Source organism: Patescibacteria group bacterium, from assembly GCA_041651355.1.
In the GTDB taxonomy this organism is placed as follows: Bacteria; Patescibacteriota; Patescibacteriia; order Patescibacteriales; family UBA12465; genus JAPLVX01.
In genome coordinates, this window is sequence record JBAZJK010000001.1 from 115343 (window position 1) to 173013 (window position 57671).

The 57671-nt window shown below is 42.0% G+C and carries 63 protein-coding genes and 2 tRNA genes; 55 read left to right on the plus strand and 10 right to left on the minus strand.

Features of this window, described 5'->3' with window-relative positions:
• Positions 1-92: 92 nt before the first annotated feature.
• From WC441_00535 to lexA, 4 genes are all read right to left on the minus strand, one after another.
• Positions 93-260 (minus strand): hypothetical protein, encoded by a 168-nt coding sequence (locus WC441_00535; GenBank protein MFA5162995.1) that lies wholly within the window; start codon positions 258-260, stop codon positions 93-95.
• Between the two features lie 27 nt (positions 261-287).
• The gene (locus WC441_00540; GenBank protein MFA5162996.1) at positions 288-560 is read right to left on the minus strand and encodes a hypothetical protein; all 273 of its coding nucleotides are present in this window, start codon (positions 558-560) and stop codon (positions 288-290) included.
• 175 nt (positions 561-735) lie between these two features.
• Entirely contained in the window at positions 736-1533 is a 798-nt protein-coding gene (locus WC441_00545) for a hypothetical protein (GenBank protein MFA5162997.1), read from the minus strand.
• Between the two features lie 87 nt (positions 1534-1620).
• On the minus strand, positions 1621-2238 hold the full coding sequence (gene lexA, locus WC441_00550) for a transcriptional repressor LexA (GenBank protein ID MFA5162998.1): 618 nt from the start codon (positions 2236-2238) through the stop codon (positions 1621-1623).
• 150 nt (positions 2239-2388) lie between these two features.
• Here lexA and dcm point away from each other — a divergent pair, with 150 nt between their 5' ends.
• The 22 genes from dcm to WC441_00660 all read left to right on the plus strand — a co-directional run bounded on the left by dcm (position 2389) and on the right by WC441_00660 (position 18760).
• A complete protein-coding gene (gene dcm / locus WC441_00555) occupies positions 2389-3465 on the plus strand; it encodes a DNA (cytosine-5-)-methyltransferase (protein ID MFA5162999.1) in 1077 nt (358 codons plus the stop codon).
• Positions 3462-4910, plus strand: coding sequence for a restriction endonuclease (locus WC441_00560; GenBank protein ID MFA5163000.1), 1449 nt, complete (start codon positions 3462-3464; stop codon positions 4908-4910). The genes dcm and WC441_00560 overlap by 4 nt, the downstream gene beginning before the upstream one ends.
• Positions 4911-4916: 6 nt before the next feature.
• A complete protein-coding gene (locus WC441_00565; protein ID MFA5163001.1) occupies positions 4917-5579 on the plus strand; it encodes a DNA methyltransferase in 663 nt (220 codons plus the stop codon).
• A gap of 49 nt (positions 5580-5628) precedes the next feature.
• On the plus strand, positions 5629-6678 hold the full coding sequence (locus WC441_00570) for a Shedu immune nuclease family protein (protein MFA5163002.1): 1050 nt from the start codon (positions 5629-5631) through the stop codon (positions 6676-6678).
• Positions 6679-6680: 2 nt separating this feature from the next.
• Complete coding sequence (locus WC441_00575) at positions 6681-7151, plus strand: hypothetical protein (GenBank protein MFA5163003.1); 471 nt, start codon at positions 6681-6683, stop codon at positions 7149-7151.
• A 154-nt stretch (positions 7152-7305) separates the two neighbouring features.
• Positions 7306-7974, plus strand: coding sequence for a hypothetical protein (locus tag WC441_00580; GenBank protein MFA5163004.1), 669 nt, complete (start codon positions 7306-7308; stop codon positions 7972-7974).
• Positions 7975-8134: 160 nt separating this feature from the next.
• Positions 8135-8716: a hypothetical protein gene (locus WC441_00585; GenBank protein MFA5163005.1), complete on the plus strand. Its 582-nt coding sequence runs from the start codon at positions 8135-8137 to the stop codon at positions 8714-8716.
• 4 nt (positions 8717-8720) lie between these two features.
• A complete protein-coding gene (locus WC441_00590) occupies positions 8721-10583 on the plus strand; it encodes an efflux RND transporter periplasmic adaptor subunit (protein ID MFA5163006.1) in 1863 nt (620 codons plus the stop codon).
• Positions 10584-10592: 9 nt separating this feature from the next.
• On the plus strand, positions 10593-11303 hold the full coding sequence (locus WC441_00595; GenBank protein ID MFA5163007.1) for an ABC transporter ATP-binding protein: 711 nt from the start codon (positions 10593-10595) through the stop codon (positions 11301-11303).
• A 1-nt stretch (position 11304) separates the two neighbouring features.
• Positions 11305-12501 carry an ABC transporter permease gene (locus WC441_00600; protein ID MFA5163008.1) on the plus strand — a complete coding sequence of 399 codons (1197 nt, stop codon included), beginning with the start codon at positions 11305-11307 and terminating at the stop codon, positions 12499-12501.
• 11 nt (positions 12502-12512) lie between these two features.
• Positions 12513-12755, plus strand: a complete 243-nt coding sequence (locus WC441_00605; GenBank protein ID MFA5163009.1) for a hypothetical protein — start codon at positions 12513-12515, stop codon at positions 12753-12755.
• An 82-nt stretch (positions 12756-12837) separates the two neighbouring features.
• A tRNA-Ser gene (locus WC441_00610) sits at positions 12838-12924 on the plus strand.
• A 189-nt stretch (positions 12925-13113) separates the two neighbouring features.
• Positions 13114-13512, plus strand: a complete 399-nt coding sequence (locus WC441_00615; protein ID MFA5163010.1) for a DUF2178 domain-containing protein — start codon at positions 13114-13116, stop codon at positions 13510-13512.
• Positions 13496-13687: a helix-turn-helix transcriptional regulator gene (locus tag WC441_00620; GenBank protein MFA5163011.1), complete on the plus strand. Its 192-nt coding sequence runs from the start codon at positions 13496-13498 to the stop codon at positions 13685-13687. The genes WC441_00615 and WC441_00620 overlap by 17 nt, the downstream gene beginning before the upstream one ends.
• Positions 13688-13696: 9 nt before the next feature.
• On the plus strand, positions 13697-14641 hold the full coding sequence (locus tag WC441_00625) for a hypothetical protein (GenBank protein ID MFA5163012.1): 945 nt from the start codon (positions 13697-13699) through the stop codon (positions 14639-14641).
• A gap of 8 nt (positions 14642-14649) precedes the next feature.
• On the plus strand, positions 14650-15120 hold the full coding sequence (locus WC441_00630) for a hypothetical protein (protein ID MFA5163013.1): 471 nt from the start codon (positions 14650-14652) through the stop codon (positions 15118-15120).
• A gap of 34 nt (positions 15121-15154) precedes the next feature.
• The gene (locus tag WC441_00635; protein MFA5163014.1) at positions 15155-15454 is read left to right on the plus strand and encodes a hypothetical protein; all 300 of its coding nucleotides are present in this window, start codon (positions 15155-15157) and stop codon (positions 15452-15454) included.
• Positions 15455-15598: 144 nt separating this feature from the next.
• Positions 15599-15862, plus strand: coding sequence for a hypothetical protein (locus WC441_00640; protein ID MFA5163015.1), 264 nt, complete (start codon positions 15599-15601; stop codon positions 15860-15862).
• A 113-nt stretch (positions 15863-15975) separates the two neighbouring features.
• Positions 15976-16641, plus strand: coding sequence for a hypothetical protein (locus WC441_00645; GenBank protein MFA5163016.1), 666 nt, complete (start codon positions 15976-15978; stop codon positions 16639-16641).
• A gap of 23 nt (positions 16642-16664) precedes the next feature.
• Positions 16665-17534: a transporter substrate-binding domain-containing protein gene (locus WC441_00650; GenBank protein ID MFA5163017.1), complete on the plus strand. Its 870-nt coding sequence runs from the start codon at positions 16665-16667 to the stop codon at positions 17532-17534.
• Complete coding sequence (locus WC441_00655) at positions 17518-18192, plus strand: C39 family peptidase (GenBank protein MFA5163018.1); 675 nt, start codon at positions 17518-17520, stop codon at positions 18190-18192. Before WC441_00650 ends, WC441_00655 begins: the two co-directional genes overlap by 17 nt.
• A gap of 88 nt (positions 18193-18280) precedes the next feature.
• Positions 18281-18760 carry a hypothetical protein gene (locus WC441_00660; GenBank protein MFA5163019.1) on the plus strand — a complete coding sequence of 160 codons (480 nt, stop codon included), beginning with the start codon at positions 18281-18283 and terminating at the stop codon, positions 18758-18760.
• A gap of 66 nt (positions 18761-18826) precedes the next feature.
• Here WC441_00660 and WC441_00665 read toward each other — a convergent pair whose 3' ends face one another.
• The 6 genes from WC441_00665 to WC441_00690 all read right to left on the minus strand — a co-directional run bounded on the left by WC441_00665 (position 18827) and on the right by WC441_00690 (position 24432).
• Positions 18827-19351 carry a hypothetical protein gene (locus WC441_00665; protein ID MFA5163020.1) on the minus strand — a complete coding sequence of 175 codons (525 nt, stop codon included), beginning with the start codon at positions 19349-19351 and terminating at the stop codon, positions 18827-18829.
• 4 nt (positions 19352-19355) lie between these two features.
• Positions 19356-19877, minus strand: a complete 522-nt coding sequence (locus tag WC441_00670) for a hypothetical protein (protein ID MFA5163021.1) — start codon at positions 19875-19877, stop codon at positions 19356-19358.
• Positions 19878-19879: 2 nt separating this feature from the next.
• Complete coding sequence (locus WC441_00675) at positions 19880-20227, minus strand: hypothetical protein (GenBank protein MFA5163022.1); 348 nt, start codon at positions 20225-20227, stop codon at positions 19880-19882.
• 67 nt (positions 20228-20294) lie between these two features.
• Positions 20295-22109 (minus strand): threonine--tRNA ligase, encoded by a 1815-nt coding sequence (gene thrS, locus WC441_00680; GenBank protein ID MFA5163023.1) that lies wholly within the window; start codon positions 22107-22109, stop codon positions 20295-20297.
• Between the two features lie 240 nt (positions 22110-22349).
• Positions 22350-23114: a ComF family protein gene (locus WC441_00685; protein MFA5163024.1), complete on the minus strand. Its 765-nt coding sequence runs from the start codon at positions 23112-23114 to the stop codon at positions 22350-22352.
• Positions 23115-23193: 79 nt separating this feature from the next.
• On the minus strand, positions 23194-24432 hold the full coding sequence (locus WC441_00690; protein ID MFA5163025.1) for a hypothetical protein: 1239 nt from the start codon (positions 24430-24432) through the stop codon (positions 23194-23196).
• Between the two features lie 136 nt (positions 24433-24568).
• On the opposite strand from WC441_00690, the gene pilM reads away from it, so the two are divergent.
• The 33 genes from pilM to WC441_00855 all read left to right on the plus strand — a co-directional run bounded on the left by pilM (position 24569) and on the right by WC441_00855 (position 57630).
• The gene (gene pilM, locus WC441_00695) at positions 24569-25618 is read left to right on the plus strand and encodes a type IV pilus assembly protein PilM (GenBank protein ID MFA5163026.1); all 1050 of its coding nucleotides are present in this window, start codon (positions 24569-24571) and stop codon (positions 25616-25618) included.
• Positions 25619-25641: 23 nt separating this feature from the next.
• Positions 25642-26313 (plus strand): hypothetical protein, encoded by a 672-nt coding sequence (locus WC441_00700; GenBank protein MFA5163027.1) that lies wholly within the window; start codon positions 25642-25644, stop codon positions 26311-26313.
• 2 nt (positions 26314-26315) lie between these two features.
• Positions 26316-26939: a hypothetical protein gene (locus tag WC441_00705; protein ID MFA5163028.1), complete on the plus strand. Its 624-nt coding sequence runs from the start codon at positions 26316-26318 to the stop codon at positions 26937-26939.
• On the plus strand, positions 26936-27361 hold the full coding sequence (locus WC441_00710; protein MFA5163029.1) for a hypothetical protein: 426 nt from the start codon (positions 26936-26938) through the stop codon (positions 27359-27361). The genes WC441_00705 and WC441_00710 overlap by 4 nt, the downstream gene beginning before the upstream one ends.
• A 7-nt stretch (positions 27362-27368) precedes the next feature.
• Positions 27369-29123, plus strand: coding sequence for a GspE/PulE family protein (locus WC441_00715; GenBank protein MFA5163030.1), 1755 nt, complete (start codon positions 27369-27371; stop codon positions 29121-29123).
• A gap of 20 nt (positions 29124-29143) precedes the next feature.
• Complete coding sequence (locus WC441_00720; GenBank protein MFA5163031.1) at positions 29144-30349, plus strand: type II secretion system F family protein; 1206 nt, start codon at positions 29144-29146, stop codon at positions 30347-30349.
• A gap of 162 nt (positions 30350-30511) precedes the next feature.
• The gene (locus WC441_00725; GenBank protein ID MFA5163032.1) at positions 30512-30940 is read left to right on the plus strand and encodes a prepilin-type N-terminal cleavage/methylation domain-containing protein; all 429 of its coding nucleotides are present in this window, start codon (positions 30512-30514) and stop codon (positions 30938-30940) included.
• Between the two features lie 29 nt (positions 30941-30969).
• The gene (locus tag WC441_00730; protein ID MFA5163033.1) at positions 30970-31413 is read left to right on the plus strand and encodes a prepilin-type N-terminal cleavage/methylation domain-containing protein; all 444 of its coding nucleotides are present in this window, start codon (positions 30970-30972) and stop codon (positions 31411-31413) included.
• Between the two features lie 30 nt (positions 31414-31443).
• Positions 31444-31872, plus strand: coding sequence for a prepilin-type N-terminal cleavage/methylation domain-containing protein (locus tag WC441_00735; GenBank protein ID MFA5163034.1), 429 nt, complete (start codon positions 31444-31446; stop codon positions 31870-31872).
• A 75-nt stretch (positions 31873-31947) separates the two neighbouring features.
• Complete coding sequence (locus WC441_00740; protein MFA5163035.1) at positions 31948-32934, plus strand: peptidoglycan bridge formation glycyltransferase FemA/FemB family protein; 987 nt, start codon at positions 31948-31950, stop codon at positions 32932-32934.
• Positions 32935-32939: 5 nt separating this feature from the next.
• Complete coding sequence (gene ybeY / locus WC441_00745; GenBank protein MFA5163036.1) at positions 32940-33410, plus strand: rRNA maturation RNase YbeY; 471 nt, start codon at positions 32940-32942, stop codon at positions 33408-33410.
• A complete protein-coding gene (locus tag WC441_00750; GenBank protein ID MFA5163037.1) occupies positions 33407-36793 on the plus strand; it encodes a fibronectin type III domain-containing protein in 3387 nt (1128 codons plus the stop codon). Before ybeY ends, WC441_00750 begins: the two co-directional genes overlap by 4 nt.
• A 19-nt stretch (positions 36794-36812) precedes the next feature.
• Positions 36813-37421, plus strand: coding sequence for a prepilin-type N-terminal cleavage/methylation domain-containing protein (locus WC441_00755; protein ID MFA5163038.1), 609 nt, complete (start codon positions 36813-36815; stop codon positions 37419-37421).
• A 6-nt stretch (positions 37422-37427) separates the two neighbouring features.
• Positions 37428-37949, plus strand: a complete 522-nt coding sequence (locus WC441_00760; GenBank protein MFA5163039.1) for a prepilin-type N-terminal cleavage/methylation domain-containing protein — start codon at positions 37428-37430, stop codon at positions 37947-37949.
• Positions 37936-38511, plus strand: a complete 576-nt coding sequence (locus tag WC441_00765; GenBank protein ID MFA5163040.1) for a prepilin-type N-terminal cleavage/methylation domain-containing protein — start codon at positions 37936-37938, stop codon at positions 38509-38511. Before WC441_00760 ends, WC441_00765 begins: the two co-directional genes overlap by 14 nt.
• A 4-nt stretch (positions 38512-38515) precedes the next feature.
• The gene (locus WC441_00770) at positions 38516-38893 is read left to right on the plus strand and encodes a pilus assembly PilX N-terminal domain-containing protein (GenBank protein MFA5163041.1); all 378 of its coding nucleotides are present in this window, start codon (positions 38516-38518) and stop codon (positions 38891-38893) included.
• A gap of 96 nt (positions 38894-38989) precedes the next feature.
• Positions 38990-42142, plus strand: coding sequence for a hypothetical protein (locus WC441_00775; protein ID MFA5163042.1), 3153 nt, complete (start codon positions 38990-38992; stop codon positions 42140-42142).
• Between the two features lie 68 nt (positions 42143-42210).
• Positions 42211-42864, plus strand: coding sequence for a cupredoxin domain-containing protein (locus WC441_00780; GenBank protein MFA5163043.1), 654 nt, complete (start codon positions 42211-42213; stop codon positions 42862-42864).
• A 10-nt stretch (positions 42865-42874) separates the two neighbouring features.
• Positions 42875-45040 (plus strand): tail fiber domain-containing protein, encoded by a 2166-nt coding sequence (locus WC441_00785; protein ID MFA5163044.1) that lies wholly within the window; start codon positions 42875-42877, stop codon positions 45038-45040.
• Positions 45041-45067: 27 nt separating this feature from the next.
• Positions 45068-45673, plus strand: a complete 606-nt coding sequence (locus WC441_00790; protein MFA5163045.1) for a cupredoxin domain-containing protein — start codon at positions 45068-45070, stop codon at positions 45671-45673.
• Positions 45674-45695: 22 nt separating this feature from the next.
• The gene (locus WC441_00795; GenBank protein ID MFA5163046.1) at positions 45696-47171 is read left to right on the plus strand and encodes a hypothetical protein; all 1476 of its coding nucleotides are present in this window, start codon (positions 45696-45698) and stop codon (positions 47169-47171) included.
• Between the two features lie 85 nt (positions 47172-47256).
• The gene (locus WC441_00800; protein MFA5163047.1) at positions 47257-47463 is read left to right on the plus strand and encodes a hypothetical protein; all 207 of its coding nucleotides are present in this window, start codon (positions 47257-47259) and stop codon (positions 47461-47463) included.
• A gap of 41 nt (positions 47464-47504) precedes the next feature.
• The gene (locus WC441_00805) at positions 47505-47753 is read left to right on the plus strand and encodes a hypothetical protein (protein MFA5163048.1); all 249 of its coding nucleotides are present in this window, start codon (positions 47505-47507) and stop codon (positions 47751-47753) included.
• Between the two features lie 90 nt (positions 47754-47843).
• Entirely contained in the window at positions 47844-49964 is a 2121-nt protein-coding gene (ligA, locus tag WC441_00810) for an NAD-dependent DNA ligase LigA (protein MFA5163049.1), read from the plus strand.
• Positions 49965-50220: 256 nt separating this feature from the next.
• On the plus strand, positions 50221-50508 hold the full coding sequence (locus WC441_00815) for an Asp-tRNA(Asn)/Glu-tRNA(Gln) amidotransferase subunit GatC (protein MFA5163050.1): 288 nt from the start codon (positions 50221-50223) through the stop codon (positions 50506-50508).
• 249 nt (positions 50509-50757) lie between these two features.
• Positions 50758-52212: an Asp-tRNA(Asn)/Glu-tRNA(Gln) amidotransferase subunit GatA gene (gene gatA / locus WC441_00820; protein MFA5163051.1), complete on the plus strand. Its 1455-nt coding sequence runs from the start codon at positions 50758-50760 to the stop codon at positions 52210-52212.
• A gap of 4 nt (positions 52213-52216) precedes the next feature.
• The gene (locus WC441_00825) at positions 52217-52924 is read left to right on the plus strand and encodes a thioredoxin domain-containing protein (GenBank protein MFA5163052.1); all 708 of its coding nucleotides are present in this window, start codon (positions 52217-52219) and stop codon (positions 52922-52924) included.
• A gap of 27 nt (positions 52925-52951) precedes the next feature.
• A tRNA-Ser gene (locus WC441_00830) sits at positions 52952-53036 on the plus strand.
• A 226-nt stretch (positions 53037-53262) separates the two neighbouring features.
• Complete coding sequence (locus tag WC441_00835; GenBank protein MFA5163053.1) at positions 53263-53925, plus strand: NYN domain-containing protein; 663 nt, start codon at positions 53263-53265, stop codon at positions 53923-53925.
• Positions 53926-54019: 94 nt separating this feature from the next.
• Positions 54020-54265, plus strand: coding sequence for a hypothetical protein (locus WC441_00840; GenBank protein MFA5163054.1), 246 nt, complete (start codon positions 54020-54022; stop codon positions 54263-54265).
• Positions 54266-54480: 215 nt separating this feature from the next.
• Positions 54481-55386 (plus strand): SPFH domain-containing protein, encoded by a 906-nt coding sequence (locus WC441_00845; protein MFA5163055.1) that lies wholly within the window; start codon positions 54481-54483, stop codon positions 55384-55386.
• Positions 55387-55534: 148 nt separating this feature from the next.
• Positions 55535-56302 carry a hypothetical protein gene (locus tag WC441_00850; protein MFA5163056.1) on the plus strand — a complete coding sequence of 256 codons (768 nt, stop codon included), beginning with the start codon at positions 55535-55537 and terminating at the stop codon, positions 56300-56302.
• A gap of 185 nt (positions 56303-56487) precedes the next feature.
• Positions 56488-57630: an NADP-dependent malic enzyme gene (locus tag WC441_00855; protein MFA5163057.1), complete on the plus strand. Its 1143-nt coding sequence runs from the start codon at positions 56488-56490 to the stop codon at positions 57628-57630.
• Positions 57631-57671 lie beyond the last annotated feature (41 nt).

Genomic DNA, 57671 nt, shown 5'->3' on the forward strand with positions numbered 1-57671 from the left:
TTATTTCAAGCTATCTTTAATTTTTTTCAGTCCCCAAATTATTCCGATAACGATTATCAACGGGGTATATATTTGGACAAATTGGATGCCGTCTATCGCCATAACTTTTTGGCCACGTAAATTATGATGACCGCGCCTAAGGCGATCTTCAGAAAGAAGAACGGCCCGGCGAGCGGCAGCGTAAAAGTGGCGGTTAGATTGACGACATTATCCGCGCTGTCCAATACTTGATAATGGAGCAAAATTTCGTTGAAGTTCATATCGATAATTCAAGGAATAATTTCGGACTATTTCTTATCGTTCGCGTCTTCGGGGACGTAAACGGACAGATAAGCCCGCTGTCTCTGCTTATTCACAAAGCAGAACGGAAAAACGTTGACCTCGAATTCCACCTTGGCTCCGACCTTGCCGTAGTCCTTGTCTAAAGGGACGCTTACGGCCACAGGGTAGATGCTCCCGGACGGTTCGATGTAGAGCAATCGTTTTTGACCGGGAGTCCCGTCTTTTCTGGTGAAATTCTCGGTCTTGTCATCTTTGATGATTCCTTTGATGTAAAACATAAACGCTTGTTATATCGTGATTTATACTTTTCGCGCCTCGACCTTTAGCTGACGCTCTAGCGATCGAGACTTAAAATAAAAAAGCCTCATATCGTTATGAGGCTATTGTATAGAAGTTATATTTGAGAAAGTTTGGGTAAAGATTTACCCAAACTTTTTTGATTTTTCCCTTATTTTATAAGCAAATCGGATTTATTTTTAAATATCCTTTTTTGCCGGAATTAAAGATTAAAAAGTTTTCAACAGATTTTTTTGTCCCGTTAAAAATCTTATTATTCAGTTCCACGCAACAATCATAATATTTACGCCAAGAATTTGCTTCTTCCTTATACTCCAAATCTTCGAAAACATCTTCGGCCATTTCTGAATAGAAAAAGGTGTCTTTTAAATTATCCTTATTATCCTTAAAAATGTATTTAAGTATTTTATGGGCGTTAGTTTCTTTGTCTTGTTTGGCTATCGGTACTTTATAGCCTTTTATATATAGAATACTTCTTTGGGAATCGAACCAAGTCTTTTCGCCGCGATTAGAGTTTTTAAAAAATTCTTCTTGTTCCATCTTTTCCAAGACACAATCACTAACTACCTGAAAAGCGGCTCGAAAAAGATTAACCGAATATGGGCGGCAAATTATGTCGTCTAGTTTTTTTAGCGCACGGCGGTCTTTATCGCGGCGCATTTTCTTCATAATGGAATGAATGCCGTCTAAATCGGCGAAATAGCGCCAAAATCGGCAACCGCATCCTAATTTGGTTTTTAAAATAGCTTCTTCATTTCCGGTTTCCGCCAGTTTCATTTCTTCGCTGGCTTCGGCGACGAGAAAATCAAAAGATTTTTTTGCTTCCTTGTTTTTAAAAATCGTCTCAACGAAATTAAAGACGATTAGCGACCTGCGAAAAACATTTTCCTCCTCATAAAAAGAAGAAGATAAGTGTTTTAGTTCGGCCCTCAATTCTTTGGCTTTGGAGGGCATATTTTTATGTAAAATTTTGAATGGTCAGTCTTGTTTTATTTTAGCATTTCACATATTAAAATAATTTAAATTTTTTCTAAAAAATTTCTAAAGACGGGGATAAGAATGTTCCAAATTTCTAATTATTTTAATGGCGACACCCCTTATTTCGACGTTTTTTCGAAATATCGGTTCGAAGGTCGGATTGGCCGGCTGCAGCCTTATTAGCCCTTTTTCTTTATAATATCTTTTGAGCGTGGCCTCGTTATCGTCGATGATCGCCACGGCGGTATCGCCGTTATCGGCCCACTCCTGTTTTTTGATAATAGCAATATCTCCGTCAAATATACCGTCGCCTATCATAGAATTGCCTTTAACTCTAAGAGCGTAGAGTTCGCCATCTTGGAAACGCCTGTCTTTCGCTATTTCCACGACATCGTCCGGAATTTCGATAGCCTCAATTGGCTTACCTGCGGTTATGACACCAACTAACGGAACGGCCATCAGTCCGTCAGTTTTGGCTTTTACTAGCTCCAAGCCTCTTATGACCCCCTTTGTTCTTTTTAAAATGCCTTTCTTTACCAAGCTTGAAATATGTTCATGCACCGTAGAAACCGCTGATATTCCAAGTTCATTTTTTATCTCTGTCAAAGACGGGGAACAGCCATTTTTCTGATTGTATTTAGCTATAAAATCCCTTATTTCAGCTTGTTTTTTGGTTAACATAGACATAAGTTTATTTTATTGATATATTTGTAGTATACCCGAACGAAAACCGAAAGGCAAGAGAATATATTTTCTTAAGTTTATTTTTTACATTATCCCTAATTTAATGTATAATTATAATAACTGAAAAATGCCTAAGATTAGTTAATTATGGATAAGAAAAAACAAAAAACATTAAAAGGTGTCTCGCTTTTTTCTAGCGCTGGAATAGGTGAGGCTTTTTTTGATAAAATTGGTATCAAAATTGTTGTGGCAAATGAACTCATTGCCGAAAGGGCAAAATTGTATTCGAGTTTGTACAAAGACTCAAATATGATTATTGGCGATATTACTGATAAAAAAATTTTTAATAAAATTGTTAAGGAATCTGGTAAAATAGACTTTTTAATAGCAACTCCTCCTTGTCAGGGTGTTAGTATTGCTGGCAAAAACCGAACCATGAAGCAAATGTTAAATGATGAACGAAATCATTTAATTTTTAAAACTATTGATTTAATAAATATTAAAAAACCAAAATTTGTTCTTATAGAAAATGTGCCAAACTTTTTGAAACTCAAATTGCCTTATGAAGGAAAATTATGCACACTTTTGGAAATTCTTTCTGCCCTTTATGGATCAGAATATAAAATTGAGGCAAAAGTTTTAGATGCATCAGAATTTGGAGTTCCTCAAAAAAGAAATAGGGCTTTAATTAAAATGTATAAAAAGGGGCTGATATGGAAATGGCCGGCTAAATCAAAAGTAGTGTCCGTTAAAGACGCTATAGCTTTTTTACCTAGTCTTAATCCTGGACAAAAATCTGACATACCTTGGCATTTTGCGAGAAGGCACTCGCCTCAACATATTTTATGCATGAAAAATACTCCGACCGGTTGTTCTGCTTTTCAGAATAAAATTCATTTCCCTAAAAAAAGTAGCGGGGAGCGAGTTAAAGGCTATATGACAACTTATAGACGTATAAAATGGAATGAGCCGGCACCAACGATTACAATGAGAAATGACGCCATTAGTTCCCAATTAAACGTCCATCCTGGAAGAAAATTAAAAGACGGTACCTATTCAGACCCTCGTGTTCTTACTCCCTTAGAGCTAATGCTTTTAAGCTCTTTTCCGGTAAAAGATAAAAAAATTCCAGAAAATACCCCAGAAATATTAATTAGAAAATGTATTGGAGAAGGTGTTCCGCCGCTATTACTAAAAAAAGTGTTATTAGGAATTGAAATATGACACTAAGAATTGATAGACCAAAATGGATATTGTATAGACACATCAACGATTTTAAATTGCTGTATACTGTTGCTGAATTTTTGAAATCTTTTTCAAAAAATGCAATCAGTAAAGAAGAAAAGGCTCGCCTTAATTTAAAATTAAAGGAAGTAAATCTTTACAACGAGAGGAATCATAATATGCCGTTGGATGCGATTAATCATAAAATTAATCAGCTGTCATATTATATGTTTGGTTATCAGGCCGATATTGACGGTGAAGATAGATTTTTGTTTAGTCCCTTGGGGAATCTTTTTTTAAGACATGTAGACGACCCGTTGAAAATAAAAAAAATTTTTTTGGCCATGCTTTGGGCCGTACAATTTCCACATCCGCACAGTGGCACCCACTCTTCTTTTCAGTTATATCCCTTTAGACTACTATTTAAGCTATTAACAGATGAAAGGTTGGGAAAGAAGTTGTATGCTTTTGAAGTTGCTTTTTTACTGGTTTTTGTAAAAGAAATAGATAAAAAATCATACGAAAGTTTAGTAAATGAAATATTAGAACTGCGAACGCTAAGTGATGAAGAAATAGCTGAAAAGTTTCAGAATGATCGGCATGCCTATGTAAATTCTGCTTATGAATGGGACTATTACGTTAGTGCTTTATTTAATTCAGCCGGAGTAATTGATAAAAAGAAAGGAGAGGTTATTTGTAAATTACAGCATGGCGGTACTAAAACTTTTCGAAAAGTGACTAGGAATGAGGTAAATATATCAAGCGATGTTTATGAATTGGTCATAAACTTAGAAAAAAAGGATTCATTTTTAGAAAAACCTTTAAGTCTGAATGACCCCGAACGCCTTAAAATTGATGTAGTTAAAGAAATTTATAGTTATTATCCAACGGCATTATTAATAGCAATTGGTGAAAAAGAGGATGAATTAAAATTAAAATTACTTGACTTGCCAAGATTAATCGACCAGTACGCTGAAAACGGAGAGAAGGGAGAAGCTTATCTATTCGAAGATGTTTTAACAGATGGCTTTAACATGTTTTACAATGTTGAGGCGAAAAAGATTGGAGGAGCTGGAAATACTGATTTAGAATGTTTATATTTAAGCAAAAAGAAAAAATTTGCCGTTGACGCAAAATCAACTAAAAACAAATTGTCTGGAATTAACTCCGGACGTCTCGCTGGCCACAGGGAAAAAATAGGTGGTGAATATACTATCGTCATCACTCCTAGATATGTCCCCGCCGTCTTACAGGATATTCAATCTTGTCCGATAGTTATAATACGTGCTAACACTTTTTCAGAATTTTTGTATAACTGTATTGATAACAATGTAAGAGAAATAGACTACGAAGATTTTGATAATATCATTACTCATAACTTAGGAAGAGATGTGAGTAGAGATATATCAAATTTAACTATTGAAAAATTTGCGACTAAAAGTTAACCGATTATGATTATATTGAGCAACGAGGATAACATGAAACTAATGTCTAGATATGAAGATAATCATTTTGATTTGGCTATTGTTGATCCGCCATATGGAATATTAAACAAAACAAAAAGAGGCGGAGACAATAAATTCAATATGGCCGAGTATAGTAAGTGGGATGTGAAACCTAATGATAAATATTTTAACGAACTTTTTAGAGTGTCAAAAAATCAGATTATTTGGGGCGGCAATTATTTTGGTCAAATTTGGACAAGATGTAAATATAATAGGTGCTTTATAATTTGGGATAAAAATCAGCCTGAAAGCTTAAATAATTTTTCAATGGCTGAAATGGCTTGGACATCATTAGACCTTCCGTCTAAAATATTTCGTTATAGTGTTCGAAAAAATAGAAACAAGATTCACCCGACTCAAAAGCCTATTGAGTTATATGAATGGATTTTAAAGCTGTTTGCTAAAAAAGGAGATAAAATTTTAGACACGCATCTAGGCAGTGGGACCATTGCCGTGGCGTGCGATAAAATGGGGTTTGACCTCACTGCTTGTGAGATAAGTAAGAGTTATTTTGAAAAAGCTATCAATAATATTAAAGAGCATAACCCTAATATAAAAATTGAAAAAATCAAGAAGATAGATTCAAACATCACCATAATGAGCAGGTAATTCTATTTGGCGTGAATTATTAAAATAATGAATTAATAAGCATCAAAGAATGAAGATTATAAAAAAAGCCGAAAACGGGGTAGAATATTTATTCGGTTTATTAAAACAAAAATCCCAGACCATCACAAGAGCGGTGTTATGGAAAATTCCACATAAATCGGATGTCAATGATTTGCGATTAAAGATTGGTAGATATAAAAAAATTGGTTTTGAGCCGGAAACTCTAGAATGTAGCTCGCCGAAAAGCGAGCTTACTTTAGACAATGAAGAATTCAAAGAACTCCTTGTTTTTTTATCTGAAAATTATCAGCCTTTCTGCGATGGTGCTAAAAAATATATACCAATTGAAAATGGTTTTGACCCAAAAGATTTAGAACATATTAAAGCTATATTTAAAAACCCCGATAAAGAAAAACTTCTCAATTTTATCGCAGAAAATAATATATTGCCTGAAGATTTAATACATGGTTTACAACATCAGACAAGAAAAAAAGCCATCGCAGAATTTGAAAAAATGTTAAGTGATGATTTGAGTGAAAAAGTGTGGCAAGATTGGTTTAAAGATAATAGCTGGGTTTTGGGGACTGATTTTGTTAAAATTTTAGATGAGCGGCATATTGACACGAGTAATATCTCAGATTATTTAATGCAAGCCTATGATGGCTTTTTGGATATTATAGAAATAAAAAAGCCTGAAACAAATCTAAAATTTTGGTCTACTTCAAAAGACCATGATAATTATATTCCGTCATCTGACCTCACCAAAGCTATTACTCAAGCGACTAAATATATATACGAGGTAGAGCGAGAATCTAATAGCCTAAAATTTACTGAAAGAGTAGGAATAAAGACGATTAAACCGAGATGTGTTTTAATTTTTGGTAGGTCTAGTGATTGGGATAATGAACAAAAGGAGGCGTATAGGATTTTAAACTCTAATTATCATAATTTAACGATTTTGACTTATGACCATGTTTTAGACAGGGCAAAAAGAATATTAGATTATAAACCGGATGCGCCTGAGAATCCTCAAATTATTGGGGAATTACCAGAAGAATTATTTGAAGAGGAAGTAGATGCAAGAAATATTCCATTTTAAATATGAATGACATCCTATTTTCTAAAAATTTGATTAAAGGAAAAATTGCTCAGATTATTTTTGAACAAATGTTTCGAGAGCAAGGGGAATATACCGTTATTCCATTCGGTTATGAAAATATCCTTCCCGAAATATTTCCACAGCGCAATAATTTTGAAGGAGCGCAAAGAGCAATCGATAATATCAGGCATGCACCGGACTATACTTTAATCTCGGCAAAAAAGGAAAAGGTCTATTTAGTGGAGGTTAAATACAGAAAAGAGTTAAATATCGATGAAATAAAGACTATCGCCGCCAAGCAAATTCAAAGATGGAATCCATCATGTATTTTTGTAGCAACTCAAAATGGCTTTTATTTCGATTTATGCTCCTCTATTCTGAAAAAGGACACAATTCAAAAATTATCAGATAAAATGATCTCTAAGGAAATACAAGATAAATACAAAATTTTATTGTGTGAATTTGAGCGCTAGTTAATATTAGCCATTTTATTACAAAAAAGTTCGAATAGCGTCCCTAACACCCCGCAAAAATACAAACTTTGGAACGGATTGAGCCTTATAAACATTAAAGAAAATTATAAAAATAAAAACATTCTTTCTCAATCCTGGGACTAGCAAAAAATCTATGATTAACCAAAGTTACGGTTTTGAAAAACCTAATAAGATAGAGGTTGAAAAAGAACCGGCAATTAAACTCATTGGTTCCAGTCAGGCGCCAGAAAAATATAAAAAGAATCCTTTTTATAATAGTTATCATTGGGGTATGGCTGACTGGGAAGATAAAGAGTTGTACCTACCTGATAATTCCGACGAGGCGATATCTTTTTCTATTGCCTCGCATGAATTAGGCCATTTGGTAAATAAAGGCAGAATACAGCCAGACCGAGAAAATTTTCAGAGTACTTATCAAGAAGAACTAAGAGCCTGGGGGATCGGATGGAGTTATCTAAAACAGCATCTCACTGACTATTATAATGATCCTAAATCCATTGAAGATTTAAAGGGTATTGAAGAAAAAGTTAAGGACAAAATGATGGATATTACCCTTTTGACTGAACCATTCTATAAAAATCCAGAAAAAAAGGGCGTTGAGCAGCAAAGAGACTCTTTTTTACAAACTGAGCAAGGTAAACATATTAAAGCAGAAATTGATAGTCTGAAAGGATTTATTGAAGAAACGCTTGCTAGTTTAGGTAAAGAATCATTTTTGAAGAAAACCGATTGGAGCCGTTTCTCTAATGTTATTAAAAAAGTCTTAATTGATATAGAAAAAGATAATCAGGCTAATGATTAGTAAGGACTGTTTTTAATAAAACCGTTCCAACTGCGTCCCACCCCCTCCGCGTCCAAAGAAAAATAAGGCAGAAGCCTTGTTTTTTATTACCAAAGAAAATGTTTTTTATTTTCGTATTAAAATATATAAGCATTTAGGGCTTATTTTAAATAAATAAAATATGAAAAAGGTCTTTTTTGTTTCCTTGCTTTTATTAGCGTTTGCTTTTTTAACTTCGGCTTGTAGCCGACCAGCCACATTAAACTCTCCAGTCAGTCAAAATAATAAGCAATCAGACCCGCGTCGTCCAGATTTTGGCCAACCAGAAAGAGAGCCTGATATTCGGGGTTTAGTCAAATCAATCAGTGGCAATGAGGTTACGATTTTAAAAGTTGATTTACGTGGCGGTTTCAGGCCAGGCACTTCTACCTCAGACAGATCAACATCTTCTCCATCAGCTTCACTTGTTCCGTCCAGCCAGGAGCCACGGGGAGGATTTGAGTTTAGGAATAACCGTAACCAAAGCAATGGTAACCAGAGGACAGACATGTTAGCTAAAATGAAAGAAATGAGCACAGGCGAGGAAAAGATAACTATTCCGGTGGGTATCAGGATGTTAAAGCCAGAGTCTGGTTCAATTGGTAAAGAGAGGAAGATGGTGGAGGCGTCTTTAAGCGATATTAGTGCTGATAAGGTAATCACTGTATGGTTTAACGAAGGTTTTAGCGACAGTAAAATCGCCGAGTTCGTTTTAATTAATTAAATTTATGACTTCATCAATTTTAGAAGAAAGTCAAAAAGCCAAGCGGAGTGGCTGGAAGAAAATAATCAGTAATAGATTTTTTATTAGCGGCTTATTATTACTTGTAGTCGGTCTATCCTCATATTTTTATTATTCTAGCCAACGCCAGGCAAACAGTATGGTAGCTAGCCAGCAGCGAGCCGTTGTTAAACGTGAGGATTTAAAGATAGCGATTGAAGCCAGTGGTAAAGTGGTGGCTCGTGATGGCGTGGAATTATCTTTTCCGGTAAGTGGCAACCTGGAAGTAAGCGAGGTTTATGTCAAAGAGGGAGATAAGGTGAAAAAGGGCGATAAAATCGCCTCAGTTAAGACTGAAAGTCTAGAATTCGAATTACGCAACGCTTATGCCAGTTATCAATCAGCCCTAGCAAATTTTAATTCCAAGAAAGCCGCTCCTACTCAGAGCGAGGTTGATAAAGCTAAGGCCGCTATTGACCAAGCTAAGATATCTTTGGACCAGGCAAAAATTAGTTTGGAGAAAACAAGGTCAAGTGTTAACCAACAGATTGCCAACGCAGAGATGGGTTTAGAAACAGCTAGTAATAATCTTAAAATTTTTCAAGATACTGGTGATAGCGAAATTATTCGTGACGCTTATACCAGTTTACTCTCGACTATCAAAGCTGTTAATCTAACAGCTCACCGTGTTCTTAATGATTCTGACGCGGTTTTAGGTATTGATAATACAGCCATCAATGATAGCTTTGAATCGGTCTTAGGGGCTAAAAATACTTCTTCTTTAAGTAGTGCTCGCAGCAGTTACCAGCGAGCGAAATCTTTACAGCTATCACTTGATAATTCAGTGGCTAGCTTGATTAACTCTAATTATAGCGCCTTGGACGCCGCGGCCGCCAAGGCCGAAGAAGCCCTGGTTGCCCTGCAGAATCATCTTTTTGATATGCAAAACTTGTTAGATGCGACTATTACTTTTGTGGATTTTTCCCAATCAGAATTAGATGGGTTCAAGGCGACCCTCAGTTCTAATCGTTCCAGCATTAACTCTTCTATTACTAACTTAAGCACCGCGCAGCAAGCTGTTCGTAATGCTAAGAGCAACCTTAATGCTTATCAGATCGCTTATAATAAAGCTCTTAATGATTTAAGTACTACCAAGAGCCAGGGAGAAAACGATCTGAGCACCGCCAACGCTTCAGTTAATTCCCGACAGATATCTTTAAAGCAGGCCCAGATTGATTATAACGACCTGATAGCGCCAGTCTCAGAAACTGACTTAGCTTCAGCTCGTGCTCAATTAGCTTCGGCCGCTATCAGTGTTGACCGAGCCAAATATAATATGGAACAGGCGACCATGATTTCTCCGATCGACGGTGTCGTTTCCATGTTAAATTATAAGCAGGGCGATACTATCTTAAGTGATGGCGCTAAGTCGATGGCAACTATAATCAATAACGATACTTTATTTATTGAAGCTAACATCGAAGAATCAGATATTAGCAAGTTGCAGGTCGGTCAGAAAGCAATAGTTACTTTTGAGGCTGTCGATGGTCTGGAATTGGTCGGCGAATTGAGCTTTATTTCTCTGACCTCGGAAACCAATTCTAATGGTATAGTCACTTATTTAGTTCGTGTATTACTCAGCCAACCCGGAGAGAAGATTAGGGAGGGGATGACAGCGGCGGTTGAATTTATTACCGCTGGCAAAGAAAACGTGTTAACTATACCAGTTTCCGCCGTCAGAAATATCAGTGGCCAGCCTTCAGTCGAAACTGCTGACGGCAGGGTTGTTAACGTCACCACCGGTTTTACCGATGGCAAAAAGGTTGAGATTACGAGTGGGTTGGAAGAGGGTGTAGCTATTGTCTATTAATAATTATGTATGAGGGATAATTTAGCAATAAAATTAGAGTCAGCCTATAAGTCTTATTATTTATCTAATGGAGAAGAGGTCCCAGTACTTAAAGGTATAAATTTAGAAGTAGAAAGGGGCGAATTCGTTGTTATTATGGGCGAATCGGGTTGCGGGAAGACCACCCTGCTTAATATTATTGGCTGTCTTCATCCTCTGACCCGCGGTCGTTATTTTTTAAATGGAGAAGATATTGGTGCCGTGAAAGACGATTTTACTTTAGCTTTTATCCGTAACAGAAGAATGGGTTTTGTTTTCCAACAATTCAATCTTTTTAGTCGTTTTTCTGCTATTAAAAATGTCGCTTTACCAGCTTTATATGCTGGTCAGCCAGCTGATAAGAGAATTAATAAGGCACGCCAGCTCCTGCAGTCAGTCGGGATGGGTAAAAAGTTGGGTTATAAGCCCACTGAATTATCCGGGGGGCAGCAGCAACGAATTGCAATCTGCCGCGCTTTAGTCAATGATCCAGAAATAATCTTAGCGGACGAACCTACCGGGGCCCTGGATTCTAAATCGGGCTTAGAAGTAATGGATATTTTTAGAGACCTTAAAAGGCAAGGTCGCACGTTGGTCATGGTTACGCATACCTCCGCTGTAGCCAGATACGCCGATCGAATAATATATTTGCGTGATGGCCAAGTTCTCAGCGCTGATTATACATTAAAAGGAGATTATTAATATGAAATGGGAGATTGTCAAAATGGCTGCTGAGTCTCTGTTGGCCAAAAAAACGAGAACCCTTTTATCGATGTTGGGTATTATTATCGGCGTAGCTACCGTTATCGCTGTTTTCGCTGTTGGCCGCGGCGCTCAAGAATCAGTGAATTCGCAATTTCGTAATTTGAGTGCGAATTCAATTTTGATTATGCCTAATCGTGGCCGGGGTTTTACGAGCAGTTCTAAGTTAAAGACTGCTGATGCGGAATTACTTCTTGGCGCCGCTCACATTTCTTCAGCCGCTGGCGCTATTATGGGAAACCTAGGTGTTTCCTATGGTTCGGTGGATAAAAATTATAGCGTGGTCGGCGTTGATCAAAATTTTACTAAAATATTTAATCTAAATATCGACTCTGGCCGGACAATTTCTGAAGAAGATATTCAGAATCGTAGCCTGGTGGCCGTAATCGGCAGTACGGTGGCTAGCGATCTGTTTGTTAGCGATAATAACTTTACGGGCAAGGAAATAACTATTGCCGGTAAGAAGGTAGAAATAATCGGAGTCTTGAAAAAAATAGGCTCAAGAGTGGGGATGATTTCAGTTGATGAAGCGATAATCTTGCCCAGCGCTACCGCCGAGAAAAGTTTTTTAGGCGATCGGGGCCAGGTGATAATTAGTGCCCAGGTTGATAATCTTAGTAATACTGGGTTAGCCACTTCTAGTATTACTAGCTTATTAAGGACCGAACATAAACTTAAGATTAGCCAAGAAGATGATTTCCGCATCATGGATGCGGGTAGTATGGTGGCTGCGGCCCAGGCGACCGCTAAGACCATGACAACCTTATTAACAGCGATTGCGGCTATTACACTTTTAGTGTCTGGAATTGGAATCATGAATGTGATGTTTGTAACCGTTGCCGAAAGAACTAAGGAGATCGGTATCGCTAAAGCTATTGGCGGCCAGCGTTCGGATATTTTGAGTCAATTTCTTTTAGAGTCGGTTATTCTGTCAACGATTGGCGGCATTGTCGGGATGATTATCGGCCAGGCGGCGATTCCGATAATATCATATTTCAATTGGATTGCCGTGGCATCTTCTTGGACTGGGCCTGTCATCGGTTTTTCCTTTTCAGTCGTAGTTGGCGTTTTTTTTGGATTTTATCCAGCCTGGCAAGCTAGCCGCTTAGATCCGGTTGATGCTTTAAGAAATGAGTAATATTAAACTATATGGATAAAAATTATGTTTCTTTTAGACAGTTAGTTAAAAAAAATTATCGCTATTGGTTGGTGAATCTAGTATTAGTGTCCGTTGTTTGGCTAGGAGTGAGGTGGCTTGTATATCGCCCCTCCACCGCTGTTACATACACTAAAAAATCGGCCGCTATCCAACTAACCGGCAATTCTATGCCTACCCCGCCAGCTGATGGCGGAGGTGGGCCGCCGATGGTTAATAATAGTTCGAATAAGTGACCTAGATTAACCAGGAATCATCCTGGTTTTTTGGAAAGTTGATTTTTTTAAAGAAATAAGTAAAAATAAAGAAGTTAGTTGAGGAGAGGTGCCAGAGCGGTCGAATGGAACAGTCTTGAAAACTGTCGTTGGTGAAAGCCAACCGTGGGTTCGAATCCCACCCTCTCCGCGTGTTATCAATATTATTATTTTTCGAGCAGTTGGCTAAGGCTTCAAAGATTTCTTTGAAATCAACCTTAGCCAATTTTGTTATATAAAAAATCGTTTGCTAACGCGTTTGGGCGCATTTAAGCTTATCCCCTTGACAATGATGTTATATTTTTCTAACATTAAGATGCTTAGAAATAACTAAAATAATATGACCTTAAAAACATATAATAGAATACGGCTCCTAATCGTTGTCATTACCGCTTTTATATTCAGCCAATCTTTGGTGATCCGCAATTTTTTCATTCCGATCGTAGTTTTGGGGCTATCATCTCTTATACTTTTCTATCTCAGGAAAAAAGTGACCGAGCTGATAGCGGACGAGAGGGATTACCAAATCGGTGGCAAAGCGGCTTTGCTCGCAATCCAGTTAACTTCATGGATCGGGGTGATAGTCATGTTCGTTTTCTATGCTCTGGGCGATAGGAATCCTATTTATCAACCTATAGCTATGACATTAGCTTTCTCAATTTGTATTTTGATGCTTACTTATTCAATCATTTTCCAATATTATAATAAGCGCAGCCCTAAAGATGAAAAACGAGATTAAAAGATTTAGAACTGAGCTGGGGATTACTCAAGAGGAGTTGGCGGAGAAGGTCGGAGTAAGGCGGGAGACCATCGTTTTCTTAGAACAAGGTAAATATAATCCTTCTCTTAAACTGGCTCTGAGTATAGCTAGGGAATTGAAAATGCCGATTGAAAAGTTATTTTCTTTATCATAAGCGGGCGGTATGGCTATAAAAAACAAAATCTTATATTGGAGCCTGAAAATCCTCATGATCTTGTTGGGGATATTCTTTATTATATTCGGCGGCTATGATGACAGCCCTGGCCTCCAAGGCATCGGTCTTATTATCATTATTTCTACTATGATTATTATGATCCGAGGCAAGAAGAATAAAACAATAATAATTGCCATTATCAGCTTCGCTTTAGGAGCGCTAATTTATAATTATTCTAAAGTAATCTTTCAAGAGGGTAATCCTTGGCCACAAATTAAAGGGATTTCTCAGTTAACTTTTGGAAATCAAGGCCTTGTGAAGTTGGATGTTGAAGAAAATAAATATATCACTAAAAGTGATAATTTGGAGATAATAAAATCTTTCATGAAAGAAAGGGGTTATGAGTTTAGGGAGCAGTTGGGGTCTGCTTATCTTTTTAAATCGCCCTCAGGATCAAGCGCAATCGCTGTTTATAGACATTACAGCTGTTACTATTCACTCTGGACAATTAATGAAAACATTAATGATAATAAGAATGACCTTTGGCGGACTGCAACTACAGATAGTGGAGAAACCTTTCAGTACCCTAAAGAGCTATTAACAAAGTATATTAGCATTGTAAACTGGCCACCGCTTGTAAAAATAGTAACCGGAAGTTTTTCTTGTGTGACCACGCCTCAGGAAGCCAGTAGTATATCGGACATAACTTCTCAGAGACTGGTTGATGACAGAAGTTACTGCGTGAATGTGAAACATGAAGGCGCGGCCGGTAGCGTATATTCATCCTATATCTATATTACTGCTAAGGATAATAAGTTGGTTGAAGTTAGTTTTACTTTGCGCTATCCTAATTGCAGCAATTATAATGAAGAAGAAAGCAAGGCCTGTGTTAGTGAAAGGGAAGCTTTTGACATCGATGCCACGGTTGATGAAATAGTCCAGACGATTAAATAATAATATTTATGACTTCATACAAACATACGCAAATCGGATATCTGATGATTGTCGTTACCTTGGCTGTATTGGTATTTTTTTCCTGGGCCCAGATTACGGCCAGGATGGAAGCGCCTTCAATTGATTCTGGCGCCAATTTTCTGTTTACAGTCGTGATGGCGTTTATTATATTGATCCTGGCTTCGTTTACAACACTGACAAGTTCCGTTAATGGAGATAGGCTTCAGGTTAAATTCGGCCCTGGAATCTTTAGGAAAAAATTTCTACTGAGCGAAATAGCATCGATAAAAAAGGTAAAGAATCGCTGGTATTATGGATGGGGTATAAAAGTTTGGTTTTGGCCTTATATGTGGATTTATAATATCTCGGGTTTTGATGCGGTGGAAATAGTTATGAGAAATGGAAAGATTTATCGTATAGGAACAGACGCCCCCAACGAACTAGAGGCCGCGATCAAACGCAATCTGAATATCTTATAATCAAATTATAGTATGATCTTTTAAAACAATCATCATGAATAGTAAAGAATCCTCTTGTTTAAGGCATCCTCGCCATGTTATCGGTTATCGTGGTTCCAAAAAGAGATTAGCCCATAATGTCGGCCGGATGACCTATGACGAAGTAGCTGATTTTGTCGGAGAATTAGCGATTGATATTAAGCATCAGGCCGATGATGACCGACTTTTAAGGCGTAGAAATAAATTGGCTGGTGAATTGGAAGAAGCGGTCAGATATCTAGCTCTAGCTCAAGCTAAACTGCAATCCGCTTGGAAAATTTGTGAACCCTTCATGAAGTCATCCAACCCTTCCTAGAAAGGTTTAATTTGGAAACCCCTGCCTTATCAGTGAATTTTAAATGGCTCTAATCAGAGTCATTTTTTAATATTGGACTTGAATTTTATTGTTTTTTATAATAAGCTAAATATTACACATTTTTTCATTAAAAAAGGAGGACCCATGCCTAATCTGCAAAAAGGCGCCAAAGTGCATCTTATTGAAGCCGGGGAGAAGATCGATGAAGCTATAATCTGTTACGCGGGCAACTCAAACAGCTCTTTGACGGAAGAGATTAAAATTGAAAGTCTCCGGCTTTTTCCAGGGAAAAAGTTCGATTTCGCTTTTATCGATGGCGGCTGGCGTATGTTATTTTGTGACCCGATGACCCGTGATCGCTGCTATAGCCAGAATGCCCCGGTTTACCGGATAGAGCCAGCTTCCTGACAAGCCAATTCTACCAGTTGCTCTAAACAACTGGTTTTTTTATTTTATGACAGTCTTTTTGTTTTACATCCAACCCCGATTTGCGCTATAATTATACTAGATAAATTTTCCCTATGAATCGGAAACTACTTTTACTCATCATCCTCATAGTTCTTTCATTTATAGTCTTTCCCGCCAAGGCTCACCGTTTGCGCCTGGTCTATAGCCAGGATTTAAATCCGGACTCACCCTTTTTGATCGCTGAACCGCAGATTGCCCAGAATTTCTATGGGGAATTGAAATCAAGTCCAGATTACTACCAGATCAATCTAGCCGAGCCGCTTAATCTCCATTTCAGCCTTTTGTCACCGGCTAATCGAGAGGAGCGCCAAGACTTTGCGGCTGAGATAATTTCTAACAATTATGACAGTCCGGAGCTAAGCCTTTTTTCTTTAGCTAGCGAAGACCCTCTTTGGGATGTATATTTTGAAAAGTTTGCTGGTGACAAATATTATCAAGGACCGGAAGCAAGCGTCGACCTGGAGCCTGGTAGCTATTTTCTCAAGGTCTATAGCCCGGATAACAAGGGTAAATATACCTTGATGCTCGGTCAAGAGGAATCTTTCTCTAGCCAAGATATTATTGATAGCTTGGAAAAACTACCGGTTTTAAAGAAGGAGTTTTTTGCCGCTCCGCCAATCGCTGCTTATTTTAACCTTATCGGCTTGTTCGCTTCTCTAGTCATAGCCAGCGCCATCGTCTTCGCTTTCTGGCTGGCTAGCATTTTCTTCAGGAAATAAATATCTATAATAATCTAAAATATATGTCATTTTTTCAATTTAAATCCCAGTTACCCCTAAGCAAGCAGTTAGGCCGCGCTTTTCTGTTGCTATCGGTAATCTTGGCACTTTTCATCCTTCTTCTGGCCGCCAATTTCATCAAGCCTTCTAGCAAAGGAGGGCAGGAGGGAAAAGCGAATAAAACCGTCTTTGTTGCTTCCGGCCATCCGGAGTTGGCTCCGATCGTTTTTCGGAGCGGGTCTGAGGGCTTAGCCGGTGTCGGCGTCGACATCACTAAAAAGATCTTTGATGATTTGAAATCACCACTAGAGTTCAAATACATGGGTAATTGGGAGGAGGTTCTGACTAAAGCCAAGACTGGAGAAGTAGACGTAATCGTCGGTATCGACCAGAGTAAAGACGCAATGGAGTATTTATCCTTTACTTCCATCCCCTATGCTGAAGTTCCGGTTTCTTTATTTGTCGCTAAAAACAAGAAGAGTAATTATAGGGGTTGGGATAGTCTTGCTGGCAAGAAAGGAGTGGCCCTTATCGGAAATAGTTTTGGCCCAGAATTCGATGACTTGATTAAATCTAATAAAATAGATATCAAAAGAGCCAGTACCTCTAGAGAGGCCTTAAAGCTGGTTGCTGATGGCCAAGCCGATTATTTTATCAATTCCTTGTATGCCGGCCAGAAGACTCTAGCCGGGGACACATCTTTAGCCGAGAAGATAAAAATTATTCCGGAGAACTTAACTACGCAAAAGATATATATCGCTATTTCTAACCAGTCTCCTTACGCCGATAAGCTAGCTGAAGTTTCTAAAGCTCTTTACGAGCAGAAGACCGAAGTTAATTACCTGATGAATAAGTATACTTATTATTACCTCAAGAATGATGAAGCTAAATAAACTAGCCGTCTTAATTTCCATAATTTCGTTTGTCTTAGCACCGACTGTTTTGGCAGCCGGTGTTTTCGCAGTCAGTTCCGTTCCTTTTACATCCCAGGCGCCCTTAGCTGAATGGCGCGACCAAAGACAGCAAGATGGTTGCGAGGAGGCGGTGTCTTTAATGGCGATGTGGCTGGTTAAAAGCCAGGCCGCGCCAACTAAAGCTGAAGCCAAAAAGCAACTTTTAGCCATTTCCGACTTTGAGAAGAAAAAATATGGCGAATATCGTGATGTCGCCTTGTCGGATATGATCACCTGGATCTTTAAAGATTATTTCAAATACGAAAAGGTCCGTCTGGTCAAAGACCTTAAGCTTTCCGATCTTAAATCAGAACTGGCAGCCGGACACGTCTTACTTCTGCCCATGAACGGCCAGCGTTTGAAGAATCCGTATTTTACCGCTCCGGGTCCGGAAAGGCACATGATCCTTGTCTATGGCTATGATCCGGCCAAGAAGGAATTTATCACTAACGATCCTGGCACGCGGCGCGGCGCCGCCTATCGTTATCCGGAAAAAATCTTATTCGATGCCATCAGGGCCTATCCGACCGGTTATCATAAAGCCATCAAGAAGCTGGAGAAGGCAATGATCGTGGTTGAACTGGCCAAAGATAAATAGCCTTTGCTTTTTATAAAATTTGTGTTAAATTATTTTTTCAACTTAGAATCTCTTAAATCGATCTTTTTATAAACCAAAACATGTAGCCATGCAAGTAATGATTCCTTTTGACGGCCAGCCCGAGATTTTGGATTTGATTCCAACTTCTCCTGGCAATTTTGCAATCAACAGCGCCCGCGTTAAGCCGGACAAGACCTTCAAATTCCCAGAGTTAAGGGAATTACTCCATCCTAACGAATTCGTCTTCTATTTTCCTGATTCTTTAGTTTGTGAAGATTTTGAGCCTGATCCCAAGTCTGGCGGTATACAAGCTGAGTTACTGCCTAATTTTCCCATGGACTTAACGCCGGAGGATGTAAGCGAACGTGAAGACTTGGAATTTGAAGATGACGTATTTCCAAACCATCCTTATCTGATTTTGATCGATGTTATTCCTGATCGCCCTAATCCTACGCGCCTGACCATCCCCCTGGAATTATTAAGTCTGTCCCGCGGCCAGAAAATCAAGCTGTGTTATTGGCCTGGCTTGCCTCCACAAGTGGCTGACAAGATTCCCGTGGTTGACTAAGCCCGTTCTTTAGAACAAAAGAGCGCTCCCAAAGAGCACTCTTTTTTATTTAGTCTGATTTCTTTATTATTCCAGGCAACAGTTAATGGCCCGGCGCACCAGATCGCCCAATTTACCGGTTAGCCCCCTCTTTTTATCTTCTTTAGAAATCGCGTCCGCATCGATCTTTTTCAGGTCGCCGCTGTTAATCATTTTCATGTTCAGGCCCCAGAAGAGGGAGTATAGATCATATGATTTCTGGAACAGGTCCTGGGCTTCTTCTTTCTTGCCTTGGCCCTGGGCTTTAGTGCCCACTTCCATTAAGCGATAGGAGGCGGCTAAGAGATGCTTGGAAATGCACCAGACTTCACCTTCATATTCCTTGATCAGGCGCTTAAGCAGGTCTTTGCGCATAGATCGGACTTCGTTGAGCAGGTCGTAATATTCGTTTTTGCCGGTCTTGGCACCGGTGAAGAAGAAATGTTCTTCGATGCTGACCAGATTCATAATAGCGATGCTCAAATCCTGATCGGATGACAGGTCTAAAGGGTTGTCTTTTTTGCTTTGGTCAGCCTTGGCGACGAACTCTTGGAGTTTGAGGATGTCTGACATATTGTTAGGCGGTTAGAAAATAAAAGATAAAGCTGAAGATAAGCAGGGAAGCGATGGGCATGGCCACCTTCTGAAAGGGGAAATAAGCCTTGCCCTGGTTTCTTTTTTTGAGATATTCGTAGCTGAAATTACTAAAGACGAAGAGCAAACTGCCGACAATGATACCCAGAATAAGTTTATCTATGCCAAATAATTTTTGGCTGGCCTGTCCGATTAGGTTTTGTGACCAGAGCGGCCAGATCGTTAGGGCATAATAGAGGATGAAGATACTGATATCGCGTAGATAAGTATTACCCCAGGTCCAACGTTTGCTTTGGAAATAATTAATCGTCCATAGGCTTAAGGCGACTAGCAGGCCGCCAATCCAGAGTCCGGCAATCGAATTATCAATGCCTAGATATTCCGATAGCCCTAATCCAGCTCCGACCGCGACTACGCAGACCGGGCAGATGGCGGCCGCTGGCCGCCCCAGGGATAAGAATATAAAGGAAAAGATAAGCCCAAAAGGTAGATATTTTTTAAGCATAATTATTTGATTTTTTCTTGGAAGAAATTAATGATATCCGTATCACCGCTCAGGCAATTTTTGCCGTCAAAAAGGAAGGGCACGCCCAAGCCGACACTGGTATCAAGGCCGCAGCTTTTAGCTTTAGCGGCCATCAGGTTAGCGTTGCTAGGATTTTCTGAGACTTCCAGTTCTCGGAATTTTACTTTTTTATCGACTTGGTTAGCTACGATAAAATCCTTAACGTTCTGGCAATGGACGCAGGTGTTGCTGTAGAAGAGAATTATCTTCGGCCTCTGGGCCACCAGTAGGGCGACGACAAAGATAAAAATGATAGCGATAATTACCGCCAAGATATTTTTAAGTTTCATATTTTTATTTAAAGGCTAGTGGAGATATTTTAACACACTTGGCTTTAAGTGTGAATATTCTCGCCGTTTACTTCTTTTCCTTTATCTCCGCTAGCAGCCTCTTGATAAATTCAGCCTTGTCTAAGCTCTCGGTTTCTTGCTGGCCGCGCGCTCTCACCTGGAGCTGGGGCGAAGCGACTTCCTGGTCTCCGATAACCAGCATATAAGGGTCTTTCTCCTGGCTAGCTTTCCTGATCTTATTACCCACTGTCTCGTTGTTGCGGTCGATTTCCACCCTGAGGCCATATTGTTTAAGCTCCGCCGCTAATTCTTGGCAGTAGCTGATATGGGTTTCGCCGACTGGTATCAGCTTGATCTGGGTCGGTGATAGCCACAGAGGGAAGGCGCCGGCATAGTGCTCGATTAATAAGCCGATAAACCTTTCGAATGATCCGAAAAGGGCGCGGTGCAGCATATAAGGGGCTTCATCTTGCCCTTGGTTATTGGTGAATTGCATGTCAAAGCGTTCGGGCAGGTTGAAATCGAATTGCAGGGTTGAACATTGCCATTCGCGTCCCAGGGCGTCTTTTACCTTGAAGTCCAGCTTCGGCCCGTAGAAGACTGCGCCGCCGATGTCTTTAGAATAATTTAATTTCTTGTCTTGGGCGACTTTTTCTAAGACTTGTTCCGTAAAAGACCAGCCGGCTTCGCTTCCTGCATATTTAGTGTTTTGGGGATCACGGACAGACAAGTAAACTTTGGCATCTTCTAGTTTGAAGCCGAAGGATTTATAAATAAAGAGGATGAAATCGACGACCCGTTTTAACTCTTCTTCTACCTGGTCGGCTCGACAGATGATATGGGCATCATCCTGGGTGAAGCCGCGTACCCTAGTCAGTCCGCTTAGTTCGCCTTTTTTTTCAAAGCGATATACGGTGCCGCACTCCGCCCAACGCATCGGGAAATCCCGATATGAATGCAGGGAGTGTTTGTAGATCCTGACGTGGAAGGGACAATTCATGGGCTTGAGCAGATAATTTTCTGATTCTTTAACCTTTTCCTGGTTTTGGTTATCGCTCAGGCTTTGGCCGACCTCCAGGGGCGGGAACATGCTGTCGTTATAGAAGCCCCAATGTCCGGACGTCTCCCATAGGTTCTTATGGCCGATATGAGGAGTGCGGACTAATTGATAGCCGGCCTCTTCGTGAGCCTCATACCAGAAGTCTTCGATTATCCGCCATAATTTAGCTCCTTTGGGGTGCCAGAGAGGCAAGCCCAAGCCGACCATTTCATCAATATGGAATAGGTCTAATTCCTTGCCTAAGCGCCGGTGGTCTCTTTTTTCTGCTTCTAAAAGCAGTCTTAAATATTCATCTAACTCTTCCTTGCTATCAAAAGCTAAGCCATAGATACGGGTTAGCATCTTATTTTTTTCATCTCCACGCCAGTAGGCACCGGCTAGCTTGTGTAGTTTAAAGCTGCCAGCCTTGATGTCTTTGGTGGAATCGACATGGGGACCGCGACACAGGTCTTCGAATTTGCCTAAAGCGTAGAAGCTGACGCTCTTTTCGCCCTGATCCTTCAGGTCGCTGATCAGCTCCCGTTTATAGATATCATCTTTGGGGGTATGGGTAAGGGCTTGGTCGATAGCCTCTTCTCGCCGGCTGAAAGCTAGATCCTGCTTAGCCAAGTGCTGCATTTTCTTTTCTATTGCCTTCAGCTCAGCTTCGCCTATCTTGATATCACCAAAGTCGATGTCATAATAGAAGCCATTATCGATCGCTGGACCGATAGCTAATTTAGCTTCAGGGTAGAGCTCGCTGACCGCATAAGCTAGGATATGGGCTAGCGAATGCCGTTTGGTCATCAGGTCGAACTCCTGGTTTTTTTTGTCTTTACTCATATGTTTGTTGTTTTATAGATTTAAAAAAATCTCGTTCTGGTAATTCAAATAAACTTTAAATTACTAGAACGAGATTCCCATCCCGCGGTTCCATCTAGTTTTTTAGCTGTTGAAGCTAAACGCTTGATTGATTGTTCCTTAAATTGGGGCCTAGGCCTTAGCGAGCGCTAACTCAGCTTGGTGGGCTGAGCAATCTTTAAGTATTGTTATTATAGAGCTTTATTAGCCGGCTGTAAAGACTTAGCCTTTGGCTAGGGCGAGACCCCAGACTTTAAGCGCTCCCGCTCTTTTTAAGGTTTTAGCGGCTTCTTCCAGGGTGGTGCCGGTCGTAGCAATGTCGTCGAGCAATAAGACTCCTAGTCCTGTCAGGCTTTTCCCCTTCCAGACGAAACTAGCTTCTAGATTGTCGAAGCGGCGGCTAGCCTGCAGACTTGATTGGGCTGGCGTGTGGCGGATTTTTTTTAAAGCATCGCTATAATTAAGACCAGGCATGTCTTTAAGTAGGGCGGAGGCTATTAATTCGCTCTGATTATAGCCGCGGTAGGCGCGGCGCTTAGCGCTGATTGGAATCGGGATCAAGAGAGGTTGGCTAGCGAGGAAATTTTTTAGAGGATTATGCCGTATAGCCCGGGGGATCACTTTTTCCAGGAATTCAGGCCAGTCTCCTTCGTTATGAGAAAGGGCAGCCACCAGGAAGGCGCCCAGCGGTTCAGCTAAAGATTTCAGCCCAGAAAATTTAAATTTTTTAATCAGCTCGGCGAGGAGTGGATCTTGATAATTACCTGCTATAAAAGCGCCGTCTAGAGCGTGATGTTTTTGGCAGTCTGGGCAGCTTTGGCCAGCCGGACTGGTCCTATTACAAAACAAGCAGCTTTGTCGGCCTAGGAAATTAAGCTTCATCAGGCAATCCTGACACAAGTAATGTTTAGCCCGGCCGCAGGCCAGGCATTCGATCGGAAACAGAAAGTCTAGGATCGAGCGGCGGATTTTAGATAATAAGTCCATAAAATAAAAAGCCCGGTCATTATAGCACCCGGGCTTTTAGAGGAAGTAAAAGTAATGATGAATTTTATCTAAAACGATCTTAAGGCAGGTCGATCTTATATAATTTTTGGCTTTGTTTGTCGGTAAAGTAGAGGTTTTTCTGATTGTTTGAGACCATTATTTGGGAGATGTTATATGAAGATTCGGGCACGGCGATCAATTTCTTTTGTCCGGTTTTGAGGTCGATTACATAGAGATCGTCTTTAGTGCTATCAGCTAACTCTGGAAATAAGCCCGCACCTTGGGGTAGATTTTCTGGAACAGCGCAGTAAACCTTGTCATTGCCGGCAAAGGTGCATTTATTCGCCCAAGTATTAAGTCCGAGGTCGGTACGGCCGGAGCCGATAGCTTCGCCCTGGGCATTAACCAGCCACAAGCTTGGGTTCATGTCGTCGCGGCTGCTGTAAACGCTGTAGAGGAGCCGATCACCCTGGGGCGACCAGCTTGATTTGAAACCACGACCTTCAATGATGGTCGATTTGAAATTTTCTCCGTTTAAGCCGACGAAAAATACTTCTTGACGATCGAAATCCAGACCACGAGTGAACATAGCGACACTTTGGCCGTTAGGGGACCAGGAAGGATATACTTTATCGGCGTTATTGCCGATTTCTTCGAGGGCCTGAGCCTTGGTCCCATCGCTGTCTGAAATTACCAAAAAGCGATTTTCTACATCTAGACCGAGACTTTTGGAACTGAGACGCTGGCTATCGGGTGAAAAAGAGAAATCTTGCCAGTGCTTAGGTATCGTGACCTGCCTTTTTTGGTCGAAATCATAAAAGATTTTGGAATTATCAGGGTATTCTAGGATGGCTTTATTCTTATCAGGTGCCCAGGTGACTTTCTGGACATTGTGGAAGACTTTATCGCTGATGGCGACGGCCCGTCCCTGGCTATCGATGCGATAGAATTTACCGTCGTTCGGGTTGTAATATTGGACGGCTTGGCCGTCGCTCGCCAGGGTGGGAGCTAGGGTTGGGCTATCATTTAGCGCCCTGGTTTTGGTTAATCCGCCGACCGCGATATTATCTAAACCCTCGTTTGTCGGTATATTAGCCCCAGGCTGCAGGGAGCCGCCGGAGCCAGGAGTGATGACATTAGTATCGCCTTCACCCGCGACCGGAAAGTTTCCTGGGCTAGTAGTTGCAGTTTGGTTGATAGCTAACTGGGGAGCCCTGGAGCTAAAAAAAGTCCGCCACAGCAGCCAGGCTAAGAAGATAACCAGGCCCAAAAAAAACAGAATCAGGAAAAGTTTTTTGAAGCGGGCGAAAAAATTCATAGAAGATTTTTTTATTTTTTATTCCTATGCTATAATTAGGTCAGGATTGTTGTTTATTAGGAAGCCTTATAGTATAATTATTATATAATATAAAAAGCGATCTGACAATTTTATTCAATTAGTCTTCTTTTAGTATATGGGCTTATTTTCTGGAGCTAAGGACAATTTTTTTCTCGGCATCGATATCGGGGATTCTTCGATTAAGATGGTTGAATTAAGGCGCAAGGGCAAGAAGATATTTTTAAATAACTACGCCTTTTCAGAAAACATTGGGGATGTGAAGTTTACTCGGATTGATGATGTCGATTACCTGGCGAGCGCTATTACCAAGATTCGGGAGAAAGCCGGGATTACCAGCCATCGAGCCGTGGCCTCTTTGCCGACCTTTTCCGTCTTTTCCTCGATTATCAATCTGTCGGGGGTAGAGAAGAAGAATCTGGCCTCGGCCGTAGTTGAAGAAGCGAAAAAAGTAATCCCTCTGCCTTTAGAGGATATGATTTTGGATTGGAAGATAATTCCCGAAGAAAGCGGCCAAGGAGACAAAAAGAACGTGCGGGTGTTTCTCACCGGTTCGCCTAAGAAATTGGTAAAGAAATATGTCGATATCTTTAAGAAAGCCAAATTGGAATTAGTCAGTATTGAAACCGAAACCTTTTCGGTCGTCCGTTCACTTTTAGGCAGCGACAAGACTCCGGTCATGATCGTAGAAATCGGAGCTAACAGCACCGACCTGTCCATCGTTAGGGAGAGTATCCCGATCTTGAATCGGAGCTTGGAAGTTTCCGGCAATACCATCACCGAGCTCCTGAGCCAGAATCTAGGCATGAGTTTCGCTCAGGCCGAGCAATTTAAATTCGACCTCAGTTTTTCTTTAAATGATGATAGCCGTGAAGCTCTGCCCCAACTGATCTTGCAGAGCTTGCAACCGATAGTTAATGAGATGGAATATATGCTAGATTTTTTTCAATCTCAGAATTCCGGTCGGGTAGAGAAGATTATCCTATCGGGCGGCGGGTCTCTGCTTCTTAATCTAGCCGATTTCTTCGCCCAGAAACTTAATACTAAGGTAATCATCGGTGATCCCTGGAACCGCGTCAGCTATCCGGCCGATCTGAAGCCAGTCGTCTTGGAAATCGGACCGAAACTAGCTGTGGCCATCGGCTTGGCCCTCAGGGAAATAGAATAGTTAAGGGTAAATTTATATAAAACATGTTTAGCTTCAAGAAAGCTACTAGCAAAATTGACCTCTTGAAAGGTAATCCGGCCAGTTATGCCCATAAGACTGGCAATGTCTGGGAAAATCCTAAGGTTTTAGAGGTTAATTTGATCAAAGAAAGCGCTAATGTCGAATTTGATTGGAAGCGCAATTTTTCGCGTTTAGGCATATCTGCTCTCATCGCTCTCTTTTTTATTGTCGAGATATATTTCAGCTTAAGCTGGTGGGAAAAGGAGGAGAATAAAAGGGCTGATGCTTTAGCCGCTGATTTGCAGCAAGTTAATCAGGATATAAAACTAGTCAAAACCCAAGCCGATGAATTCTTGACTTTCAAAGACAAACTGACCGCCTTGAAGCCTCTCTTAGACAACCATATCTATTGGACGAATTTCTTCAGCTGGCTCGAGCGGCATACCTTGAACTCGGTTACTTTCGGAGGCTTTTCCGGCAATACCAGCGGTGTCTATTCTTTGCAGGCAGAAACCAAAAACTTCAGTGATATCAGCTATCAAGTCAAGGCTTTTTTAGATGCGCCCGAAACCCTGGAAGCCGAGGTCTTGAGCGGACAATCCAGCCAGAGCAAGGATAAAGACGGCCGGGTAAAGTCTGGAGCAGTTACTTTTGGCATCGATTTCAAAATCAAGCCGGAAATATTCAAAAAATAATTATGCGTACTGAGGTTACAAAAACCAGTCCCTTGATGCAAGTCGTGAACGAACATTTCGACTCTTTATTGATAATGCTTATCATCGTCGTTTTTGTGGCTTCCTATTTTCTCCTGATCAAGCCTAAGTATGATAATACTATAATCGCTATCAAGGATAATATCAGCCAGCAGGAGAAGCTCTATAGCGAGCAGAAAAGCCGCTTGGAGAGTTTAAAGACCGCGGCGGCTCTTTATGAGGATATTAAAGATAAGCAATTAGGCGATGTCCGCAAGGTTAACGCCGTCTTGCCGAACGAATACGTGAAAGAGCGCTTATTCGGGGAAATGGAAGAAATAATCAATAAGAGCGGTTTTATGCTGGCCTCGGTTAATATCAGCAGTGAAGTAGCGGCGAAAGACGCTGGCCCTGGTAGCAGTCCAGCCAGCCAGGTTTTACCTAAAGGTGTGGGGCGGCTGTCAGTTTCTGTTTCTATCGGAGCCATCGATTACGCCGGTCTTAAGAATCTGCTCTTCACTTTAGAGAATAATAATCGCTTATTGGACGTAGAGAATGTTTCTTTTGATCTGGGAGCCAAGACCGCCAACCTGGAAATGTATACCTATTATTTCAAGCCTAGTCTATGAACCAGCGCAAGCCGATAATCTTATACATCTTTTTAGGCCTGATAATCTTAGGCGGCGTTTTGTTGTTTTTCTTGCGTTCCTGGGCCTTCGATCTGATTAGCAATAGCAGCCTGCGGGGATTAAACGATATTTTAAATACCCCGGTCCGGACGAACGCTCAACAGGCTCTTGATCTAAGCTTGTTGCAAGATAAGCGTTTTATGAATTTGAAGAACCAAGTGGTTAATTTTGATTATGATAATTTCGGCCAGGTAGGAAGCGCTAATGACGTTATCGTTACCGATTTGGAACAGCCTAGGCCTGAAGAAATAGCCAGCACGACCGCCGGGGAAGAGGTCGCTTCCAGTTCTAAGCCTGCTCAGACGGTTAAGATCAGGGTCGACATCGGCAATAATAATCTATTCTTGAAAAAAACTAAGTAAAAATGACATGGACAAGAGGGAACAGCTCTTAAATTTATTAGTCCAGAAACAGATAATTAATCTGATCCAAGCCGGAGATATCATGAAAAGCGTCCAGGCCAACAAGAAGGACCTGGCTGATTTTTTAATAGAAGAGAAGATAATAGATGAAGAGCAATTGACCCAGGTGAAAGCGGAAATGTATAATCTCCCTTATTTTTTAGTCCAAGACGAATCTATCCCAGAAGGCATCCTTAATTTTTTACCGGAAGAAATCGCTAGGAATTATAACATCATCTGTTTAGCTAAGGATAAGAAGCTAGTTAAGATCGGCTTGGTCGATCCCGATCCTCGGGCCATGGAAGCCGTCAACTTCCTAGCTAGCGATGAAAAGCTGAAGGTGGAATACTGCCTGATTTCCCGGACCAGCTGGGATAAGGTTTTTAAGCAATATCAGAAGATAGAAGAAGAAATTTCTTCCGCTTTGGAACTTAAGGCTAAGGAAGAAGGGGATGAATTAGTCCAAGTCAAGACCGAGTCTGAGAGTTTGGGTGACGATGATATTAACAGTGCGCCGGTTTCCCGTATCGTTTCTGTGGTTATCCGCCATGCTGTCGAGGCTCGGGCGAGCGATATCCACATTGAACCTTTCGGGAACGAAAGCCGCGTCCGCTATCGTATCGACGGTATTTTGCATACCTCCTTAACTCTGCCCAAGAGCATCCATAACGCTATTATCGCTCGCGTCAAGGTTTTGGCTAAATTGAAATTAGATGAAACCCGGGTGCCTCAGGATGGCCGCATCCGGCTGCTGATTAATAATCGGGAAATCGATTTTCGTATTTCTACCCTGCCTTTAGCCAGCCAAGAAAAAGTGGTGATGAGAATCTTGGATACGGTGAAGGGCGCTCCAACCTTGGAAGATTTGGGTTTTAATAAGATCGCCTTAAATTCGATTCTAGAGGGAATCAAAAAAACCAATGGCATTTTCCTGGTTACTGGTCCGACCGGTTCAGGTAAGACTACTACTTTATACGCCCTCATGAATATCTTGAATAAGGAAGGGGTAAATATCTCCACCTTGGAAGACCCAGTCGAATACGAACTTAAAGGCGTTAACCAGTCCCAAATCAGGCCTAAGATAGGTTTCAGTTTTGCTAATGGCTTGCGCTCTCTTTTGCGCCAAGATCCCAATATCATCATGGTGGGAGAAATCCGCGATGAAGAGACCGCCGAATTATCTATTCACGCTTCTTTAACTGGTCACTTAGTCTTATCCACCTTGCATACCAATGATGCTATCGGTTCTATCTTCCGTCTATTAGATATGAAAATCGAGCACTTCCTATTGGCTTCCACCTTAAAGACCGTCGTCGCCCAACGTCTAGCTCGCCGCCTCTGTCCGAATTGCCGCCAGGCTTTCAAGCCTGAAGCCGAGATGTTGGATATCATTATTAAAGAATTTGGCGATTTACCGGAAAATCTAATTAAAGCTGAATATCCAGAATTCACTACCTTGGATGCTCTGCGGAACGTTTCTTTCTATAAGGAGGTCGGTTGCAGTCATTGTGAAAACACGGGCTTTTCTGGTAGAATTGCGATTGCCGAAGTTATCGCTATTAATGAAACTTTGAAAGAGATGATTAATAATAATGATAAGAATCTTAATATTGGGGCGGTTAAGAAGAGTCAGGATTTTATTTCTATCAAACAGGATGGATTCTTTAAAGTTATTCAAGGAGTCACCACTATGGCTGAGGTCTTAAGAGTAATCGAGAGTTAATTTAGCTTAGTTTTCATCATATGCCAATCTATCAATATAAAGCTGAAGCCAAGAACGGAAAAATCCGGACAGGCAAGATTGTTGGTCTCAACGAGAAAGAGGTCGAATTTAAACTACGTAAACAGGAGCTAAACTTAATCAGCTTGATCGAAGCTAGCCAGTCGCCCATGGTAAAGTTGTCTCTGCTAATCCAGAGGGTGAAGCCTAAGGATTTAGTTATTTTTTCTCGGCAATTTTCCGTGATGATCAGCGCTAATATGCCGGTCGTAGAATCGCTAATGATCTTAGTGGACCAGACTAATAATTTCCCTTTGAAGAGCATTATCGCCGACATCGCTCTTGATGTTGATAGCGGCTCGCTCTTATCTGATGCTTTTGCTAAGCGGCCGAAGATCTTTTCTGAATTCTTCGTCAATATTATCAAATCTGGAGAAACTTCAGGTAAATTAGATGAAGTCTTGAATTATTTGGCCGATGAGATGGAAAAGAACTATGATATGGTTTCCAAGATCAGGGGCGCCATGATTTATCCGCTTTTTATTATCTGCGGTTTGATCGGAGTCGGCATCATCTTGATGATTTATGTTATTCCTAACCTAACCGCGATTCTGACTGAAACTGATATTGCTTTGCCCTGGTCAACGCGGGCGGTCATCGGTTTGTCTAATTTTTTGCGTCATTTCTCTTGGCTGGTTGTCCTCATCGTCGCCGGTTTTATATTTTTGATGCGTTTGTATCTGAAGACTACCGGTGGTCGTCGGAATTTTGATCTTTTAAAAATCAAGCTGCCGATTTTTGGCAAGCTGTTCAAGTATATTTATCTGATGCGCTTCACCCGCTCGCTCAGCACCTTGCTCAAAGGCGGCGTAACGATTACTAAGAGTTTGGAGATTACGGCTGATGTCGTCCGAAATGAGATCTATCGGGAACTCATCATGCAGACTTTGCAATCGATCAAAGACGGTAACCCCTTGGCCACCGTCTTCGATTCCAGCGATTATGTACCGAAGATGGTGCCACAGATGATTTCGGTCGGTGAACGCAGCGGTAAGATGGAAGTAGTCTTGGATAAGATTTCTGATTTCTATACGCGCGAATCCACTAATATGTTAAATAGCTTGAGCACGATCATGGAGCCCTTGATCATGGTGATTATGGGTATCGGTGTGGCCATCATGGTCGCGGCCGTCTTGTTGCCGATGTATAATCTCGGACAACAGTTCTAATTTTCTGGTTTTTCTTGTGTTGTGGATAAAATTGTTGTATAATTAGATTAGCCAAATTTAGATTAGCCAAATTAGATATAATTAAAATATTTAAAAATTTATTATTAATCTTTCTTTTTTGTTAATTGTTAAATAATAAGAAAGAATTTCGTTTAAATTAATATGGCAAAAAACAAACAGGGCTTCACCTTAATCGAATTGTTGGTAGTTATCGCCATCATCGGCTTGCTATCAACCTTATCGATCGTGGCTCTAAACAACGCCAGGGCTCGTTCCCGCGACGCTCGACGCGTGTCCGATGTCAAGCAAGTCCAAACTGCCCTAGAACTATATTATAACGATAACGGTTCTTATCCTGGTGGTAATGTTTTTGCTTCCTCAAGTATTACTAATGGTACAGTCACCTATATGAATACTATCCCGACCCCGCCAACCCCAGCTGACGCCACTGCTTGTTCTGGGACCACTGCTTATACTTATGCGCAGACCAGCAGCGGCCAATCTTATACGATTACCTATTGTATCGGACAGGCGATTACTGGCGGTCCAGTAGCTGGTTTGAATGTAGCCACTCCGGCTGGCATTAAATAAGCGATATTTTACTTAAATAATAAATTTTTATGGCAAAAAACAAACAGGGCTTCACCTTAATCGAATTGTTGGTAGTTATCGCCATCATCGGCTTGCTATCAACCTTATCGATTGTGGCTCTAAACAACGCCAGGGCTCGTTCCCGCGACGCTCGCCGCGTGTCCGATGTCAAGCAGATGCAGACTGCTCTGGAGCTATATTATAACGATGTGGGCAGTTATCCGCCCTCAGCTTCAGTAACAGCTGGCGGTACGATTGCTAATGGATCTACCGTTTATATGCAGATCGTTCCCACTGCACCGACTCCTAATGATGGCTCTTGTACGGCTGGTACTAACACCTACACTTATACTCAGAGAACGGTTACTACTACCGGCGATTCTTATACGATCAGCTATTGCGTCGGTCAAACTATTACTAACGGTCCGACCGGCGGTTCCTTAACTAGCGCTACTCCGGCTGGTATTAAATAAGATAATTTTCGTTTTTTATTCTTTAAGCTTATGACTAAGCAGGGGCAGGGTTTCACTTTGATCGAGCTTTTAGTGGTCATCGCCATCATCGGTTTACTTTCTACTTTATCAGTTGTTTCCTTGAATAATGCCCGTTCCCGGGCACGTGATGCTCGCCGTGTTTCTGATATCAAACAGATGCAGACTGCTTTGGAATTGTATTATAATGATGTGGGCACCTATCCGGGTGGAGACCCGATTGCTTCGACAACGATTGCTAATGGCACGACCGTTTATATGAAGACTGTCCCGACTCCGCCGACGCCGGCTGACGTAACTGCTTGTTCCGGAACGACTGCTTATACCTACGCCCAAACTCTTAGCGGCCAATCATATACTTTAAAATATTGCGTCGGCCAAGCTATCAGCGGCGGTCCGGCGGCTGGTTTAAACACGGCTACCCCGGCTGGCATAAAATAAATAGATAGAGATATAAAAAAATCGCCCGAAAGGCGATTTTTTTGTGGCTAATTTTAGGTATGCTATAATGGTTTTATGGCTTTACAGAAATTAAAATCGGCCTCTGAATTAACTAAGCTAATCTTGGATAACCCTGATTTTTATCAGAATCAAGGCGTCTTTTTGCAAGGCGGAGAGTGGCAGAAAGTTTGGCGGCAAGAAGCCAAGGATTTCGTTAGTTATGCTTATTATAAAGACGGCCGTTGCCTAGGTTTGTTATCCGCCTCTTTGCATAGAACAAAATTGGGAATTTCTTATTTATACTCCCCCAAAGGCCCCCTTTTCTGTGGCCATCAGGCGGAAGCTAAAGAATTTTTAGAAGAGATAATTCAAGAGACTAGGCGGCTTGGCGTTCATTTCTGGCGTTTTGAACCAAGTTCAGATTTATTCAATAATTGGTTCAATCAATCCAAGAAGATCATCTTTAATAAAATTAAGGACATCCAGCCGTCTCAGACAATACAATTAGATTTAGCTAAATCCGAGACAGAACTGCTTTCAGCTATGCACCCTAAAACCAGATATAATATCCGCTTAGCTGAGAAGAAAGATTTAGAATTTTCTCAAGGCGGGGCCGAAGACTTTGAGGATTTCTGGTCTTTAATGTCTACTACTTCCGAGCGCGACGCCTTCCGTTTACACAGTCGGGATCATTACCAGGTCCTTTTAGATCAAAGCGATTTTATCAGGTTGTTTTTGGTCCGCTATCAGGGGCGGGCGGTTGCTGCTGGTCTTTTTTCCTTCTTTGCCGACACGGTTACTTATCTCCACGGAGCCTCAGCCAACGCCGATCGAAATCTGATGGCTCCATATTTGTTGCAATGGGAACTTATCAGGCAGGCAAAGGCGGAGGGTTATAAGCATTATGATTTCTATGGCATCGACGCTCAACGTTGGCCGGGGGTCACTCGTTTCAAAAGCGGCTTCGGGGGCAAAGTGCTATCTTGTCCGGGGAGCTATGATTTGGTTTTAAGACCTCTGGCCTATAGGCTGTATTCATTTCTTAAAAGTTTGAAATCTTAAAATATATGACCGAAATCATCAATTTTACTAAGAATAAGCTGCAACAGAAAAAGATAGCGGCGGCTGTCGATCTTTTTTTATTTTCCTATCGCAAGGCAGATTTTTTGGTGTCGGTAGTCTTGGTAGGGGATCGCCGGATGCAGAGTTTGAACCGTAAATACCGGGGCCAGAATAAAAGCACGGATGTCCTGTCCTTCCGCCAGGAGGAATACATGGGTAATATCTTGGGGGAGATATTTATCAATTTACAGGAAGCGGCTCGGGTCAGGAAATTCCAGGGATTATTAGAAGAACTAAAATGTAAAGATATTAATTTCCGCCATACCAAAGATTTCATTTTTTATTTCCTTTTGACTCACGGCTTGCTGCATCTTATCGGTTATAATGACGATAGCCCCAAGGAACGCCAGCTCATGTTAGACTTGGGGAAAAAATTCATGCATAAATTGGCGGGATGTGGTATAATTAAACTATGAGAAAAAAGCCATCTATGGCTAGGATTAAAATATCCCATCAACTAAAAAAACACTTACACAAATCAACTCATCACCACCTCTTGAGGGAGTTTTTGATTATCCTGATTTTGACCTTGTTGGCTACTTCTGGCTGGTTGCCGATTACTTTTTTAGAAACAAAAGATGGCCAGGCTTTAAACCAGGTAAATAATTGGGCTTTCACCGGAGCATCGACTGGCTGGACTGCAGGTAATGGTACAGGAACCAATACTTGTGGCGATGATAATTCAGCCACAACTTATGCTTTTGCTACTTTTGCTTATTACGCTAATGATTTCCGGGCCGTTACTGGCACCACCGTTGGTCGCGACTATCGTGGCCATATCAGACAGACCTTTGTGGCCCCTGGGTCAGGCGATGTTAAAGTCAAAGGACGTTTTAAATATACGACGAGCGCGACTTCGTGGACCAGTGCTAGCGGCTGGGCTCGTTTAGATATCTATGATGCTGCCAACTCTACTTTTATAGGTTCTCTAGGTTGTGTCACCTTCAGCTCTTCACTCACTAACCAATATTCTGCCTATGCTAGCGATGTGACTTTAACTGGTGGCACTACGTATACTGTCAGAGTGACGATGAAGGCGACACGTGGCTCCTTGTCTAACGTGACCGTTAGAGTAGATGAAGTTGTCGTTAATGCCGCCCCTGTCGGTGTAACAGCTAGTGCGCCAGCTGATACGACTAATGCAGCTTTAGATTGGACAGCTAGTACTGGCGGCAGCAGTTCCAATGCTTTGCATGGCACGACTCCCTATAAAGTTTATCGCAACACGGCTTCTCCGGTTACGACCAGTAATTTTTTAGCAAATTCGACCACTGATTCCTATACTGACTCCAGCACTAGTCCTAGGGTGACTTATTATTACGCCGTTACTAACTATGACACCGGTTCATATGAATCACCCCTATCAGCCGAGGTGTCTGTAAAGACCCGGCCGGCTACTCCGGGGGCTATCAGTTTTTCAAGTGTTACTTCTAATTCAATGCGGGTTAGCTGGTCGGCTCCTTCAGCCGGAGCTGATAGCTATAAGGTGGAAAGGTGTGAAGGAACCGGCTGCAGTAGTTACGGGGAAATTGCCACCGGCGTTACAAATACTTATTACGATGACTCTGGTTTGAGTAGCGGCACGGTTTATCGTTATCGTATCAGGGCAACAGATAGCGTTAGCGGTGATGGCGCTTATAATACTCCAGCCGAGCAAGCGACAACCGCGGCCGCTCCGACAGCGACCACCCAGACTGCCTCCAGTATTAATTACAACGCTGCCACCGGTAACGGCACGGTCACGGCCACTGGCGGAGAAAATCCTACTCGTTATATCCAATGGGGCACGACTGTCTCATACGGTAGTTCTTGCAGTGCCGGAAGCGGCGGTACCGGCGCTTATAGTTGCGCTATCAGCAGTTTAAGTCCTAATACTCTCTACCATGTCCGCGCCTATGCCACTAACAGCGGCGGCACGGGTTATGGCAATGATTCAACTTTTACAACTTTACCTGGTACCACTAGTTTGCCAGGGACTCCTATTTCTAACGTTGGCGCAACCGCTATGCGCTTTACTTGGACCGCCCCTTCAGGTGGAGCTGATAGCTATAAAGTGGAAAGATGCCAGGGGACGAGCTGTAGTGATTTTTCTCAGATTGCGTCCGGCGTTACCAATACCTATTATGATGATTCTAGTCTAACTGGTAATACTATTTATCGCTATCGAGCTCGGGCAACGAATACGACCGGCGATGGCGCCTATTCCAATGCCACTAGCGATCAGCTAACCTACCCGGACGTTCCAACTAGCATTACTTTCTCTGATGTCACTACCAGTTCAATGCGTGTTAATTGGTCGGCTCCTGCCGGCGGAGCGGCGAGTTATAAAGTGGAAAGATGTCAGGGAACAGGGTGCAGTGATTTTTCCCAGATTGCCACTGGTGTTACAAATACTTATTACGATGACTCTGGCTTAAGTGCCGATACGGTGTACCGTTATCGCATGAAAGGCACTAATTCGGTGGGTGACGGTTCTTATGCTACCGCTGCCGAAAGATTAACTAGCGGTTCTGGTGGAGTCACTTCAGAAAACAATATCCGGGGCAATGCTTATAATGCCACCTATGGCAAGATCTCTTTTAACTGTCTTGATGATGGCACCGGCGGCCATTTTCCCTATACCTTTCCTTTTCCTTTCTCCACTGAACCCTGTAATCCAAATACTCACGGAGTCAATTTAGATGAAAGCAATAATTTTGCCGGCGAGGCTTGGAATGCGACTTTAGGCTTGATTACTTTTAATGCCACGACTACGCCGCCTGATAATTATGCTTTTAATACTAATTGTCCGAATACTTGTAATTTGGCCAATAATTGTTGGGCTTGCTATAACGAAAATGACCAAAAGATGTATGGTTGGGCCAGGGTGATTAATGGTGGGCAATGGATACAATTCAATAGCAGTCTGGCGCCTCAGTCCAGTATGAATAATTATCTTTCCCCGAATCCCGGCATCTTTAGCGGTTATGCTTCCAGCTCCTTCGGCTCTATCAGCTTGAATTGTATCAACGATAATTCTTGTTTAAGCGATGATTATAAAGTCTATCGCTGGCCGATAGAGATTAGACAATTAAGTGCGCCTAATTGGGCTTTCTCTGAGGCTTGTTCCAGCGGTGCCCGGCAAGCGGTGCTCAAATGGTATGTAAATAGCGGCTCGCAAAGCGCTTATCAGGTAATTATCAATAATGCTAATAACACGACTAGTCCGATCTATGATTCCGGCAAGACAAGCGGTTCGGCTAAGCAGTTTATCTGCGATGGCGGCGCCTGTTCCTTGGATTATGACGAACACTATTATTTCTGGTTGCGCCTCTGGGACGAAAGCTACACAGCTACGCCGACTCCTTGGCGGCAATTCAATACTAGTGCTGGCGATGTTTTGACTGATAATGTAGCCGCAAACAGCAGTAGCCAGAACCCAACCCTAACCTTTACGACCTATAAGCATGAATTCCCGATGCCTTATTTCTCTTGGAGTCCTTTTGATGTGATCGTCGGCAGTACCACTAGTTTCACTAATTCTTCCCAGTATTATAACAGCACTTATCCTAACTATAATCCTCAGGTCTGTTCCGCCGGCACCTGCTATTACCTTTGGACAACGACCGACACCGGAGCGATGATTGCTAGTAACACGGCGGCGACTACCAGTATTGTATTCACCAAAGCCACTGGCACCAGGGTATACTTAAAGACGACTGATGCGGATAATTATTTCTGCAGTACCTCCACCCTGTTGAACGTTAACTTCTTGTTACCGACCTGGAAGGAAGTCAAGGCGACCTCGACCGGTAATTAATTATTTAATCGGATCATTAATGTTTCCAAGAGTCTCTAAATATTGTCGCCTCTTCTTGGCGACATCTTTAAAAGTAAATTCCAAGCCGCGTCGTCTGCCCGGCTTTTCTTTGCCGGAAGTAATTGTCAGCTTATCGATTATCGTCATGATTACGGCGATATTTCTCAGTAATTATCGCGATGCAGAGAAGAGAAGCGATTTAAGCATGAGCGCCCAGAATCTCGTGAGTGATATTCATTTAACCCAGAGTTATGCCTTGGGCTTGGCTGAGTATGCCGGTGAAGTGCCCAGCGGCGGCTGGGGGCTACACTTTGACAGTGCGACCTCGAGTGCTGATCGTTATATTATTTTTGCCGATACTAACGCTAACCAGCGCTATGACGTGGGCGAAGAGGACCCAAACAGCGGCGGTCGGACAATCTATTTTTCTAAAACTACCAGAATCAAGGGTTTTACTGGAGTAACCAGCCCCTTAGATATTACTTTTTTGCCACCCGACCCCATCACTACCATCTATGGCGGGAGCGGGACTTCGACCGTGGTTGATATCATTCTGACAGAAATAGTTAATAATACGGAAAAATCTGTCCAGGTGAACTTTTTAGGTTTAGCCGAAGCTTTAGATTAGATATTTATGAAGCGCTTACTTTCCAAATTCCCAATATCCAAGCCCGGCTTTTCTCTCTTAGAGGTAATTACCGTCTTGTTCATTATTTCCATCGGCATGATCGGGACCATGTCTCTTATCGTCCAGAATATTCAGACAGAACAGGCTAATCGCGGCAATCTTATTGCTTGCCAATTAGCTCAAGAGGGCTTGGAGCTTATCAGGAAGACCCGGGATAATAATTGGCTAGTGCCTCAGGATTGGCTGACTGATTTAAGCGACGGGACTTATAAGATGGATTATTCGATGGCCACCCCCACGTCGATTACAACGATTGATGAAGGCGTTTTGTTACTAGAAAATGGCTTTTATCGCCATTATGCGCCGGCCGAAGGCGAGAACGTCAATCTCGAGACTGATTTTTACCGGGTTTTGACCCTGCAATCTTTAAGTGAAGTCAGCGAACAAGTCCAGTCGGCCGTTACTTGGTCTAATCGGGGCCGCGAATATAATTGTACTTTAATGACTATCCTATATGATTGGCGTTAGTTTTTTTAAAAAAGCAGAAAATAAGTCCGGATTTACTTTGGTCGAAGTTCTAGTGGCCACCACGATTTTTGTCGTCATTATGCTGTCGGCTACCAGCATCTTTAAATATGCTTTAGAGGGTCAGAAGAAGAGCTTGATGTCGCAGAACGTCCAAGAAAGCTTGCGTTACTTTTTGGAGGTTATCGGCAAGGAAATCAGGATGGCTCAGCGCGATAACGGGGTTTGTACGAGTACGCCCGATACCCAGATATTTGCTTCCAGCACTAATGCTTTCGGTGATGTCTTGGAGTTTAAAAATTACCATGGCCAGTGCGTCCGTTATTATTTGTTTGGCGCTGGAGATTTCACTCGTTTTACCGTCAAGCGCGATACCGCCATCGAGTTTATCTCTCCCTTGTCAGTTGATGTTTCGGATTTGAGGTTTTTGGTCGAGGAAGAGGAGGGCAAGCAAGCGTTCGTGACGGTCAGCTTCAAGGGTGAGGCAGTGACTCCGTCTGGGGGTAGGGCAGAGGCGATCAATGTCCAAACCTCCATTGTTTCCCGCTATTACCCCCTAGATTAAGTTTATGTGGCAGAATCTGAAAAAATTCGTTGATTTCAATCATCCGGGCAGCGCCTTGCTTTTGTCTCTCTTTATATTGACCAGTATCGTCGTGGTTGCTTTCTCCGGGGCAAGCGGGGTCTTGTCTAACGTCAAGATCAGCGGGGCTGTTACCCGGTCTTTTCGTGCCTATTTCGCGGCTGAGGCCGGAGCTGAGAGGCTTTTGTTCGAGGTGCGCCATAACGAGTATGATTTGGGGGTTTATTCTGGGAACAACATCTTCTCTGACACCTTAAGTAATGCCGCTACTTATCGGGTAGATTATAAATCTTTTGCCCCGACTATTTTTTCTTCGGTTGGATCTTTCGACAAGGTAAGGCGGAGCGTGGAAATAAGCTTCTAAGGCCTTCCCATATATTTGAAAAATTGGTATAATTAAAATATCAAGAGCAAGTCAAGTTTTATTAAATTTTTTTAATTAGCAGACTTGCCCAAGCCTATGAAAACATGGCTCAAAAATATCCCCTCTTTAAAGCTAATAAGCCTAGTCGGTTTTTTTATTTTTGCTTTTGCATTGATATCAGCTGATTCGGCCCAAGCCCTATCCGGGGATTACAATAAAGCGACTAATGGGATTTTAGCTAACACGGATTGGAACAACCTGCCTAACGATTTTTTACCTTTAAGTGGCGGTTGGTTGAGCGGCAATCTAGCTATCGGGACTAGCAGCACTTCTACTTATGCCCTAAACGTTAACGGCACTATCAATGCCACCACCTTTATCGGCAGTCTGACTGGTTCGGTTAGCGCGGCCAATGTCTCTAACGGAGCTTTTGGTTCTAACGTTGGTGGCGGTCTTTATAGCTTCCCGTCTAACGTCGGGATCGGGACGACGAATCCGGGGTACGCTTTAGAAGTAAACGGGGTTATTTATACTTCCGGATCAAATTATGTTTCCGGCAACTCTATTATTGGTCGTTCTAGCGTACAATCTCCTCTATTTTTTAACACAACGGACGCTAATACTATTATTACTACTAGAACAGCGACAAAAGATATAGTGTTGAATTTAAATCAGGGCGCAGGAACGGAAATCATGAGACTTACTTCGAGTGGCAACGTCGGAGTCGGCGTAACCAATCCAAGCTATAAGTTGCAAGTATCACAGTCTACAGACACTTCTTTGTATGTGGAAAGGACCGGCGCTAATGCTTCTGCCGGGATTGTCAAGGCAGGGGACGGTCTAGTAACCATCGGGGCAAATACTTTTGATCCTTTGCAATTGGTGGTCAATGCTAATCCGGTCATGTATTTAACGACTGGAGCTAACGTCGGCATCGGTACCACCTCTCCAGCTTATAAATTAGATGTTTCTGGTGGCCAAATTAATTCTTCTGGCGGCCTATGTATCGCTGGCGATTGTAAGACCGCCTGGTCACAGGTTAGCGGTATTAGTTATTGGACACTTAATGGTTCTACTTTATACGCCTCTAATACCGCTTGGAATATTGGGATCGGGACGACCAGCCCAACTTATAAACTGTCTATCGGCACCGATGGTAGCTTCAATAAAAATCAGGGATTATTTTTTGATAATTCGGTTGGCATTTATCGTATTGCGAGCACTCAATTAGGGATTGGTAACGGAACTGGTGATGTTATCATTGAGGCTGGCGGCGTACTCAGAACAGCAAATAACTATCGTTTAACTGCAAGCAATGCAGCGGCGGCGCCAACTTATACTTTTAACACAGATGTAGATACGGGTATTTTTAATCCAGCAGCTAATTCTATTGCCATTTCCGCTAGCGGGACCGAAGCGATGCGGATTATTGCTGGTGGTAATGTCGGCATCGGCACCACTAATCCATTAGCTAATCTTGAGATTTTGGCCTCTTCTTCAGCCAGGGTAAACCTGAAAGGACTTGATTCTGGCAAAAATGCCGGCATCTATTTAGGCATGTCGTCCAGGGAGTGGAAGATGGAGCAGTTGGCTTACAATACTTATGGCAATAATCTCTATGATTTTGAAATAAAATATGTCGGCACGCAATATGGCGGTAATTTGTTATTTAATCCGGCCGGCAATGTCGGCATCGGGACAACCAACCCAACCTCTGCTCGTTTAGTCGTGACGGGAGACTCTACCTATAATATTGATGCTGGGAGCATGAAAATCGCCAACGTGGCTCCAGGATCAACGTCTACTGATGCAGTGAATAGGAATCAATTGGATTCAGCAATAGCTGGTATTTCATATTGGGATGTTAATGGGTCAAATATTTATGCTTCTAACACTTCTTGGAATGTCGGTATCGGTACCACCTCTCCAGCTTATAAATTAGATGTTTCTGGTGGCCAAATTAATTCTTCTGGCGGCCTATGTATCGCTGGCGATTGTAAGACCGCCTGGTCACAGGTTAGTGGAACTAGTTATTGGGGTCTAAATGGAAGCAATTTATATGCTTCTTCAACGGCTTATAATGTCGGAATCGGGACGACTAACCCGAATCATAAATTGGAAGTAAATGTTACTTCTGTAAATGATAATAATTTTCTTTCTTTAATAAATAATGCCGGTTGGACTTCAGGTAAATATAACAACGTAGTCTGGAGAGATTCTACAAATATAACAGGTGCGCTCGGTTTAGTATATAATTCAGGTTCTGCCACCGTAGATTTTACTGTTAATTCCTTGTATAACGGTGCCTATAAAACCACCGCCTATGTCCCCTTTATAATCAAGGGTAGTGGCAACGTCGGCATCGGCACCACCACTCCAAATTCGCCTTTGCATGTTGTAGGAGCAGCTGGTTCTTTCGGACAACTTAACATTGATTCTACCTCTACCGCTAACCAGTCTAATTTCGCTATTTCTAAGGGTGGTTTGAGATATTGGGCGATTTATACGCCTGGTGAAAATTCAGATTTTAGGTTCTACGCTGATCCGGCTAGAAGCGGCGGCGTGGGCGATATTATGACTTTGGCTAACACGGGCAAGGTGGCGATTGGGACTACAACTATGACCTCAGCTCAGTTATCTGTTAATTACGTTGGTGGTTCCGGCGCTTCAATTGATGCTGGTAATTCAAGGGTGCAAAATTTATCTACCGCTACTGATCCTAAAGATGCTATATCATATGGCCAGGCTACATCTACTATGTGGGGCATATTAGCCTCTCCGATGATAGCAAATTTTGATTTAAATAATCATGATATCATTAATGTCAATAAGTTGACTGTTAACACTATCGATCCTTTGTATAATATCCGAGGGACAAAATACTCTACTTACGCCGCCTCTATCGCTGGCGGGGTCAAGGAAGAATATGTGGGCAATCTCAGGATAGACACCTATCATGCTGGTTTTGGCTATGAAAAAGTTTTAGATTTTTCAAAGATTGAAGCTGGTGATGACCTCTGGGTCTGGCGTAATGTGGTAGATTTTGGTCCTGATAACGTCCAGGTTTTCATTACTCCGTTTGGTAGTTTCGCTCAGACATATTATTTAGTGAAAGATAATAAGATAGTCTTCCGGAGCGATAAGCCGGTTTCAGTTTCATATCGCTTGATTGGTAAGCGTTTTGACTGGAAGTCTTGGCCGACCAAAGCTCTTAATCAGACAGAGAGGGCTGGTTTAGTGATCGATTAAATATTAAATTTATATAAATAAAAGGAGGTTTAAGCTCTAATAAATTAGCCCTTAGACCGAATAATACTATGGATAAATTCACAACTGAGCCAAATTCCAAAAAAATTTGGATCTTATTGGGCCTAGTAGTGGTTATAATCATCATTACTGTAATCGCGGCTATGCCTAAGCAAAAAAAAGAGGCAACAACTCCTGCTCCTAAGCCAGCGGCCACCTCTATCAATGATACTGCGGCTAAGAGCCAGGTGGAAATTGCTCAGGAAAGCGTTGCAGCCTTGAAGGACGCCGCTCAAGTAGTGCCAAACAGTATTAATTTAGTCACTAAGGATAATAAAGTGGTTAACCTTCAGGGTGAGGTGGTTAGGACTGATCTGCCTTTAACCTCTCCGCAAGCTCCGCAACAGACCGGCCCTCTTAATAAAGAAGAATTGTCCGCCAAAGTCATTAAACTTGATATGAGTTTAGAGAAGGGAATCAGTCCGGCAGAATTCACGGTTTCTAAGGGAGCACCGATTTCCATTGCTGTCAGCTCAATTGACCAGTGGACTCATATTTTCCGCTTTGAGGATAAATCCTTATCTTCTGTGGCCATCGGAGTTTCTACTGGAGAAACCAGAGCCATGACTTTCAATGCTCCGACTAAGGCAGGGGAATATAAGTTCTATTGCGATTTACCTAGCCATGCTAGCCGAGGCGAAGTTGGTAAAATGATCGTCAAATAAATTTTATAATATGAAAAATCCTAATAAAAAAATCTTAATTTCCCTGTCTATTGCTTGTCTTTTAGGATTATTCGCCTACCTCTCGCCCACCCTGGCTAAGGTCATAAACTTTGGTACTGGTAGTGATACTTCCTACTTTCCCGGTAATATTGGCGTGGGCGCAACCACTACTGATAAATTAAACGTTAGCGGTACTTTAAGAGTCACTGGGACAACCACCTTAGCCGCCTATACTGGCCAAGGCAACCAGTGCCTTTATGTGGATAACGGCGGTATCGTCAGGATGCTGGGCAGCCAATGCGGTTCAGCAACCGGCGGCGATAATCTAGGTAATCATACCGCAACCCAAAACCTTAATTTAGCAGCTAACGCTTTAGTAGGTAACGGCGGCAGTACTGGTATTACGATTTCTAGCGGTGGAGCGGTAAGCGTTGCTAATGGTCTGACTTTGACTTCTGGAACTCTATCTTTGCCTAATAACGCAGTCACTGATGCTATGGTCTCTGACACTCTAACTGCTTCTAACCTAGTATCCGGTAGTGCAGTCGTTTCGGATGCGGAGGTGGATAATAATATAACCGTTACTAGCGGCACGATTGGCAGTAATAACGTTTCTTCCGCTTCTACTTGGACAACTTTAGGCACGTTGACGATTGGTGATAATGGTGATGCAGTTTTGATGTCAGCCACTAATTGGGATGTTGATTCTTCTGGCAATATCTTTGCTAATGGTGGATTTTCCACGTATGACACAACAGTGACTGATAACTATATCGAAGCCGGAGGCTTTTGTATGGGCAATGGCACCAACTGCATTACCTCTTGGACTAATGCTGGCGGCAACGTTAACGCTTCTTCGCCGACCGCTAATTATGTCACTAAATTTTCTGACAGCGATACGATTGCTAATTCACAGATTTTTGATAATGGTTCTGGAGTTGGCATCGGCACCACCACTGTTTCCTCGGCTCGCTTAGTGGTTGATAGCGCCTCAACATATAGCATTGATGCTGGGGGTAAGCCAATGATTAATGTAGGTATATCCGCTGATCCCACCGCTTCTGTTAATAGGAATTATGTAGATTCAGCTATAGCCGGTATTAGTGGCGGCGGTGGTTACTGGATGACGACTGGTAGTGCTATCTATGCTACAAGTACCATGACCAGTGTCGGTGTTGGTACAACCTCTCCAACCGCTCCTTTTGAGGTCTATGGCGGTTTCTATATGGGTGGCGGTAGTGGCGATGTTGATAATAATGGATATGTTAATTCCATCGACGCCTTGATCGCTGCTCAATTTGCTCATAATTTAACTAGCTTAACTCCTTTGCAACAGGCCATGGCTGATGTCGATGGTGACGGCATGGTAACTGATTTTGATGCTAAGAACATCATGAAAAGGTTTGTAAATATTTATAGTAGTCGTAATCAGATGAATACAGAAAGTCGGAGACTCAAAGCTCTCGGGCTTAATTTTGACGGTAGCGGACAAGTAATGATTGGTTATAGCGATTATTCTAATGAGGTGTATATGCGCGATCGTTTTACCGTTTTTGGCACATCTTTAATGGACACAACAGCGACCAGCACCTTTAATCCCTCTAATAGCACCTCAAGTGCCTTGATGCTCACCGGCCCTTATGGCGGAGGCTTGATATTCAAAGACACCGCTTATGGTGGCCTTTGGATGTCTGATAGCGGCCAGACTTTGAATTTTGCCTCTAATGGCAGTGGTAGCGGTTTCGGTAGCACTTACGGCCAAATGGTTTTAAAGAATGGTAACGTCGGCATTAGCACTACTAATCCAACCAGGCCATTGCATGTTGTCGGTAACGTCCAGGTAGATTCTGGTTCCGTAACCGCTGATGCTTTCTACTATAATTCTGACCGGACTTTGAAGAAGGATATTAAGCCGATATATGGAGCTTTAGCTAAAGTTTTGAACTTACAGGGTGTCTCCTTTAAATGGCGCGATAGCGGGGAAGCCAACTATGGCTTTATCGCTCAAGATGTAGAAAAAGTGTTACCAGAGTTAGTGGAAACCGGAGTCGATGGCAAGAAATCTGTCGCCTATGGTAATTTCACTGCCATATTAGTAGAAGCTCTTAAAACTCAGCAAAAGGAAATTGATTCTCTACAGGCTAGGGTTAAGTCCTTGGAAAGCAGCCTAAAATAGTTATCAGTTTGAATTAATCTATCTCTTATGAAGACTAATCGGCCAATTTTTAATCAAAAGATGTTTCTGGCGATGGGAGTAGTTTTAGCTGTCTTCCTAATTATTTTAGTGATCGTCGACATTTCTCGCCGGAGCGGGAAGGAAGCCGCCAAAAAAGTCTATCCAGAGACCACTGATAAGTCGACGGAGCTCGTTATTCCGGTTGGCCGGACCGAAACCGAACCCAGCCCATTCAGGGCAGAGGTGCCAGCCAATACGGTCGTGCCCGAGATGGATTCTGACCCCAAGAAGATAACGGACAAAGAAATCGTGGTTCCGACTTATGTGGCGCCCGCCGCTCCAGGGATTGAAAGCAAGTTCCGGATTTTTGATATCAAGGGGGAGGATAACGCATATAACCCCAGCAAGATCATTGCCAGAGTCGGGGATACTGTTCATGTTAATTTTACCGCCGTTGATAAGGATTATGATATAATCTTTCCTGACTATAGCATGTCACAGCAAGCTAAGATGGGCCAGACCAAAGTTTTAGAGTTCCAGGCCTTGCAAGAAGGTGATTTCTTATACTATTGCCAAGCTTGCGGCGGACCTAATAGTACGGCTGTCGGCCATATAATCATCGTTAATAAATAGTCTTGATAATTAGATTTTTTATATGTTAAAAAAATCTACCATACCAATCAGCTTGATGTTGCTCAGTTTAGTGGTCTTTTCGATAGTCTCCATTAAGACCGCTTTGGCGGCCGGTTACGTCAATGTCACCAATGGCTATCAGATTCTGGTTAATCAGGGGATAGTAAATTTAACCGCCCAGACCCGGAGCATTAATATCGACACTTCGAAGGTGACGACATCATTTTTTATCCCTACTAAGACTGTGGGCGAAGTAGATTCATATCTAGCTAGCCCTTTGCATACAGCCGTGCAGCAAGGGGGTGACACTACTCCGCCGACTTTCACCTTGGTTAGCCTAACCCCGACCCAGAACTATACTTATGCTAGTTTTTCTATTAATGAAAACGGGTATTATAAGTTTGCTCAAAGTACAAGCGGTTATCCTTCCGAGCCTGGCACGGCTTGGATGCCAATGACCGCTAATTCAAATTATCTTGTAAATATCGGCGGGCAGTATAACACCTTCTATTACTACCGTATATTCTATAAGGATGCGGCTGATAATTCTGGCGTTTATAGTGGTACACTGACCACGGCTTCTGACACTCAAGCCCCTAGTATAAGCATTTCTTACGGTCCGGCCCTGTCAAGTACGAATCCACCAGCCTATGAAATAAACTTTTATATGAATGAAAACGGCCAATACGGTTTTGCTTATAGTCCGAGTTCTTATCCAGATCCGGCCACTAACCAATCCGCAACTGCTTACCAGGTCTATAATCATCTAATTGGTGATCAGGCTAATACGGGTTATTATTATACAATAAAAGCTAAAGATGCTGCTGGTAATACTAGCACTCACCAGAATTATGTTGTAACAACTAGCGATACAACTGGACCAGTGTTATCTGAAATCACTGATTCTCCTGGGCATGATCCAGCGACCTTAATTAGTTTTATCTCTGATGAAGCCGGAGAATACCAGATATTATATGCAGCCACTGAAGAAGATCTAATGAATATGGATGAACCAGTATCTTGGGAGACAATGTCTGCGGGCAATAATGGTAAAGAAATCGGTGATGAAACAGTGAATACTAATTTCTACTATATAATTTATGCTCGTGACACCTTGTTTAATACCAGTAACTCAGGGGTACTAACGGTAGGAAGTCCTGGTAGTGATGATGGTAATCCTGATATTTCTATTGTCGGCCAAAGGCCTAGCGCCACTCCGCCAGCCATGGAGATACTGATTCAAAACGATGGCGCCGACGAAACTTTTTATCAACTTTTCTGGTCAATCGATCGTGAGTATATTAATACCTTGAAAGATATTGAACCAGCTAAAAATGGACAAGCCTTAGGTGCTCCTGGTAGATCTATTACCGAATTGGTCGGTGACACCCCCTATACCCATTATTTCTATAGGATATTCACTCAGAATCCGCATAGACCGGAGACCATTAATTCTACTAATAGTTTAGAATTGGACACTGAAGGAGGCGCGGATTGAATGTAGATCTAGTTGGTTTGCTAGGGTTTAGTTTTTATTGTATACTAAGAGTTGATTATTAATTGCATTTAATTATTTTATTACTATGAAAAAAGAAATATCCTTGATCCCCTTAATTCTTTCCTTGTTCGTCGTTATCCTCGTCGTCTTATGCGTCTATTTCGGTTGGCAGGTTAAGCGCCAAGAAACTAGGATCAATAAGTTACAGGCGACCGTAGTGGATAACAACAACAAAGTCAACGCTATCGTCTCTTTCATCAACTCCAGCCTGGCAAGCACTCAGAAGAAGTAATAAAAATTAAAATATAATAGCTTATGCGAACAGAAAAAAATATGAAAAAAGAACTAATCTTTCCTTTGGTCATCGGTTTAATTCTCGGCGTCCTAGTAATGCTCTTCTGGCAATTCAATTCCAAGCTTAACAACCAGAGGGCGATTTTGATTCAATTAGAACAAGCAGTTAGCACTAACACCAAGACCATTGGTGATGTCGTCAATTTTATCAACACGGCTGCTAATCCTCAGGGGGCTAACAATGCTAATCCCAGCCAAAGCACGCCGCCAGCCGAGACTCAAGAATAGCAAAATATCCTTAATTTTAAGCAAAAAACCGCCTTATCTTGGGTGGTTTTTTGAAAAAAAAGATGTTATAATTAAGCCATATCATCTTATATGACTAAAAACGAAGCTAAAGAAAGATTAAAAAAACTGCGGGCAGAAATCGACCGCCATCGCTATAATTATCATGTCCTAGATAAGGAAACCTTGAGCCCAGCGGCTCTAGATAGTTTGAAGAATGAATTATTCAAGCTCGAAAACGAATGGCCGGATTTGATTACGCTTGATTCGCCGACGCAGAGGGTGGCCGGCAAAGCCCTGTCTAAGTTTGCAAAAGTCAGGCACGATCGCCCTATGATTTCGCTGTTTGATGCTTTCTCTGAGACTGATATGTCGGATTGGGAAGATCGTAACCGCAATTACCTGAAGAATCATCCGGCTAAACACCGTCCCTTTGTCTATTATTGCGAATTAAAACTGGACGGCTTGGCCTTAAGCTTGAAATATGATTCCGGCGTCCTAGTATCAGGGGCGACTCGCGGCGACGGCCAAGTGGGCGAAGACGTGACAAACAATATCAGAACGATTGCTAGCATCCCTTTGCGTTTGCATCTACCCGCGATAAAAGATTTGGAAAGTTTAGGCCTCAAGGCAAAGGAGGCTAGTTTTTTCTTGGAGGAAATCATGGTTAGCGGGATAGAAGTACGCGGCGAAGCGATTATGACTAAATTGGTTTTTAATGAGTTGAATAAAAAATATGAAGCTAATGGACAAGCTTTGCTGGCTAATACTAGAAATGGTGTCGCCGGTTCTTTACGGCAACTTGATCCCAAAGTCACGGCGGAACGGAAATTAGATTTTTATGCCTATGATTTAATCTTCAGATCTCCTCGGCTTGATGGACTGATTAAGACTCGCGCCCAAGCCGATGCCCTGGTAGCCTTGCTTGGCTTTAAAACCCTGAAACAGAATCGAGTGTGCCATAATCTGTCTGAGGTTTTTAAATTCCAAAGAAGTATTGGAGAAAAAAGGGAAGCCTTGCCCTTCGGGATAGACGGCGTGGTCGTAAAGTTCAATGAGCTTGATTTCTGGAAAATCTTAGGGATAGTGGGCAAGGCTCCTCGCTATATGATGGCCTATAAATTTTCAGCTGAACAAGCCACTACTGTCATAAACGATGTCATCTGGCAGGTAGGCAGAACCGGTGTTCTTACTCCAGCTGCTATCTTGGATCCGGTTAGTGTTGGCGGGGTGACTATCAGCCGGGCAACCCTCCATAACTTGGATGAGATCAGGCGTCTAGATTTGAAAATCAAAGATACGGTCGTGGTGGAACGCGCCGGCGACGTTATTCCGAGAGTGGTCGAAGTTCTAAAGAAATTAAGAACCGGGAAGGAGCGAACTATCTTAGAACCGCAGCGCTGTCCCCGTTGCGAAGGGCAGGTAGTTAAGCCTAGCGGAGAAGTTGCCTATCGTTGCCAGAATAAGGACTGCTATGCCGTTAACCTTAGGAAAATAATCCATTTTGTATCTAAAGGAGCCTTGGATTTTGTGGGCTTAGGTCCTAAGATCATTGAACAATTTTTAAGCGAAGGCTTGATCAAGGATCCGGCTGACCTCTTCTTCTTGCGCAAGGAAGACCTTAGCGGCTTGCCCGGTTTTGCCGAGAAAAAGATCGATAATATCTTGGAGATAATTAAAAATCGCCGTTTGCTTGATTTAGACCGTTTCTTGTACGCGCTAGGCATCAGGCATGTCGGCGAAAGTAGCGCTCAGAAACTAGCCAACTATTTAGGCTTTTCCGCTCAGACTATCAGCATCAAGGCGCTTTTAGCCCGGGCTCAGAAATTAACTATTTCCGAGTTAGAGGAGCTGGATGATGTCGGTGGAATCGTGGCGCGGAGTATCCATGATTTCTGGCGGGATCGTCACAATTTAGAGTTCTTGGCTAAGCTAGACGGGGCAGGGATAAGGCTCCGGGTGCAGATAGCTGAACACCTCGCCGATCAGCCTCTAAAGGGCAAAAAATTCGTTTTAACCGGCACTTTGCCTAGTTTGACAAGGCAGGAGGCAAAAGATAGAATTAAAGCAGCTGGAGGCCTTAATCAGGACAATGTCGGCCAGGACACGGATTTTTTAATTTTAGGTAGCGACCCCGGCGCAAAATATGAGAAGGCGAAAAAATTAGGGCTTAAGATTTTGGACGAAGCAGCCTTTTTAAAGCTGTTGGAGTAAACAAAAAATCTCCCGAGCGGGAGATCTTTGCGGTTTCACTATAGTAGTTGTATGAGCCGAACTTTAGCTTTTTCAATATAGCAAATTTTATAGCTAAAGTCAATTAACTTTTTGGTGGACCCGCGGGGATTTGAACCCCGGAAACCGAAATGCTAAAGTTCAGTTCACTACCGATAGTCGGGCCCACGAAAAAATATCATAGCATAGAGCCCTTCAGGGAAAATCAAAGGAAAAATAAATTTTTGTTAAATCATATATGTCTCTTAAACTTGCCGAAGTAAAACATATTGCCGACTTATCTCGTTTGGAGCTGAGCCCAGCCGAACTTAAGACCTATGGAGCTCAACTATCATCCGTTTTAGATTATATTGATAAGTTAAAAGAGGTAAAAACTATGCCTCATGATTTTTTAAGCCCAGATTCCGACCTGAATAATATCTGGCGTTTGGACGAGGTGAGGGCTTGGGATAAAAATGAAGTCGAAGCCGCCTTAAAGCAAGGCGATTTAGAGGGGCGTCTGATTAGGGTGAAGAAAGTTTTATAGACAAAAAATCTCCCGAGCGGGAGATCTTTGTAGCTTCACTATTGGTTACCAAAACTTAACTTCATAAATATAGCAAATTTTATAGCCAAAGTCAATCAAGGCCTCGGTGGACCCGCGGGGACTTGAACCCCGGAAGCCAAATTGTTAAGTTTTGGTTCACTACCGATAGTCGGGCCCACGGAAAAATATCATAACATAGAGCCCTTCAGGGAAAGCCGAAGATAAGATAAAATTTTATTAAGACAGTCTATGAATTTAAATAGCTTAAGCATCGCTAGAGCCAGAGAATTATTAGACGCTAAGGAAATTAGCGCCCTGGCTTTGACGCAGGCCTGCCTGGATAGGATAGAAGCGGTCGATGAAAAGATTAAAGCTTGCCTGCTGGTAGCCGAAGTTACAGCTTTAGAAGAGGCTAGGCAAGCAGATAAAAGGTTGGCGGCCGGTGAAAGAGGTCCTTTGCTGGGTATTCCATATCTAGCTAAAGATATCTTGATGACCAAAGGTTTAAATACTACGGCGGCTTCTAAGATTTTAGAAAATTATATCGCTCCTTATGACGCGACCGTCATTAAGAAATTAAAAGAAGCGGGCGCCGTGCTTTTAGGCAAGACCAATCTGGATGAATTTGCCCATGGCGCTTCTACGGAAAATTCGGCTTATGGCCCTAGTAATAATCCTTGGGACTTAGAAAGGGTTCCTGGCGGTTCAAGCGGCGGTTCAGCGGCAGCAGTAGCAGCCGATCTGTGCTTGTTCGCTTTAGGGACCGATACGGGCGGTTCGATCCGTCAGCCAGCCAGCTTCTGCAACTTAGTGGGACTAAAGCCTAGCTATGGCCGGGTTTCCCGTTTTGGCTTGATGGCCATGACTTCTTCGACCGACGTTATCGGTCCTCTAACTAAGACAGTGGAAGATGCAGCGATGGTACTGGAAGCTATTGCCGGTGATGATGACTTAGATGCGACTACCTTAAAAGACAGTCCGGATCATTATGCTAATTTGCTTAATCAGGATATCCGAGGCTTGAAGGTCGGCTGGCCCAAAGAATATTTTACTAAGAATCTAGATAAGAAAATTCTCAGCCTACTAATTAGGGCCAAAGAGGACTTAATCAGGTTAGGGGCGGAAGTTATAGAAATTAGTTTGCCTCACACCCCATATACCGTGCCAGTCTATTATATTATTACTCCGGCGGAAATCAGCTCTAACTTAGCCCGTTTTGACGGAGTCGCCTGGGGTTTGAGCCACGATCAAGCCGAGGATTTGCAGGCTTTCTATAAGCAGAATCGAGGGCAGGGCTTCGGTCCGGAGGTCAAACGGCGGATAATGCTAGGCACCTACACTTTGAGTGCCGGTTATTTCGATGCTTATTACAAAAAAGCCCTAGCAGTCAGATCTTTGATTAAAGCCGATTTTGCTTCAGCCTTTAAAGATGTTGATATTATTTTAACCCCGACTACTCCACACCCAGCTTTCAAATTAGGCGAACAGGTAAATGATCCCTTGGCTATGTATCTTGAGGATATTTATGTAACCGGCGCTTCTTTGGCCGCCTTGCCGGCCCTATCTTTGCCAGCCGGTTTCGTAGACGATTTACCGATCGGCTTGCAACTTATCGGCCCGAGTTTGAGTGAAGCCCGGATTCTCAGCGTTGCCCATCAGCTGGAAAAAATAAATGCTTATAATACTATAAAAGCTAATTTATAAATCTATGCTTACTCTATCCAAAAAAATACTTTGGATTGCTTTAGTGCTAGTTATAGCCATGACCTTTGGCTTTACTTTCTGGGCCATAAGCCTATCCCAGAAGGCTAGCGTTAGCCAGATTAAAGCGATTATCGCCGCTCAGCCGGTGGCGGCTACTTCTGCCCAGACATATCAAGTGGATAAAGCGCCACAGATTCAAGATGGTGATTGGCTCTTGGGTGATAAGCAGGCCAAAATCAGGATGTTTGTGTTTGAAGATTATGCCAGTCCTTACTCAGCAGAATTTAATGATACAGTGGAAAGGCTTAAGTCTGAGTATCAAGATAGAATCGTGTTTATCTTCAGGCCCTTTATCAGCAAAAGCGATCCCTTGTCGGCTCTGGGCAGCCAAGCGTTGGTGTGTGCTGGGGCTGACTGGCTTAGTATGAGAGCTAATATTTTCCGCTTGGTTAAGGAAAACAAGTTGACCGCTGATAGCCTGCAAGCAGCCGCTGTGTCTAAAGAAGATTTTGCTGATTGCCTGGCCGGCTTGCCAAGTTTGGAAAAATCAGCCAAACTAAGTGAGTCCGCTAAGGACTACGCTGTCATTGGAGCCCCCACCATCTTTATTAATGATAGCTTGATAGTCGGTGCTCGGCCCTATGAAGATTATGTTGATAGTAATGGTGATAAGGTTGACGGCCTGAAAACTATCATAGAGAGAATAAAATAATTTTAATAAGCCGTTTACGGCTTATCTGGAGAGGTCGCATAGTGGTCGATTGCGCGCGCTTGGAAAGCGCGTATACCGCAAGGTATCGAGGGTTCGAATCCCTCTCTCTCCGCAGACAGGGACGGAGTGAGTCTAAAAGCTCACTTCGTCTTTTGTTTATGGGGGTTTTCTCCAGTTCGAACCTTGTTGTTTTATCGTTAAGGAGTTTTTGTGATTTTTGAATCGGCTCGAGCCATTTATAAGCTAATATTCCAAGTTTTTTTGGTCCAAAGTTCAGTTCGAGCCTAAATGCAAAAAAATGGATTTATCTTCCTTTTGCCTTATGGTATATTTAAAGTATGAATTTTGTTGAACTAAAAGCCGAATATTATTTATTCAAAAAGGCAGACTTTGGTCGTGTCTATGTTTTTGTTGATTTTGGCAATGTCCGTCCTTGGGCTAAAGAATTATGGCCGGAAGAAAATAAGTTCAGAATTAGCCAGGAAGTAGATATCGCGAAATTGGCAGAAATTATTAATTGGATTTTTCCAATAAAGAGACTATTTTATTACGGCCGTTATTTAGAAAATACAAATTTTCCCAAAGAGCACGATAATAATAAAAAATATCGAGCCTCAATGTTCAGACTAGACAAAGCCAGAAAGAACGGGTTTGAAGTTAAGACTAAGGACATTAAAATGATTCCGCATTATGATGAGTCCGGCGTCTTTTTAAATAAGGTTCCGAAATGTAATTTTGATGTAGAGATAACCATGGATATGATCACTAAATCCGAGAAATATGATACGGTCATGCTTTTCTCCGGCGATAGCTATTTTGGCGGACTGCTTAGTTACTTAAAAAGCAAAGGTAAAAAAGTGATTGTTGTTTGCACTAGGAACAGAATGAGTAAAGAGTTGCAGGCCGTGGCTGATGTGTTTATTCCGGCGGAAACATTGGGCGGCTTTTTAAAGCTTGAAAATACCAGAATAAAAAAACACTCCGCTTGCGCGGAGGTGTGAATACAATCCTAGTATCGTTTAGGGGACGATAGTCTTTCGACTATGATAATATTATATTATATATCAAAAAATTGGTCAATAGCTTAAGAAAATTATGAAAACTGCAATTTTAGACGGTGCTAACATGGACATCGACTTGACTTCCGAGGATAATACGTCCTGGAAGCAAATGAAATGCCCATGGAATGAAGCTGAAGGAAATAATATCCACAAATGTGCTATTAAGAATGTATCTATTTGTGATTATTTTTGCGGTATTCAATATTTAGATAATGTAATTTGTTGCTATCCAGAAAAGAATAATTTAATTGATAGTAAAATAAATAAAAAATCAGAATAATTATAAAAAAGCTCGAATAGCGTCCCTAACACCCCGCATGCGAATTAAGGCAAGCTCTACCGCTTGTCTTAATTTGTATTAGACATAAGGAGGAACAGTTTATTCCTTTAGGTGCAAATACCCCGAGGCGGAGGCAAAAATTCTCCTCTTTATGAGTTGACAAAATAACAATAAATATGCTATATTTATTAATCAATTATTAATTAATTAAAAATATGATGAACTATTTATTACTTTCTGTGGGCTTAGTAATTTTTTTAATCATTTTAGCTGGTATACGAGTTGTTAGCCAAAACACCGTTCTAGTCATTGAATTTTTAGGAAAATTCAAAAGAATCATGAATGCGGGATTAAATTATAAAATTCCACTTTTTGAGAAGGTTGTAGAGAAAATCTCTTTGCGCCAACAAAATTTTGCGATTAATGGCTTATATCCTTCTAAAGATAAAGTTATCATAGATGTTTCAACCAACCTTATCTACTCCGTGGAAAGCAATAGTGACGGCGTTAAAAAATATGTTTACGCCCTATCTGAAAGAAATAAATCTATTGGCGCAATTATCGAAAATTCTTTACGAACTTATATCGCCAAGGAAACACATGAAGGTATTTTAGAAAAAAAGGAAGAATTAGCCGCTCATATTAGAGGCGATTTAGAAAAACAATTTTCTGAATGGGGCATGCTTATCAATAGTTTTCAAATTACGGGAGTCAGTTTTCCGCCGACCATTACCCAAGCTATGTCTGAGGTAGTAGCCTCTGAACAGTTGAAAAAAGCCGCCGAAAACAAAGGAGAGGCCACTAAGATTCAGGCCGTTAAAGAGGCTGAAGCAGAAAGAGAAAGAAAGCGTCTCCAGGGCGAGGGTATAGCCATGGAAAGGGAAGCGATTGCCAGGGGGTTAAAAGAGTCGATCGAAATCGTTAAGGGTTCGACCAATCAAAGCTCTTCCGAGATATTAGCCCTGCTGACATTAACTCAATATCTGGATACTTTAAAAACCATCGGTTTAAATGATAATAGTAAGGTGATTTTTATGGACACCAGTGTTAATAAAACTTCAGATTTATTGCAACAATTGACCGGAGCATTGGAAATTAACAAATCCCAGAATAAAGTTTAAATTATTCTTGATTAGACAGGAGTCAAATATAAAATTAGGACGTCAAAGTTTTTGTCCAATTACAAGAGCCAGATTTCTTAGAAATTCTAGCTAACTTAGCTGTCGATAAAAAAATAAGGACAAGATAAATATTTTTAACAAAAATTTTATGGAACAACCAATGAATAAGCTCCAAGCTAGAAAAAACATTCCGTGGTTCTTGTTGGTAATAGTTATTGTTGTTTTAATGGCACTGGTAGCCGGCGTGATAATTTTTTGGTGGTCTAATCAGAAACAGCTAAGGCCTAATAATGAGATTGACTCTTTACGCACTCAAGTCGGCCAGTTGCAAGAAACTTCTGGCGCAGATTCCTCATTAACACCCGCCCCCATAGCACAGCCAGATTCAAGCAGTGTATTTGAATTAAATAAGAAGGAAGCGGGCACCAAAATATATTATTCTGATAAGTTGGGCATCGGGTTTACATACCTTTCCCTGGATCCTGGATATACGCCGAATATTACCGAAACCGCTACTAAAATCGATCTTGATGGGCAATCAATTGAAGTATTTACAAAAGATCCGAAGCTTACATTAGCAGAGGCTATTAAAGATAATTTTTTGTCAGGTTACGACCAAAAAGATTGTTTTGTGAAAGTTTATGAAACTAATGAGCAGGAGCTCTCAAATTATATCTCGGCTGGGATTTCTTTTCCTGCGCCCAGCGACCCAAGTATGCCTTGGTGGCAAAATTCTGTTAAATGCCCACGGTATTACAGCGAAACTAACGGTTTACAATATTTCCTTATGAATAATGACGTTCCGGACAAGTTTTTATTCGTCAAGCTAGGGCAAGCTTCGTCAGCTTCTGACGGCACTCCGCGAACCCCGGAAGTTGGTTTTGATTGGAGCCATTCCATTCGCATCTTAAAATAGGATCCAGGAAAAAGCCGCCGTTAAGGCAAAAGTTTAAATTTTTAATTCCCATGGTTTAGCCCTATGACTAAGTTATAAGTCATAATTTAGTAATAAAAATCACCTCTTAATAGGGGTGGTTTTTTATTAGGAGACAAATAATTAAAATGTGTTATAATCATAGGACTTATTTTAACCATAACTATATGTCAGACGTCTATCAAAAATCACTTGAGCTCCATTTGGAGCATCAAGGCAAGCTAGAAGTAGCCAGTAAAGTTAGCCTTAACGACAGGGAGGCGCTAAGCTTAGCCTATACCCCTGGAGTCGCCGAGGTTTGCCGGGCTATTGCCAAGGATAAAAGCCAGGCTCGGAGCCTGACGATGAAGGGAAATATGGTGGCGGTAATCAGTGACGGGAGCGCTATTTTAGGTTTAGGGAATCTCGGCCCCGAGGCCGCTTTGCCGGTAATGGAAGGGAAATGTATCCTCTTTAAAGAATTCGCCGGTCTCGATGCTTTTCCTATTTGCCTAGATACTCAGGATGAGGAAGAAATAATCAAGGCGGTCAAGTTACTTGCTCCGGTATTTGGGGGGATAAATTTGGAGGATATTTCCGCCCCTCGTTGTTTTAATATCGAAAAGAGGCTCAAGCAGGAGTTAAATATCCCGGTCATGCATGATGATCAGCATGGTACCGCCACAGTTGTTCTAGCTGGCTTAATTAATGCTTTGAAAGTTAAAGGCTTGGATAAAGCGGAAACCAGGGTGGTAATTAATGGGGCCGGAGCCGCTGGTACGGCTATTAGTAAATTACTTCTGGCCTATGGTTTTAAAAATATAATTATTTGCGATCGCCAGGGGGCTATTTACGAAGGCCGTCCGGGTTTAGATTCGTATAAGCAGGAATTGGCCGCCCTTAGCAATCCAGAAAAAGTCTCCGGTCCTTTATCCCAAGCTTTATTTGGGGCTGATATTTTTATCGGCGTCAGCGCGCCAGGGGTGTTAAACGGCGAGATGATTAAAGCCATGAAGCCTGAACCAATTATTTTTGCCCTAGCTAATCCAGTACCAGAAATCATGCCCGAGGAAGCCAAGCAGGCCGGAGCATTAATCGTCGCTACCGGTCGGAGCGATTATCCCAATCAGATTAATAATGTTTTGGTTTTTCCGGGTATCTTCCGGGGCGCTTTAGATAATATGGTTAAAATGATTGATGCTGAGGTTCTAATTAAGGCCGCCCTTAATTTAGCGGCTTTAGTCCCGGAGCCTCGCCCAGATTTGATCCTGCCAGATCCTTTTAATAAAGAGGTGGCGCCAGCGGTAGCTCGGGCTTTTAGTGTGTCATAGAAGCTTGATAAAAAGGGATTTTTGGGCTATATTGATTATGT

Bases quoted from the DNA above. Each gene is read 5' to 3' on its own strand.
- WC441_00535 (MFA5162995.1), bottom strand. From the start codon at position 260: ATGAACTTCAACGAAATTTTGCTCCATTATCAAGTATTGGACAGCGCG.
- WC441_00540 (MFA5162996.1), bottom strand. From the start codon at position 560: ATGTTTTACATCAAAGGAATCATCAAAGATGACAAGACCGAGAATTTC.
- WC441_00545 (MFA5162997.1), bottom strand. From the start codon at position 1,533: ATGCCCTCCAAAGCCAAAGAATTGAGGGCCGAACTAAAACACTTATCT.
- lexA (MFA5162998.1), bottom strand. From the start codon at position 2,238: ATGTTAACCAAAAAACAAGCTGAAATAAGGGATTTTATAGCTAAATAC.
- dcm (MFA5162999.1), top strand. From the start codon at position 2,389: ATGGATAAGAAAAAACAAAAAACATTAAAAGGTGTCTCGCTTTTTTCT.
- WC441_00560 (MFA5163000.1), top strand. From the start codon at position 3,462: ATGACACTAAGAATTGATAGACCAAAATGGATATTGTATAGACACATC.
- WC441_00565 (MFA5163001.1), top strand. From the start codon at position 4,917: ATGATTATATTGAGCAACGAGGATAACATGAAACTAATGTCTAGATAT.
- WC441_00570 (MFA5163002.1), top strand. From the start codon at position 5,629: ATGAAGATTATAAAAAAAGCCGAAAACGGGGTAGAATATTTATTCGGT.
- WC441_00575 (MFA5163003.1), top strand. From the start codon at position 6,681: ATGAATGACATCCTATTTTCTAAAAATTTGATTAAAGGAAAAATTGCT.
- WC441_00580 (MFA5163004.1), top strand. From the start codon at position 7,306: ATGATTAACCAAAGTTACGGTTTTGAAAAACCTAATAAGATAGAGGTT.
- WC441_00585 (MFA5163005.1), top strand. From the start codon at position 8,135: ATGAAAAAGGTCTTTTTTGTTTCCTTGCTTTTATTAGCGTTTGCTTTT.
- WC441_00590 (MFA5163006.1), top strand. From the start codon at position 8,721: ATGACTTCATCAATTTTAGAAGAAAGTCAAAAAGCCAAGCGGAGTGGC.
- WC441_00595 (MFA5163007.1), top strand. From the start codon at position 10,593: ATGAGGGATAATTTAGCAATAAAATTAGAGTCAGCCTATAAGTCTTAT.
- WC441_00600 (MFA5163008.1), top strand. From the start codon at position 11,305: ATGAAATGGGAGATTGTCAAAATGGCTGCTGAGTCTCTGTTGGCCAAA.
- WC441_00605 (MFA5163009.1), top strand. From the start codon at position 12,513: ATGGATAAAAATTATGTTTCTTTTAGACAGTTAGTTAAAAAAAATTAT.
- WC441_00615 (MFA5163010.1), top strand. From the start codon at position 13,114: ATGACCTTAAAAACATATAATAGAATACGGCTCCTAATCGTTGTCATT.
- WC441_00620 (MFA5163011.1), top strand. From the start codon at position 13,496: ATGAAAAACGAGATTAAAAGATTTAGAACTGAGCTGGGGATTACTCAA.
- WC441_00625 (MFA5163012.1), top strand. From the start codon at position 13,697: ATGGCTATAAAAAACAAAATCTTATATTGGAGCCTGAAAATCCTCATG.
- WC441_00630 (MFA5163013.1), top strand. From the start codon at position 14,650: ATGACTTCATACAAACATACGCAAATCGGATATCTGATGATTGTCGTT.
- WC441_00635 (MFA5163014.1), top strand. From the start codon at position 15,155: ATGAATAGTAAAGAATCCTCTTGTTTAAGGCATCCTCGCCATGTTATC.
- WC441_00640 (MFA5163015.1), top strand. From the start codon at position 15,599: ATGCCTAATCTGCAAAAAGGCGCCAAAGTGCATCTTATTGAAGCCGGG.
- WC441_00645 (MFA5163016.1), top strand. From the start codon at position 15,976: ATGAATCGGAAACTACTTTTACTCATCATCCTCATAGTTCTTTCATTT.
- WC441_00650 (MFA5163017.1), top strand. From the start codon at position 16,665: ATGTCATTTTTTCAATTTAAATCCCAGTTACCCCTAAGCAAGCAGTTA.
- WC441_00655 (MFA5163018.1), top strand. From the start codon at position 17,518: ATGATGAAGCTAAATAAACTAGCCGTCTTAATTTCCATAATTTCGTTT.
- WC441_00660 (MFA5163019.1), top strand. From the start codon at position 18,281: ATGCAAGTAATGATTCCTTTTGACGGCCAGCCCGAGATTTTGGATTTG.
- WC441_00665 (MFA5163020.1), bottom strand. From the start codon at position 19,351: ATGTCAGACATCCTCAAACTCCAAGAGTTCGTCGCCAAGGCTGACCAA.
- WC441_00670 (MFA5163021.1), bottom strand. From the start codon at position 19,877: ATGCTTAAAAAATATCTACCTTTTGGGCTTATCTTTTCCTTTATATTC.
- WC441_00675 (MFA5163022.1), bottom strand. From the start codon at position 20,227: ATGAAACTTAAAAATATCTTGGCGGTAATTATCGCTATCATTTTTATC.
- thrS (MFA5163023.1), bottom strand. From the start codon at position 22,109: ATGAGTAAAGACAAAAAAAACCAGGAGTTCGACCTGATGACCAAACGG.
- WC441_00685 (MFA5163024.1), bottom strand. From the start codon at position 23,114: ATGGACTTATTATCTAAAATCCGCCGCTCGATCCTAGACTTTCTGTTT.
- WC441_00690 (MFA5163025.1), bottom strand. From the start codon at position 24,432: ATGAATTTTTTCGCCCGCTTCAAAAAACTTTTCCTGATTCTGTTTTTT.
- pilM (MFA5163026.1), top strand. From the start codon at position 24,569: ATGGGCTTATTTTCTGGAGCTAAGGACAATTTTTTTCTCGGCATCGAT.
- WC441_00700 (MFA5163027.1), top strand. From the start codon at position 25,642: ATGTTTAGCTTCAAGAAAGCTACTAGCAAAATTGACCTCTTGAAAGGT.
- WC441_00705 (MFA5163028.1), top strand. From the start codon at position 26,316: ATGCGTACTGAGGTTACAAAAACCAGTCCCTTGATGCAAGTCGTGAAC.
- WC441_00710 (MFA5163029.1), top strand. From the start codon at position 26,936: ATGAACCAGCGCAAGCCGATAATCTTATACATCTTTTTAGGCCTGATA.
- WC441_00715 (MFA5163030.1), top strand. From the start codon at position 27,369: ATGGACAAGAGGGAACAGCTCTTAAATTTATTAGTCCAGAAACAGATA.
- WC441_00720 (MFA5163031.1), top strand. From the start codon at position 29,144: ATGCCAATCTATCAATATAAAGCTGAAGCCAAGAACGGAAAAATCCGG.
- WC441_00725 (MFA5163032.1), top strand. From the start codon at position 30,512: ATGGCAAAAAACAAACAGGGCTTCACCTTAATCGAATTGTTGGTAGTT.
- WC441_00730 (MFA5163033.1), top strand. From the start codon at position 30,970: ATGGCAAAAAACAAACAGGGCTTCACCTTAATCGAATTGTTGGTAGTT.
- WC441_00735 (MFA5163034.1), top strand. From the start codon at position 31,444: ATGACTAAGCAGGGGCAGGGTTTCACTTTGATCGAGCTTTTAGTGGTC.
- WC441_00740 (MFA5163035.1), top strand. From the start codon at position 31,948: ATGGCTTTACAGAAATTAAAATCGGCCTCTGAATTAACTAAGCTAATC.
- ybeY (MFA5163036.1), top strand. From the start codon at position 32,940: ATGACCGAAATCATCAATTTTACTAAGAATAAGCTGCAACAGAAAAAG.
- WC441_00750 (MFA5163037.1), top strand. From the start codon at position 33,407: ATGAGAAAAAAGCCATCTATGGCTAGGATTAAAATATCCCATCAACTA.
- WC441_00755 (MFA5163038.1), top strand. From the start codon at position 36,813: ATGTTTCCAAGAGTCTCTAAATATTGTCGCCTCTTCTTGGCGACATCT.
- WC441_00760 (MFA5163039.1), top strand. From the start codon at position 37,428: ATGAAGCGCTTACTTTCCAAATTCCCAATATCCAAGCCCGGCTTTTCT.
- WC441_00765 (MFA5163040.1), top strand. From the start codon at position 37,936: ATGATTGGCGTTAGTTTTTTTAAAAAAGCAGAAAATAAGTCCGGATTT.
- WC441_00770 (MFA5163041.1), top strand. From the start codon at position 38,516: ATGTGGCAGAATCTGAAAAAATTCGTTGATTTCAATCATCCGGGCAGC.
- WC441_00775 (MFA5163042.1), top strand. From the start codon at position 38,990: ATGAAAACATGGCTCAAAAATATCCCCTCTTTAAAGCTAATAAGCCTA.
- WC441_00780 (MFA5163043.1), top strand. From the start codon at position 42,211: ATGGATAAATTCACAACTGAGCCAAATTCCAAAAAAATTTGGATCTTA.
- WC441_00785 (MFA5163044.1), top strand. From the start codon at position 42,875: ATGAAAAATCCTAATAAAAAAATCTTAATTTCCCTGTCTATTGCTTGT.
- WC441_00790 (MFA5163045.1), top strand. From the start codon at position 45,068: ATGAAGACTAATCGGCCAATTTTTAATCAAAAGATGTTTCTGGCGATG.
- WC441_00795 (MFA5163046.1), top strand. From the start codon at position 45,696: ATGTTAAAAAAATCTACCATACCAATCAGCTTGATGTTGCTCAGTTTA.
- WC441_00800 (MFA5163047.1), top strand. From the start codon at position 47,257: ATGAAAAAAGAAATATCCTTGATCCCCTTAATTCTTTCCTTGTTCGTC.
- WC441_00805 (MFA5163048.1), top strand. From the start codon at position 47,505: ATGAAAAAAGAACTAATCTTTCCTTTGGTCATCGGTTTAATTCTCGGC.
- ligA (MFA5163049.1), top strand. From the start codon at position 47,844: ATGACTAAAAACGAAGCTAAAGAAAGATTAAAAAAACTGCGGGCAGAA.
- WC441_00815 (MFA5163050.1), top strand. From the start codon at position 50,221: ATGTCTCTTAAACTTGCCGAAGTAAAACATATTGCCGACTTATCTCGT.
- gatA (MFA5163051.1), top strand. From the start codon at position 50,758: ATGAATTTAAATAGCTTAAGCATCGCTAGAGCCAGAGAATTATTAGAC.
- WC441_00825 (MFA5163052.1), top strand. From the start codon at position 52,217: ATGCTTACTCTATCCAAAAAAATACTTTGGATTGCTTTAGTGCTAGTT.
- WC441_00835 (MFA5163053.1), top strand. From the start codon at position 53,263: ATGAATTTTGTTGAACTAAAAGCCGAATATTATTTATTCAAAAAGGCA.
- WC441_00840 (MFA5163054.1), top strand. From the start codon at position 54,020: ATGAAAACTGCAATTTTAGACGGTGCTAACATGGACATCGACTTGACT.
- WC441_00845 (MFA5163055.1), top strand. From the start codon at position 54,481: ATGATGAACTATTTATTACTTTCTGTGGGCTTAGTAATTTTTTTAATC.
- WC441_00850 (MFA5163056.1), top strand. From the start codon at position 55,535: ATGGAACAACCAATGAATAAGCTCCAAGCTAGAAAAAACATTCCGTGG.
- WC441_00855 (MFA5163057.1), top strand. From the start codon at position 56,488: ATGTCAGACGTCTATCAAAAATCACTTGAGCTCCATTTGGAGCATCAA.